General features: G+C 36.2%; 50 protein-coding genes and 2 tRNA genes. 1 reads left to right on the forward strand and 51 read right to left on the reverse strand.

All coding sequences use genetic code 11. The annotated features are described in order from the left end of the window. Positions 1 to 408 precede the first annotated feature (408 nt). The 42 genes from lysS to metG form a co-directional block, all read right to left on the reverse strand. Positions 409 to 1,908 carry a lysine--tRNA ligase gene (gene lysS, locus V7S50_RS32025; RefSeq protein WP_048526409.1) on the reverse strand — a complete coding sequence of 500 codons (1,500 nt, stop codon included), beginning with the start codon at positions 1,906 to 1,908 and terminating at the stop codon, positions 409 to 411. A 159-nt stretch (positions 1,909 to 2,067) separates the two neighbouring features. Then, a complete protein-coding gene (gene dusB / locus V7S50_RS32030) occupies positions 2,068 to 3,066 on the reverse strand; it encodes a tRNA dihydrouridine synthase DusB (RefSeq protein ID WP_242256546.1) in 999 nt (332 codons plus the stop codon). 23 nt (positions 3,067 to 3,089) lie between these two features. Next, complete coding sequence (locus V7S50_RS32035; protein ID WP_000387027.1) at positions 3,090 to 3,293, reverse strand: helix-turn-helix domain-containing protein; 204 nt, start codon at positions 3,291 to 3,293, stop codon at positions 3,090 to 3,092. Further along, a complete protein-coding gene (gene folK / locus V7S50_RS32040) occupies positions 3,245 to 3,760 on the reverse strand; it encodes a 2-amino-4-hydroxy-6-hydroxymethyldihydropteridine diphosphokinase (RefSeq protein WP_063222220.1) in 516 nt (171 codons plus the stop codon). The genes V7S50_RS32035 and folK overlap by 49 nt, the downstream gene beginning before the upstream one ends. Then, on the reverse strand, positions 3,757 to 4,119 hold the full coding sequence (folB, locus tag V7S50_RS32045; protein ID WP_000358060.1) for a dihydroneopterin aldolase: 363 nt from the start codon (positions 4,117 to 4,119) through the stop codon (positions 3,757 to 3,759). The genes folK and folB overlap by 4 nt, the downstream gene beginning before the upstream one ends. After that, positions 4,120 to 4,980 (reverse strand): dihydropteroate synthase, encoded by an 861-nt coding sequence (gene folP, locus V7S50_RS32050; protein WP_242256547.1) that lies wholly within the window; start codon positions 4,978 to 4,980, stop codon positions 4,120 to 4,122. It abuts the gene before it with no gap. Beyond that, positions 4,955 to 5,827, reverse strand: coding sequence for an aminodeoxychorismate lyase (pabC, locus tag V7S50_RS32055; RefSeq protein WP_242256548.1), 873 nt, complete (start codon positions 5,825 to 5,827; stop codon positions 4,955 to 4,957). Before pabC ends, folP begins: the two co-directional genes overlap by 26 nt. Then, positions 5,821 to 6,408 (reverse strand): aminodeoxychorismate/anthranilate synthase component II, encoded by a 588-nt coding sequence (gene pabA, locus V7S50_RS32060; RefSeq protein ID WP_242256549.1) that lies wholly within the window; start codon positions 6,406 to 6,408, stop codon positions 5,821 to 5,823. The genes pabC and pabA overlap by 7 nt, the downstream gene beginning before the upstream one ends. 5 nt (positions 6,409 to 6,413) lie before the next feature. Continuing rightward, the gene (gene pabB, locus V7S50_RS32065; RefSeq protein ID WP_242256550.1) at positions 6,414 to 7,811 is read right to left on the reverse strand and encodes an aminodeoxychorismate synthase component I; all 1,398 of its coding nucleotides are present in this window, start codon (positions 7,809 to 7,811) and stop codon (positions 6,414 to 6,416) included. Between the two features lie 219 nt (positions 7,812 to 8,030). Beyond that, entirely contained in the window at positions 8,031 to 8,954 is a 924-nt protein-coding gene (cysK, locus tag V7S50_RS32070; protein WP_063222215.1) for a cysteine synthase A, read from the reverse strand. Positions 8,955 to 9,067: 113 nt separating this feature from the next. After that, complete coding sequence (hslO, locus tag V7S50_RS32075) at positions 9,068 to 9,943, reverse strand: redox-regulated molecular chaperone HslO (protein WP_242256551.1); 876 nt, start codon at positions 9,941 to 9,943, stop codon at positions 9,068 to 9,070. A gap of 6 nt (positions 9,944 to 9,949) precedes the next feature. Then, the gene (locus tag V7S50_RS32080) at positions 9,950 to 10,738 is read right to left on the reverse strand and encodes a type III pantothenate kinase (protein WP_063222213.1); all 789 of its coding nucleotides are present in this window, start codon (positions 10,736 to 10,738) and stop codon (positions 9,950 to 9,952) included. Positions 10,739 to 10,962: 224 nt separating this feature from the next. Beyond that, positions 10,963 to 12,864, reverse strand: a complete 1,902-nt coding sequence (ftsH, locus tag V7S50_RS32085; protein WP_063222212.1) for an ATP-dependent zinc metalloprotease FtsH — start codon at positions 12,862 to 12,864, stop codon at positions 10,963 to 10,965. An 85-nt stretch (positions 12,865 to 12,949) separates the two neighbouring features. Beyond that, complete coding sequence (hpt, locus tag V7S50_RS32090; RefSeq protein WP_000981838.1) at positions 12,950 to 13,492, reverse strand: hypoxanthine phosphoribosyltransferase; 543 nt, start codon at positions 13,490 to 13,492, stop codon at positions 12,950 to 12,952. Then, entirely contained in the window at positions 13,489 to 14,919 is a 1,431-nt protein-coding gene (gene tilS / locus V7S50_RS32095; protein ID WP_242256552.1) for a tRNA lysidine(34) synthetase TilS, read from the reverse strand. The genes hpt and tilS overlap by 4 nt, the downstream gene beginning before the upstream one ends. A 290-nt stretch (positions 14,920 to 15,209) precedes the next feature. Then, positions 15,210 to 17,681, reverse strand: coding sequence for a stage II sporulation protein E (gene spoIIE / locus V7S50_RS32100; protein ID WP_063222210.1), 2,472 nt, complete (start codon positions 17,679 to 17,681; stop codon positions 15,210 to 15,212). 259 nt (positions 17,682 to 17,940) lie between these two features. Further along, positions 17,941 to 18,012, reverse strand: a tRNA-Glu gene (locus V7S50_RS32105). A gap of 13 nt (positions 18,013 to 18,025) precedes the next feature. Further along, a tRNA-Met gene (locus V7S50_RS32110) sits at positions 18,026 to 18,099 on the reverse strand. Positions 18,100 to 18,258: 159 nt separating this feature from the next. Further along, on the reverse strand, positions 18,259 to 18,744 hold the full coding sequence (locus V7S50_RS32115) for a S1 domain-containing RNA-binding protein (protein WP_000021451.1): 486 nt from the start codon (positions 18,742 to 18,744) through the stop codon (positions 18,259 to 18,261). Positions 18,745 to 18,831: 87 nt separating this feature from the next. Beyond that, positions 18,832 to 19,191: a cell division protein DivIC gene (divIC, locus tag V7S50_RS32120; RefSeq protein WP_001208737.1), complete on the reverse strand. Its 360-nt coding sequence runs from the start codon at positions 19,189 to 19,191 to the stop codon at positions 18,832 to 18,834. Then, on the reverse strand, positions 19,188 to 19,841 hold the full coding sequence (yabQ, locus tag V7S50_RS32125) for a spore cortex biosynthesis protein YabQ (RefSeq protein ID WP_060629185.1): 654 nt from the start codon (positions 19,839 to 19,841) through the stop codon (positions 19,188 to 19,190). Before yabQ ends, divIC begins: the two co-directional genes overlap by 4 nt. Beyond that, positions 19,838 to 20,125 carry a sporulation protein YabP gene (gene yabP, locus V7S50_RS32130; RefSeq protein WP_206772775.1) on the reverse strand — a complete coding sequence of 96 codons (288 nt, stop codon included), beginning with the start codon at positions 20,123 to 20,125 and terminating at the stop codon, positions 19,838 to 19,840. Before yabP ends, yabQ begins: the two co-directional genes overlap by 4 nt. Before the next feature lie 79 nt (positions 20,126 to 20,204). Beyond that, a complete protein-coding gene (locus V7S50_RS32135; protein WP_001234876.1) occupies positions 20,205 to 20,480 on the reverse strand; it encodes an RNA-binding S4 domain-containing protein in 276 nt (91 codons plus the stop codon). 14 nt (positions 20,481 to 20,494) lie between these two features. Further along, positions 20,495 to 21,955, reverse strand: a complete 1,461-nt coding sequence (gene mazG, locus V7S50_RS32140) for a nucleoside triphosphate pyrophosphohydrolase (protein ID WP_242256553.1) — start codon at positions 21,953 to 21,955, stop codon at positions 20,495 to 20,497. 12 nt (positions 21,956 to 21,967) lie between these two features. Further along, positions 21,968 to 23,569: a putative polysaccharide biosynthesis protein gene (locus V7S50_RS32145; protein WP_242256554.1), complete on the reverse strand. Its 1,602-nt coding sequence runs from the start codon at positions 23,567 to 23,569 to the stop codon at positions 21,968 to 21,970. Positions 23,570 to 23,785: 216 nt separating this feature from the next. After that, entirely contained in the window at positions 23,786 to 24,322 is a 537-nt protein-coding gene (spoVT, locus tag V7S50_RS32150; RefSeq protein WP_063222207.1) for a stage V sporulation protein T, read from the reverse strand. 136 nt (positions 24,323 to 24,458) lie between these two features. Next, positions 24,459 to 27,989: a transcription-repair coupling factor gene (gene mfd, locus V7S50_RS32155; RefSeq protein WP_063222206.1), complete on the reverse strand. Its 3,531-nt coding sequence runs from the start codon at positions 27,987 to 27,989 to the stop codon at positions 24,459 to 24,461. A 105-nt stretch (positions 27,990 to 28,094) separates the two neighbouring features. Next, positions 28,095 to 28,319: an anti-sigma-F factor Fin family protein gene (locus tag V7S50_RS32160; protein ID WP_000399441.1), complete on the reverse strand. Its 225-nt coding sequence runs from the start codon at positions 28,317 to 28,319 to the stop codon at positions 28,095 to 28,097. Between the two features lie 70 nt (positions 28,320 to 28,389). Next, positions 28,390 to 28,950 carry an aminoacyl-tRNA hydrolase gene (gene pth / locus V7S50_RS32165; protein ID WP_001979768.1) on the reverse strand — a complete coding sequence of 187 codons (561 nt, stop codon included), beginning with the start codon at positions 28,948 to 28,950 and terminating at the stop codon, positions 28,390 to 28,392. Positions 28,951 to 29,022: 72 nt separating this feature from the next. Beyond that, positions 29,023 to 29,976 (reverse strand): ribose-phosphate diphosphokinase, encoded by a 954-nt coding sequence (locus V7S50_RS32170; RefSeq protein WP_000107420.1) that lies wholly within the window; start codon positions 29,974 to 29,976, stop codon positions 29,023 to 29,025. Between the two features lie 18 nt (positions 29,977 to 29,994). After that, on the reverse strand, positions 29,995 to 31,374 hold the full coding sequence (gene glmU / locus V7S50_RS32175) for a bifunctional UDP-N-acetylglucosamine diphosphorylase/glucosamine-1-phosphate N-acetyltransferase GlmU (RefSeq protein WP_063222205.1): 1,380 nt from the start codon (positions 31,372 to 31,374) through the stop codon (positions 29,995 to 29,997). Positions 31,375 to 31,696: 322 nt separating this feature from the next. Further along, on the reverse strand, positions 31,697 to 31,990 hold the full coding sequence (gene spoVG, locus V7S50_RS32180; RefSeq protein ID WP_000454042.1) for a septation regulator SpoVG: 294 nt from the start codon (positions 31,988 to 31,990) through the stop codon (positions 31,697 to 31,699). 152 nt (positions 31,991 to 32,142) lie between these two features. Then, a complete protein-coding gene (locus V7S50_RS32185) occupies positions 32,143 to 32,517 on the reverse strand; it encodes a RidA family protein (protein WP_242256555.1) in 375 nt (124 codons plus the stop codon). 123 nt (positions 32,518 to 32,640) lie between these two features. Further along, complete coding sequence (purR, locus tag V7S50_RS32190; RefSeq protein WP_063222203.1) at positions 32,641 to 33,489, reverse strand: pur operon repressor; 849 nt, start codon at positions 33,487 to 33,489, stop codon at positions 32,641 to 32,643. 54 nt (positions 33,490 to 33,543) lie between these two features. Next, positions 33,544 to 34,413, reverse strand: coding sequence for a 4-(cytidine 5'-diphospho)-2-C-methyl-D-erythritol kinase (ispE, locus tag V7S50_RS32195; protein ID WP_000772094.1), 870 nt, complete (start codon positions 34,411 to 34,413; stop codon positions 33,544 to 33,546). A 196-nt stretch (positions 34,414 to 34,609) separates the two neighbouring features. Then, complete coding sequence (gene sspF, locus V7S50_RS32200) at positions 34,610 to 34,789, reverse strand: acid-soluble spore protein SspF (RefSeq protein WP_001985066.1); 180 nt, start codon at positions 34,787 to 34,789, stop codon at positions 34,610 to 34,612. A gap of 91 nt (positions 34,790 to 34,880) precedes the next feature. Then, positions 34,881 to 35,141 carry a biofilm formation stimulator Veg gene (gene veg / locus V7S50_RS32205; RefSeq protein ID WP_000044347.1) on the reverse strand — a complete coding sequence of 87 codons (261 nt, stop codon included), beginning with the start codon at positions 35,139 to 35,141 and terminating at the stop codon, positions 34,881 to 34,883. A gap of 238 nt (positions 35,142 to 35,379) precedes the next feature. Further along, positions 35,380 to 36,243 (reverse strand): sporulation peptidase YabG, encoded by an 864-nt coding sequence (gene yabG / locus V7S50_RS32210; RefSeq protein ID WP_001173738.1) that lies wholly within the window; start codon positions 36,241 to 36,243, stop codon positions 35,380 to 35,382. A gap of 110 nt (positions 36,244 to 36,353) precedes the next feature. Then, positions 36,354 to 37,232 (reverse strand): 16S rRNA (adenine(1518)-N(6)/adenine(1519)-N(6))-dimethyltransferase RsmA, encoded by an 879-nt coding sequence (gene rsmA / locus V7S50_RS32215; protein WP_063222202.1) that lies wholly within the window; start codon positions 37,230 to 37,232, stop codon positions 36,354 to 36,356. Next, positions 37,229 to 37,786, reverse strand: a complete 558-nt coding sequence (rnmV, locus tag V7S50_RS32220) for a ribonuclease M5 (RefSeq protein ID WP_000692830.1) — start codon at positions 37,784 to 37,786, stop codon at positions 37,229 to 37,231. The genes rsmA and rnmV overlap by 4 nt, the downstream gene beginning before the upstream one ends. A 192-nt stretch (positions 37,787 to 37,978) precedes the next feature. After that, positions 37,979 to 38,746, reverse strand: coding sequence for a TatD family hydrolase (locus tag V7S50_RS32225; protein ID WP_242256556.1), 768 nt, complete (start codon positions 38,744 to 38,746; stop codon positions 37,979 to 37,981). 166 nt (positions 38,747 to 38,912) lie between these two features. Then, positions 38,913 to 40,895: a methionine--tRNA ligase gene (gene metG, locus V7S50_RS32230; RefSeq protein ID WP_242256557.1), complete on the reverse strand. Its 1,983-nt coding sequence runs from the start codon at positions 40,893 to 40,895 to the stop codon at positions 38,913 to 38,915. A gap of 517 nt (positions 40,896 to 41,412) precedes the next feature. On the opposite strand from metG, the gene V7S50_RS32235 reads away from it, so the two are divergent. Further along, positions 41,413 to 41,697, forward strand: a complete 285-nt coding sequence (locus V7S50_RS32235) for an AbrB/MazE/SpoVT family DNA-binding domain-containing protein (protein WP_000843036.1) — start codon at positions 41,413 to 41,415, stop codon at positions 41,695 to 41,697. A 20-nt stretch (positions 41,698 to 41,717) separates the two neighbouring features. Here the strand turns inward: V7S50_RS32235 and rsmI are convergent, their stop codons facing one another. The 9 genes from rsmI to V7S50_RS32280 form a co-directional block, all read right to left on the reverse strand. Continuing rightward, positions 41,718 to 42,593, reverse strand: a complete 876-nt coding sequence (rsmI, locus tag V7S50_RS32240; RefSeq protein WP_242256558.1) for a 16S rRNA (cytidine(1402)-2'-O)-methyltransferase — start codon at positions 42,591 to 42,593, stop codon at positions 41,718 to 41,720. Then, positions 42,562 to 42,852, reverse strand: a complete 291-nt coding sequence (locus tag V7S50_RS32245; RefSeq protein ID WP_060629172.1) for a GIY-YIG nuclease family protein — start codon at positions 42,850 to 42,852, stop codon at positions 42,562 to 42,564. Before V7S50_RS32245 ends, rsmI begins: the two co-directional genes overlap by 32 nt. Beyond that, positions 42,839 to 43,579 carry a tRNA1(Val) (adenine(37)-N6)-methyltransferase gene (locus tag V7S50_RS32250; RefSeq protein WP_242256559.1) on the reverse strand — a complete coding sequence of 247 codons (741 nt, stop codon included), beginning with the start codon at positions 43,577 to 43,579 and terminating at the stop codon, positions 42,839 to 42,841. The genes V7S50_RS32245 and V7S50_RS32250 overlap by 14 nt, the downstream gene beginning before the upstream one ends. A 120-nt stretch (positions 43,580 to 43,699) precedes the next feature. Next, on the reverse strand, positions 43,700 to 44,050 hold the full coding sequence (yabA, locus tag V7S50_RS32255; protein ID WP_000412056.1) for a DNA replication initiation control protein YabA: 351 nt from the start codon (positions 44,048 to 44,050) through the stop codon (positions 43,700 to 43,702). Positions 44,051 to 44,064: 14 nt separating this feature from the next. Then, on the reverse strand, positions 44,065 to 44,892 hold the full coding sequence (locus V7S50_RS32260; RefSeq protein WP_063222223.1) for a PSP1 domain-containing protein: 828 nt from the start codon (positions 44,890 to 44,892) through the stop codon (positions 44,065 to 44,067). Between the two features lie 5 nt (positions 44,893 to 44,897). Continuing rightward, on the reverse strand, positions 44,898 to 45,881 hold the full coding sequence (gene holB / locus V7S50_RS32265; protein WP_063222196.1) for a DNA polymerase III subunit delta': 984 nt from the start codon (positions 45,879 to 45,881) through the stop codon (positions 44,898 to 44,900). Positions 45,882 to 45,916: 35 nt separating this feature from the next. Further along, positions 45,917 to 46,543 (reverse strand): dTMP kinase, encoded by a 627-nt coding sequence (gene tmk / locus V7S50_RS32270; RefSeq protein ID WP_097952521.1) that lies wholly within the window; start codon positions 46,541 to 46,543, stop codon positions 45,917 to 45,919. Position 46,544: 1 nt separating this feature from the next. Further along, on the reverse strand, positions 46,545 to 47,966 hold the full coding sequence (locus tag V7S50_RS32275) for an aminotransferase class I/II-fold pyridoxal phosphate-dependent enzyme (RefSeq protein WP_242256560.1): 1,422 nt from the start codon (positions 47,964 to 47,966) through the stop codon (positions 46,545 to 46,547). A 72-nt stretch (positions 47,967 to 48,038) separates the two neighbouring features. Beyond that, positions 48,039 to 48,218: a sigma factor G inhibitor Gin gene (locus V7S50_RS32280; protein ID WP_060629167.1), complete on the reverse strand. Its 180-nt coding sequence runs from the start codon at positions 48,216 to 48,218 to the stop codon at positions 48,039 to 48,041. Positions 48,219 to 48,483 lie beyond the last annotated feature (265 nt).

Below are 48,483 nucleotides of genomic sequence, written 5' to 3' on the forward strand. Positions count from 1 at the left end.
CGTTCATCCTGAGCCAGGATCAAACTCTCCAATAAAGTTAGTTTGTCTAGCATCTAAAAATAAAAATTGACGTTTCATGTTGTTTGTTTCGTTCAGTTTTCAAAGAACTTCTTCGTCGCTCAGAAGCGACTTTATTAATATAACATTTTGTTATATTTTCGTCAACAACTTTTTTCAATAAGTTGTTTTTCGTTTGTTTTGCTTGTTACCTTTCGTGGCAACGAATATAAATATACCAGTTTGAATATTAAAATGCAATAGTTTTTCTAATAAAATTTTCAACTTAGTAAAAAGGTATAAAAACAGCACTTTTCTTCTATATAAATATAATTTTTCGCACTAGCAAGATTTACTACCTCTAGGCAACTCATACTCAAATAAAAAAAGCTTTGGAGAAATCTCCAAAGCTTAGTCTTGTTTATGACGCATAGCAGGGAATAATAATACATCACGAATAGATGGCGCATTCGTTAATAACATAACAAGACGATCAATACCAATTCCTAGTCCACCTGTAGGAGGCATACCATACTCAAGAGCTTCGATATAATCATCATCCATCATATGAGCTTCGTCATTACCTTGTTCGCGTTCTTTTAATTGCGCTTCAAAACGTTCTTTCTGATCAATTGGATCATTTAACTCAGTGAATGCATTTGCATGTTCACGTGCAACGATAAATAATTCGAAACGATCTGTAAATCGTGGATCTTCGTCATTCTTTTTCGCAAGTGGTGAAATTTCTACCGGATGACCGTAAATAAATGTTGGTTGGATTAATTTATCTTCTACTTTTTGTTCGAAGAATTCATTTATAATATGACCAACTTCCATTGTATCCTTAATATCTACATTATGTTCTTTTGCAAGTTCACGCGCTTCTTCTACACTCATTGGATTCCAGAAATCCGCTCCAGAATGTTCCTTAATTGCATCTACCATATGAAGACGTGTCCATTCTGGTTCTAGATTAATTTCATAATCACCATATTGGATTGTTGTTGTACCTAGTACTTGCTTCGCAATATGAGCAACCATATTTTCTGTTAGTTTCATAATATCTTTATAATCAGCATACGCTTCGTATAATTCAATCATCGTAAACTCAGGATTATGGCGAGTTGATACACCCTCATTACGGAATACACGACCAATTTCATAAACTTTTTCTAACCCACCCACAATTAGGCGTTTTAAATGAAGTTCAATTGCGATACGCATATATAATTCCATATCTAACGCATTATGGTGCGTAATGAAAGGACGCGCAGAAGCTCCACCCGCAATTGCATGCATCATAGGTGTTTCCACTTCAAGATAACCGTTATCATCTAAGTATCTTCTCATTTCACGAATGATCTTACTGCGAGTAACGAATGTTTCACGGCTTTCCATACTTGTAATTAAATCTAAGTAACGTTGACGGTAGCGTTGTTCAACATCTTTTAATCCATGATATTTATCCGGTAATGGACGAAGAGATTTCGTTAATAGCGTAAAGCCCGTTGCTTTCACTGAAAGTTCTCCAACGTTCGTTTTGAATACTTTACCTTCAATACCTACTAAGTCACCTAAATCTGCCGTTTTAAATAATTCGTACTCTTCATCTCCAACGGCATCTTTACGAACATAAATTTGAACTTGTCCATGTAAATCTTGAATATGTGCAAATCCAGCTTTTCCTTTACCGCGTTTTGTCATAATACGACCAGCGATAGAAACAGAGATTTCCTTCTCTTCTAATTCTTCTTTAGAGAACTCCCCATATAAGCTTAATAAGTCATTTGTTGCATTTGTACGTTCAAATCGTTTACCGAACGGATCAATTCCTTGCTCACGTAAGTTATGTAGCTTTTCACGACGAACAAGCAATTGGTCATTTAATTCTTCGTGGTTCATGTTATCCATGGTATTGATATCACTCCAGCTCTATTAATTTTTACAATATATACAGTATAGCATTTTCTACTCAACTAGAAAAACTGCCAGCAACTAACTGGCAGCTCTTCTTTCTTTCACGTAATTATAGGAAGTGTATAGAAGAATGTCAATCTTCCCTATCTATTATTAACCAACGTGAATTGTTTGTTGTTTTGCTTCTACTTCTTCTACAAATGCACCTAGTACATTCGCAAGGTCTTCACGCGTATTACAAGCATTGATACCATTACGTACAGTTGCATTACCACGAATACCCTTTAAATACCAAGCTGCATGCTTTCTCATCTCTCTCACAGCGACATTTTCATTCTTTAAATCGATAAGACGATCTAGATGCAACATACATACGTCAATTTTCTCACGCACTGTTGGTTCCGGCATTAGTTCACCTGTCTCTAAATACTTTACCGTACGATAAATCATCCACGGATCTCCCAGAGCAGCGCGACCAATCATAACACCATCTACACCAATTTCATCAAGCATACGCTTTGCATCTTGTGGCGTTGCAACATCACCATTTCCGATAACCGGGATGTTTACAGCTCGCTTTACTTGTTTAATAATATCCCAATCCGCTTTTCCCTCATACATTTGTACTCGTGTACGTCCATGAACTGCTACCGCTTGTCCACCAGCACGTTCAACAGCTTTTGCGTTCTCGATTGCGAAAATATGATCCTCATCCCAACCAATACGCATTTTAACTGTAACTGGCTTTTCTACAGCATCTACAACTGCCGCTACCATTTCATATATTTTATTTGGATCTAAAAGCCACTTCGCTCCTGCATCACACTTAACGATTTTGGGTACCGGGCAACCCATATTAATATCAATGATGTCTGCTGTCGTATATTTATCTACGTATTTCGCAGCATCTACAAGGGTTTCTTTCTCACCACCAAAAATTTGTAAGCTTAATGGCTTTTCTCTCTCATCGATATATAACATATCTAATGTTCTTTTATTGTTCAGTAGTATTGCCTTATCACTTACCATTTCAGCACAAACTAGACCTGCACCGAATTCTTTTACTGTCAAACGGAATGCAGAGTTACACACTCCCGCCATCGGTGCTAATACAACTGGATTTTTCATCTCAATATTTGCGATCTTTAACACTCGACTTACTCCTTCCTTCATAGTCACTTTGGCATTAACTCATCTATCGAGACCTTTAATGCTTTAGCAACTTCCACTACAAAATCTTGGGAAGGCGATCGATTCCCTCTCTCAACTTCACCTAAAACAGATACAGATACCCCTAACTCTTTTGCAAAGCCTTCTTGCGTATAACCTTTTAGCTTTCGAAAAGCTCGAATGCGTCTTCCCCATTTTTCTGCTTCCATACCGTTACTCCCTCTCGCCTTTTCATTTCTTCTACTTGTGAACGTGAAATGTTTTGTTTTATATCTTGATTAATCTCTAACAACGGAACGATAACAAAAGCTCTTTCGAACATCCGCGGATGCGGAACAATAAGATTCTCTGCTTCAATATTTTCTTGATTATATAGCAAAATGTCAAGGTCGATAGTCCTCGGACCCCACCTAATTTCCCTTTTTCTTCCTAAATCATTCTCTACTCTTTGTGTAACCTTCAATAATTCTTGCGGTGATAAATTGGTAGAAATTTTTATAACTAAATTTAAAAAGCAACTTTGGTCAGTATAGCCAACTGGTTCTGTTTCATATACAGATGAAATATCGTTAACTTGGATATACGGGTTTTTGTTTAAAAACTGAATCGCTTCAGTTAAATACGTATAACGTTCTCCGATATTTGAACCTAATGCAATGTAAGCTATATTATTCATGGACGTTCTCTCGTAATTTCTACTGCTACAGCACGATAATGTCCCGGGATCGGTGGATCTGGTTTAATTACCTTTATCGTACATCTTGAAATACTCTCATATTGTTTCAATATATCTGTAGCAATATTTTCAGCAATACTCTCTACAAGCTTATACGTTCTATCTTCAACAACTTTCCTACATAATTCGAAAAGCTCTCCATAATTGACAGACTGCTCTAAGTCATCACTTTCTCCTGCCTGTTTCAAATCCAATTCCACCGTTAAGTCCACTTTAAATCTCTGGCCTAATTTATTTTCCTCTGGGAATACACCATGATAACCATAAAACTCCATATCATGAATATAAATTTTATCCAATTACTTTACCCCCTTACCAATCATTGCATCCATCATCTTAGCCATACGTGCCATTTCCTTCACATCATGAACACGAACAAACTCACAACCCTTTTCAATACCAAGACAAACGGTAGCTCCCGTTCCCTCAAGACGTTCCTCTACCGGTAAATCTAGCACGTGTCCAATAAAGGACTTTCTTGAAGTACCTAAGAGAACTGGGTAACCTAGTACGTTTAACTGTTCTAAATTACGCATCGCTTCTAAGTTTTGTTCAGGCGTTTTAGCAAAACCAATACCTGGGTCTAAAATAATATTCTCATCTCGCACGCCAGCATCTTTAGCAATTTTAATACTGTCATATAAATCAGCAATCATATCAGCTATTAAATTACGATAATTCATATTATCGCGATTATGCATTAAGATGATAGGCACATCATAATGAGCTGCAACTTCAGCGATTTTCGGTTCCGCCTTCGCTCCCCAAATATCATTAATAATATGAGCACCCGCTTCTATTGCTTGTTTTGCAACTTCAGCTTTATACGTATCGATAGAAATAGGCAATTGCACTTCTTTTGAAACTGCCTGAATCATCGGCACAACTCGTTTTATTTCTTCTTCCACTGATACCTTAGCAAAGCCCGGGCGAGTAGATTCTCCACCGATATCAATAATATGAGCACCCTCATCTCGCATTTCTTTTGCATGGCGCACCGCAGCCTCTACCTCGTTGTAACTCCCACCATCAGAAAACGAATCTGGCGTTACATTTAAAATCCCCATAATTAAAGTTTTTTCATTTAAGTTCAATGTATATTCGCCGCAGCGCAAATCATAATCCCACTTCAAACTACACATCTCCTCTTCGTAATTCATTTCTGCTCCACAATTTCTCTCTCTGCATTTCATAAAGATTCATAAACTTTTTTGTAACCATCCCTACTTTACCCGGGAAATCTCGCCCCTCTATACGATTAAGCGGAACAATTTCTTGAATCGAATTTGTTACGAAGACTTCATCAGCTGAAAGTAATTCTTCTTTTGTAAAGAAACCTTCCTTTACTTCTATACCTAGTTCTTCAGCAACTTTTATAATAAACGCACGAGTGATACCATTTAAAATCCCCGTTTTTAACGAAGGTGTATATAGAATATCACCTTTTACAAAAAAGAGATTCGAAACAATACCCTCTGCAACATAACCTGTTTCAGTAAGGAAAATACCTTCCTTATTCAAAACACTTCCAATTTCACGCTTTCCTAAAATGTTATTTAAATAATGATGAGACTTCAAACGAGACGCACCTTCTGGTGTATTTCGCACTTGCTTTAAAACAACCCCTTCTTTTTCCACTACATCTCCTGGGGCCGCTAAAGGTTTGATAAAAACAATAACAGACGGCTCTTCATACATTTCCGTTTGCAATCCAATTTCATCTATACCCGCTGATACATTAAAACGTACATAGGCATGCTCTAATTCATTCTTAACGAGTAAATTCTTCAAAATAAGCAGTACTTCATCTTTCGTCATTGTCCATTTAATTTGCAATGTATCCAGTGCACCTATTAAACGGTCATAATGATCATCCAACAAGAAAGGATGACCATTATAGATACGAAACGTCTCAAAAACTCCAAGACCATATAAATAACCATGGTCATACGGAGAAATTCTCGCTTCACTCGCTTCTACATACTTACCATTTACGTAAATTAACATGATGTCACACTTGGACTGTATTTACGAATGAAATTCTGCAACAACTCTTTCCCATGAGAAGTCATAATAGATTCCGGATGGAACTGTACACCTTCAATTGGTAAGGTTGTATGGCGAAGCCCCATAATTTCCCCTTCTTCAGTCCAAGATGTTACCTCTAAGCAATCAGGTAACGTTTCTTTCTTAACAATAAGTGAGTGATAGCGCGTCGCGGTAAATGGATTAGGAATATCCGAGAAAATCGTCTTTCCGTCATGATGCATAAGCGATGTTTTCCCATGCATCAATCGCTCTGCACGAACTACCTCCCCACCAAACACTTGTGCAATGGATTGATGCCCAAGACAAACCCCAAAAATCGGAATCTTTCCGGCAAAGTGTTGAATAACCTCCATACTAACGCCCGCTTCATTCGGACTACATGGACCTGGCGAAATCATTAAAAAGTCTGGTTTCATATTCTCAATATCTGAAATAGTCACTTCATCGTTACGTTTAACAACAAGCTCTTGTCCCAGTTCTCCAAGAAACTGCACTAAATTAAATGTAAAAGAATCATAATTATCAATCATTAATATCATTTCTCTCACCTAACCGTTTCTTCACTACATTCTTTTGCACGCCATAAAGCAATCGCCTTTTTTAACGACTCTTTATATTCATTTTCCGGATTTGAATCAATTACAATTCCCGCTCCTGCTTGTACATGCGCTTTTCCATCTCTAGCAAGAAGTGTTCTAATCACAATATTTAATTCCGTATCTCCAGAATAACCAATCCAACCAATTGAACCTGTATAAATCCCTCGGCGAACAGGTTCTAATTCTTCAATAATTTCCATCGTACGTATTTTCGGGGCACCAGTAATTGTTCCCCCAGGGAATACAGCCTTCACTAAATCAAAAGCATCTTTATCTTCTTCCACCTCACCACGCACATTAGAAACAATATGCATAACATGTGAGTATTTCTCAATTACCATAAATTCATCTACTTCTACAGTGCCATATTTACAAACACGCCCTAAATCATTTCGTTCTAAATCCACAAGCATGACGTGCTCTGCTCTTTCTTTTTCATTCTCAATTAATTCTCTTGCTAATTCTTCATCCTCTTGCTCATTCGCCCCTCTAGATCTTGTTCCGGCAATTGGTCTTGTACTTACTTCAGTTCCTTTTTTCTTAATTAGCAACTCTGGCGATCCACTAACAATTTGAAACTCCCCAAGCTCCAAGTAACCCATATATGGAGATGGATTAATTTCACGAAGACTTGTATAGATTTCTAGCGGGTGTGTTTGTAACGTTCTCTCTTGTCTTGTCGACAAGTTTACTTGGAACACATCACCAGCCCCAATATATTCTTGAATACATTCAACCGCCTTCATAAAGCTTTCTTCAGTAAAAGCAACTGCTTCGCTTTTCTTTTCAGGGCATGCAAATGGTATAGTCACTTCCGGCGCTTCTGTCGACCAAAGAATCTTCCATTCATTTAATCGCTCTTTTGCCTCTTCATGCTTATCTACATAATGCGTAATAATCCATAGTACTTTTTCTTCTTGATCATACACAAACACATCATCAAATAATAAAAAGAATATATCAGGTATATTAATGTCATCCTCTGCAAGAGAAGGGAGTTTTTCAATATAACGGATACAATCATAACTAAAGTAACCAATTGCACCACCTTGAAAAGGCGGGTACTCCGGATTATAGTCTGTTTTCCATCGCTCCATATATTCCTGCATTAGATCTAATGGGTTTCCTTGCTTTATTGTTTCCTTACCACTTTCGCTTATATGTAACGCTTCACCCTTTCCTCGGATTACCGCTACTGGGTTTAATCCCACAATGTTATAACGACCGCCACGTCCACTCTCTAACAAAATATGTTGCGGCTTATCCTTAGAAAGAAATTTATATTGCTTAAAGAAATCTAACTGATATGGAATAGAAAGCGCTAAAGATTTTCTTCGTTGCATATCAACACCCCGTCTTCTTTTATCCCACCCTCTTAGATTAACCACTTCAACTACATTCGTTATGTATATAGATCGGTTATACTCGAAGGCTAGTGAAAATAAATTAATTATACTACCTCTTATTTTACATGAAGTTTTCTAGTCATTCACTCTTTTCCTATTTCCAATCCAAAAAGAAAAAGCATCCTTTTTCAAGGATGCTTTTTCAATCACATATAATTAAGACTCAAATTGATAAAGTGGTGTACTTAAATAACGTTCACCGTTACTTGGGATAATAACAAGTACCTTTTTCCCTTTACCTAACTTTTTCGCAACTTCTGTCGCTGCATAAATAACTGCTCCTGAAGAGATGCCCACTAAAATACCTTCTTCTTTAGCCACTCTTCTTGCATATTCAAATGCTTGCTCTGTTTTTACTTGAACAATTTCATCATATACTTCTACATCCAATGTTTCTGGAACAAATCCCGCCCCAATTCCTTGGATTTTATGTGGACCTGGTTTCCCACCAGATAATACTGGTGAATCCGCAGGTTCTACTGCATAAATTTTAATATCTTTATACGCTTCCTTCAGTACTTCACCAGCACCAGTAATCGTTCCACCTGTACCAATACCTGCAATAAACGCATCTAATTGGTCACCCATTTGTTCAACAATTTCTGGACCTGTTGTTAAACGATGAATTTCTGGATTTGATTGATTTTTGAACTGTTGCGGTATAAAGTAGCCATGTTCTTTTGCTAATTCAGTCGCTTGACGAATTGCTCCGCCCATTCCTTCAGGCCCTGGAGTCAATACTAATTCAGCGCCATAAGCACGTAATAAATTACGACGTTCAACACTCATTGTTTCTGGCATTACTAAAATTGCCTTATATCCTTTAGCAGCTGCTACCATCGCTAAGCCAATTCCTGTGTTACCACTTGTTGGCTCAATGATTGTATCGCCCTCTTTTAATAATCCTTTTTTTTCAGCATCTTCAATCATAGCTAACGCAATACGATCTTTAACACTGCTCCCCGGATTCATAAATTCTAATTTCAAATATATATCTGCGCTATCTGATTCTACGATGCGGTTCAACTTAACGATCGGCGTTTTCCCGATTAATTCTGAAACTGATTGTGCCACTCGCATTCCTGTCACTCCTAACACCGAGTATTTTTATTGGTTTTATCTATATTTAGATTTTGTCAGAAAATTCCCTGTTTGTCAATCTATTTGGAGGATTGTTCCTCTTAATTCCCTTATTACAAATTCTCAATTAAATTTGTAATATCCTCTTTAGAAAACTTGTATCGTTCATTACAGAAATGACAATGAACTTCTGTTTCTTCTTCTTCTTCACGAATTTGCTCTAACTCTGTTTTACCTAAACTAATTAACACACTCTCAATACGTTCGCGTGAGCATGTACAATTAAATTGAACATCCATCGTTTCTAATACTTTTACTTTATCTTCTCCAAGAACTGCATACAGTAGCTCTTCTGGAGAAAGACCTTGTTCAATCAATGTTGATACAGGAGGGGTTTTTTGTAAACGATCTTCGATGAATGAAATTGTTTCTTCCTGTGCGCCCGGCATAATTTGAAGGATAAATCCACCTGCTGCTAATACGCTGTCATCTCCATTTACAAGAACACCGACACCAACAGAAGAAGGCGTCTGCTCAGAAACTGCAAAATAATACGTGAAGTCTTCCCCTAGTTCTCCCGAAACGATTGGAGATTGACCGATAAACGGCTCACGCATACCAATATCTTTAATTACTGTTATAAAGCCTTCTGTACCTACCGCTTGATATACACGTAATTTCCCTTGTTCCGTTCCTTCAAAGTCCACATGTGGATTTGTTACATAACCACGTACATCCCCATTTGCATGAGCATCTACTAAGATAGGACCAATCGGACCATTTCCTTCTACCTTAATTGTTAACTTTTGGTCACCTTTTAACATTGCGCCCATAATTGTACCCGCAGTTAAAGAACGACCAAGCGCTGCTGAAGCTGTTCTCCATGTATCATGACGTCTTTGCGCCTCACTTACTGTGTTTGTTGTGCGTACACTATACGCACGCACTTCTCCATCAAATGCTAATGCTTTTACTAAATAATCTTTCATACGTATTTATTCACCTTTCTCATGCTGTAAATTTGCATTACGCTCGTATAACATATATAAACCTTTTAATGTTAAAAATGGATCTACAACATCAATTACATTCGATTCTTCTGAAATTAATTTCGCCAATCCACCTGTTGCAATAACTTTCGGTTCTTGTTTAGCTTCCTCTTTCATACGCTTAACGATACCTTCCACTTGTCCAACATACCCATAAAGAATACCAGATTGCATGGCACTTACTGTATTCTTCCCAATAACACTGCTTGGTTTTGTAATTTCAATACGAGGAAGTTTTGCCGCTCTACTATATAAGGCCTCTGCTGAAATCATAATTCCTGGCGTAATAACTCCACCCATATAATGTTTTTCTTCGTTAATATAACAATATGTAGTAGCCGTACCAAAATCGACAATAATAAGCGGACTTCCATATAAGTGGATTCCTGCTACTGCATTTACAATTCGGTCCGCGCCTACTTCACGTGGATTTTCATATTTAATATTTAGCCCCGTTTTTATTCCAGGACCTACTACAAGCGGTTTAATTTTAAAATACTTTTCACACATGCGCTCTAAAGCAAACATAATTGGTGGTACGACTGAAGACACGATAATACCTTTCACATCTTCAAACGAAAGACCCTCATGCTCAAGCAACTGCTTTACAAGCATTCCATATTCATCTTCGGTCTTATGACGATCTGTTTCCATGCGCCAATGTTGACGAAGTTCCCCCTCTTCAAACACGCCTAGCACAGCATTTGTGTTCCCTACATCCAATACAAAAATCATATTCTCACCACTTATCTTATTTAATCTATATTTGTGCAGTATGTATAAAACTTATAAAAACATCATATCACACATACTTATATAATCAGCTTTTCTATCCTCATCATTTTACAAAAAGATGACTCTCTATTTCAATTTTTAATACCAGTTTTATTTAAATTCTTTTTCCACTTCACTTCGTTCCACAAATAAAAAAGGAGTGACTATCGTCACTCCTTCATCTCTTACTTATCTTCTGTATCTTCATCGTCCTTCTTCATGTTGATGTTTACTTTCACATCAGATGAAGATGTTGGACGTTCTGGTAATCTGCCGTAATCACATAAATGATTGATTTGCTCTGCATCTAACGTTTCTACTTCAAGTAACGTTTTCGCGATAAGATCTAGTTTATCACGATTTTCAGTAAGAATTTGTTTTGCACGAGCATAACAATCTTTCATAATCGTTTGCATTTCCACATCAATTTCGTGTGCAATTGCATCACTGTAGTTTTGTTCTGAATGGAAGTCTCTTCCTAAGAACACTTGACCACCTTGTGAGCTACCAAATTGCATTGGTCCAAGCTTATCACTCATACCAAATTCCGTAACCATACGTCTTGCAATGCCAGTCGCACGTTGGAAGTCATTGTGAGCACCTGTACTCACTTCACCAAATACAATCTCCTCAGCTACTCGACCACCAAGTAAACCAGTGATTTTATCAAGTAACTCTGGCTTTGTCATGAAGTAACGATCTTCTTTCGGAAGCATTACTGCATATCCACCAGCTTGACCACGAGGGACAATTGTTACTTTATGAACGACATCAGCTTCATCAAGAACAACACCAATTACAGTATGGCCCGCTTCATGGAAAGCAACGATATTACGTTCTTTTTCAGAGATAACACGACTTTTCTTAGCTGGACCTGCAATAACACGATCCGTTGCTTCATCAATGTCACTCATATCAATTTTCTTCTTATCTTGACGTGCAGCCACTAAAGCAGCTTCGTTTAATAAGTTTTCAAGATCGGCACCAGAGAATCCTGGCGTACGAGTTGCGATTGCTCTTAAGTTGATATTCTCATCAAGCGGTTTATTACGAGCATGTACTTTCAGTACAGCTTCACGGCCATTTACATCTGGACGATCTACTGTAATTTGACGGTCAAAACGACCTGGACGTAATAACGCTGGGTCAAGAATATCAGGACGGTTTGTCGCAGCGATGATAATAATACCTTCGTTTGCACCGAATCCATCCATTTCAACAAGTAATTGGTTCAACGTTTGCTCACGCTCATCATGGCCACCACCAAGACCTGCGCCACGTTGACGTCCTACCGCATCAATTTCATCAATGAAAATGATACAAGGAGCATTTTTCTTTGCGTTTTCGAATAAATCACGTACACGTGATGCACCGACACCGACGAACATCTCTACGAAATCAGAACCACTGATAGAGAAGAACGGAACGCCTGCCTCACCTGCAACAGCACGTGCTAGTAAAGTTTTACCTGTACCTGGAGGTCCTACTAATAGAACACCCTTCGGAATACGGGCTCCAACTTCAGCGAACTTACGAGGATCTTTCAAGAATTCAACTACCTCAACAAGCTCTTGTTTCTCTTCATCCGCTCCAGCAACATCTCTGAAACGAACTTTTTTCTTTTCGTCATTATATAACTTCGCCTTACTTTTCCCGAAGTTCATAACACGGCTACCGCCGCCCTGAGCTTGGTTTAATAAGAAGAAGAATAAAATGAAGATAATAACAAACGGAATGATAGAAGTAAAGAAGGTTACCCAAGCACTTGTTTCCTCTGCTGGTTGATACTTAACTTCAGCACCTTGCGCTTTGTCATTAATTTTCTTTTGTAATTCCTCAGTATTTGGTGCATAAGTAACAAATTGTTCTCCTTGGCTAGAGTTGTTAAATTGTCCTTTTACCTCAAATACACCATTTTTCGGTTGAAGTTGCACATTACGCACTTCACCTTTTTCTAGTTTAGTAATGAATTTATCGTAGCTAACTGATGTCGTTTTTTGTGTCGAACCATTAAAATAGCTCACGATTCCAATTACTACTAGGAATATCAGTAAATAAAAGATGGTATTACGGAAGATACGATTCATTCCTAACCTCCTCTCACGGCATAAGCACTATAGTAAATCGTAACATAGAAAAAATTTCCTATACAATTGTGACGCCTGTATTTAATTAATTTGAGTAAACGCTTGGTTTTAATACTCCTACATAAGGAAGATTACGGTACTGCTCTTTATAATCTAATCCATATCCTACAACAAATTCATGCGGTACAGTAAATCCAACATAATCCGCTTTCAAATCCACCTTACGGCCTGTCGGTTTATCTAATAACGTAACGATTTTTACAGACTTCGCTTTACGATATTTAAATAGGTCCACTAAGTAACTTAGCGTAAGACCGCTATCAATAATATCTTCAACGATTAAAATATCGCGACCTTCTACAGAAGTATCAAGGTCTTTTAAAATTTTCACTTCGCCTGTTGAAACAGTTGAGTGACCGTAACTAGATACAGCCATAAAATCCATTTCAAGATATGTATCTGTTCTCTTTAATAAATCTGCCATGAATGGCATTGCACCCTTTAGTACACCAATCGCAAGAGGTACTGTGTTTTTGTAATCCTCTGCAATAATTGCGCCTAATTCGAGCACCTTTTCTTGTATTTGCTCTTCAGAAATTAATACTTTTTCGATATCTTGATTCATCATTTCATTATCCTCCCGGAAGACTCCTTGCTTTTGTAGTGAATAATCACATATTTATCCTTCTTTGCCTTCTCTTTCGAGATAGCAAATGCAGATCGCTTCAACAAGGGTAACCAAATAATATTCCCACTTGCATCACAAACGACCGGCCATTCTTCTCTTTTTTCTCTTGGTACTTTCGCTTCGATAAAAATAGCTTTTATCTTTTTGGTGCCATTCATACCTTGTATTGACATGCGATCTCCATTTTCTCTAGAACGAATACGAAGTGGATATGATATATCATTATACTTAGCAACAAATACTGTTTCATTCATGTTACTTGGTATATCTTCGCTCACCTCTGTTACAAGTTTATCCCCGTTCGATAGCGTAATTGTCCCAGGCACTGATAAATCTTGTAAAAAAGGAGAAACAATTTCTTGTTTAAATCCAAAGCTACACTCCTCGTATGTGCGAACAATTTTTAAATCACCTGGGAAATCAAGTGAACCCGAAGGTTGTGTCCGCTTAAAAAACTCAATCACTTTGTCAATATGTATAGAGGAAAGAGAAGATGGAATCTTATATTCATAAAGATAGTTTAATATTAGTTGAATCCCTCTTCTTTGTAAAGGCATAGACATGGATTCAAAGGCAGGAATTGATAAGCTAATTTGTTTATCACTTTTTTTTGTAATTACTTTATTCATTTTCTCAAAAGCTAATTCCTGCAAATATGCCTCATCCTCTTGTATCTGCATGCTAAATTTTTGGAATTTCTCATGCACTTGTGAATTTTCTTCTTTCAAATGAGGAAGAACATATTTACGTAATCGATTCCTTGTATATACTTCCTTTTTATTACTCGGATCTATACGGGGAATTATTTTTAGCTTATTACAGTAATCAACAATTTCTTCCTTCGTTACTCCAAGTAACGGCCTAATTAAATACCCATTATGAAAAGGACGCTTCACCGCAATTCCTGCATACCCTTTCGGAGTACTCCCTCGTACAAGACGCATTAAAATCGTCTCCACTTGATCATCACCATGATGTCCAAGAGCTACATATCTCGCATCATATTTCTTCATTATTCTTTCCAAAAATGCATATCTGCATTCTCTAGCAGCAACCTGTGCATTCATCCCGTATTGCTGTTGATATTGCGACACATTAATCCTTATCGTTTCGCAAATAACTCCCAGTCCTTTACAAAGGTCCTGCACAAACTGTAAGTCCTCATGAGATTCATCACCTCTAAACATGTGATCCACATGTGCCACTACAATTTCAAACCGTTTTGCTGCTCTTTTTTCTAACAAATAATATAGAAGAGCCAAAGAATCAGGACCACCTGAAACACCTACAACAATTGTTGAACGTTCCTTTAATACATCATGCTGCTTTACAAAGTCATCTACCTTTTCAACAAATGTATCTTTCAACTTCGTAATCACCTTTCATTAAACAAGAACAGCAACGTTAGTTACCTTGTTTATAATGGTACAACTTTTACAAACATTGTGCAAAAAAAAGATATACAAAAATTACATTTTTATCTTACATCCTCCGTACATATTCACAAAAATAATAACATTATCTTTTAAAGAAAAAAAACCTAGGCATTTACCTAGGTTTTTAGAAATTTAGATGGGACAGGCTGCCCATAAAGGTCCGATTGGTGAAGGTTAATAATCAGCGGAAGATAAAGCCCCCCACTGATTAGGGTTTCACCTTATTGTGCCTGCACTCCTACAATTGGAATCGTAGCCCACTTCGGCATATTTTTCTTCACTTTCGCCACAACAATGGTCATATCGTCATTTATATAACCATCACAAGAGCGAATCACCTCTTCCATGATGATATCAGCAATTTCTTGCGGATCTTCGGTTTGTAACTCTTTAATTTTCCGCTTCATCCATAGTTCGTGATTCTCCACATGTTGTGCTCCCTCAAAAATCCCATCGCTCATCATAATAAGAATATCGCCCGTTTTTAATTGTTCACCCACTACATCAACTTCAACATCCTCAATAATCCCCATTGGTAGATTACTTGCCTCAATTTTCAAAATATTATTTGCGCGTTTAACAAAACTCGGCGTCGATCCAATCTTTAAAAATTTCGCATTCGCATCCCGCAAATCTACCATAGCTAAATCTAACGTCGTAAACATCTCTTCTGTTGTTCTTAAGGAAAGAATAGAATTGATAGACTTAATCGCTATTTCCTCATCAATGCCTGATTGAAGTATTTTTTGTAATAATTTTACCGTTTCTTTACTCTCCATATGAGCTCTTTGCCCATTTCCCATACCATCACTAATTGCAAGCGCATATTTACCAACACTTAAATCCATCATCGCGTAAGAATCACCCGAAACAAACCCACCGCCTTTTGCAGCTGTGGCCAAGCCCGTATCAAGAGAATACGTTTTTGCTGAACCAAATGATATTAAGCTATGGCCGTTCGGATAAGAAGATTTTTCTTCATGTTTAACAACAATGTTTTCCTTTAGAATATCAGAAAGCATCGGTGCAACTAACTTTTCACATTCCCCATGTTCATTAGATGCAACTGGAATCAACATTTCAATATCAATACTCCCTCTATCTAAACAATAAATATCAACATGCTCTATTTCTACACCAAAATCACGAAACGCTTGCAGAATCTGTTCTTCTTGTACTTGATGATTTTCTCGTTCCCTTTGTATCTCCTTAGCGAAATCTTCCATAACTTTTGATACACCTAATAGTTGCTCTGCTACTATTCTACGATTTTCCTTCATTTGTTTTCGTAATTTTTGCCCCTCATAAAAGTGATCTAATTCGCCCGCTACTAAATCCGTCACTTTCTTCCCTCTCACACAATGCTTGTCCCATTCACGAACTAACTTTCGATTATGCTGCAACGTCCCCTCTTCCGTTTCGCTCATTATTTGTTTCATATAATCATACGTTTTGTCGAAGTTAACTACCCAGCATTGGTCCTTTTTAAAGCATGTTTGACATGTTTTTGCAGTAATTGTACTTAAGAACAAATCTGCCTCTGTCTCTTTATCTTCCTCCTCGACATATCCATATACAGAAAAGCTATTAGATAAAGCAGCAAATACATTGGCAAATTGATTAATCTTATTCGCTGTAACATCACGCATCCTTCTTAAATACTGTTGTTGATCTTGCGAATGTTCCTGTGTGCCTGGCATAAATTTAGCAATACGATCCATAACAAGTTTCGGTGTTAATAAGAAGAAAGCAATCGCCACACCAGATTCAATTAAGGTTGTCACAATGTTTGTTTGCTTGTCTACATATAACGTAATCAAGCTCGTCCCAATTAATAAACCTAAACTAACACCTAAGCGCTTCCCTTCTTTTAATAAACCACCAAGCAACCCAGAAAAGGCTAACAGACTAAGTTGAGATAAGCTGGAGACATTGGCTAAACTTAATATTAATCCAGTTACAACCCCCACTGTAGATCCTGTAGCGGCCCCCGCGATAAATGCAAACACGAGCACTAAATACCTAGTAAAAATATGTTGAATAGAAGCATCATATACAAACCAATCCGTTGTACCCGTTAAAACAGATGCTAGTAATATAATTAAACAAACGATTTCTTCTGTCTCTAACGCTTGCTGTTTACCTTTTCTTTCTACTAAAAGCGGAACGCTTTGTAAAAATATCATAGTTAATACGAAGCTAAGCCCTGCCTCAATCGTACTAACTAGCAAATCGTACATGGTGACGGTTTGTTGTGCAAAATATACGACAACTAAATGTGCGGTTAATGCGGAGATAAATACTTGGAATGGAACAAGACCAACAGTTTTACGTGTAAATCGACTGAAGAAGATATTATAAATGAAGAAAGTAAAAATAGATGCAAAGGTAAAGAATAAATTATCTATCGAAACTGAAAGTGCGCCTCCCATTAGAGCCAAGAACGCGAGCGGCATTTTATCCCGCTTCATAACATAAACAGCAGCAAAAAACGGTAGTGCAAACGGTAAAATGTTTGTTAATATATATGCTCGTCCCAAAAGAAAACCAATAACAACAATAATAAATCCCCATCTAAAGAAAACTTGCTCAAACTTCATTCGCAACTTACTCGTCCACTTTACTGCTCCAAGCTGACTCTCATTCATTGCCAATGCACTTGTATTCATAGTATTCCTTCCTGCTTTAGGCATATTTTTAACACCACCTGCATAGTTTAATTACTGTCATTATAAAAGATGATTATTGGGATTTTTGTCAAAACAACAGTTTTCACTTTTATAATCGTTCGACTTTTTATTCGAAATAACTCTACATATATACACGGTATGTAATTTATCCTTAAATTTTTAATTGAACATTCAGAAAATATAGGGTGATTTTGTAGAAGCATTGTATGTCTTAATTTATTTAACAAAAAAAGATCATGCAAATTTGCATGATCTTTTTAGATGACCCGTACGGGATTCGAACCCGTGTTACCGCCGTGAAAGGGCGGTGTCTTAACCACTTGACCAACGGGCCGTTAAATGAAATATAGCGGCGGAGGGGATCGAACCCCCGACCTCACGGGTATGAACCGTACGCTCTAGCCAGCTGAGCTACACCGCCATGTCGTCTTATTTAACGGACAATTAGTATCTTACCTCAGATATAATTTAAAGTCAACATATCTTGAAAATTTTTTTAAAATATATTTTCACATATAAAAAAGCACCCCGAGCAATTGCCCTGGGCACCTCTCTATATGCTAAGAATTAAACGTTCTGATTATCCGCGACGTGCGCCACGGCCACCACGTTTAGATTCTGTGTTACGTTTTAAAGAAGTTAAGCGATCTTCGCTATCCTTTAAGAAACGTGCCATTTTTTGCTCGAATGTTTCTTTTGGAGCTCGGTCGTTACCGCCGCCACGGTTATCTCTGTTGAAAGAACGATTATTACGTTGTGGACGTCCAGAACGTTGTTGATCGCCACCGCGTTGGTATTCACCACGTGGACGATCTCCTTCTGTTTTTTCACGCTCTTTCGCTTTTTTAATAGATAGACCGATCTTACCATCTTTTTCAACGTTAATAACTTTTACTTCTACTTGGTCGCCCACTTTTAAGTGATCGTTAATATCTTTCACATAATTATCAGCAACTTCACTAATATGAACTAGACCCGTTAAGCCTTCTGGCAGCTCCACAAAAGCCCCAAAATTTGTAATACCTGTTACTTTACCCTGTAACTTGCTGCCTACCTCGATTGACATAAAAAAAATGCTCCTCCTTAGTGGTTAAAAAGTCAAATTTTACTTTATTATATATAATCCTAAAATATAGTGTCAATAAGACATACTCTACTTAGAAACAGGAAAAATTATCTCCCCTTTTCCAGAGAAGAAATAATCCCTTCTAGCAATCTTTAATACGTACTCTTCATCATTTAACTTTTGAACTTCGTCTTTTAGACTCTTTTCTTTATTCGTTAATGAATCCAGTTCTTTTTTCATGTCCTTAACTTTTGCTTCTTTTGCTCTAATGGAACTGTTTTGTTGATAAAACGTTACACTAATACTCGCAATAATTGTAAAAGCAAAGACAAGAAAAACCGCTAAACGGCGATAAAGTCGCTTCCTGTTCTCATCCGTTTGTATTATATGCTCTTTAACAGGATTTGGACTCTGTTTTTCGATTGTTCTTTGTCTCAGTTCCCTCATTTCCGAGGTCCCCCTAACTTCTTTTTTATACGCTCCCATAATTGGAAGATATGTCCCTTCAATTTTGCTACATATTGCAGGAACCCTACATGTTTCATTATAAAAAGTTTAACACGATTAGGGAGAAGTTTCCATATGAGCGAAGCAATAAATCGAACAGGCCAGAAAAAAACTTTCCATATGAAAAGTAATATCCAAATCACCATTTTCCATAACACATGTCCAATTGAAAGCAGTATACGAAATAAGAATAATATAAATGCAATAAATAGCTGCGCTATAATAATAACAGGTTTTATCATGAGTAGCTGTATAATTTGAACAAAAAAGTGTGTTGTTTGCACAAAAATATAGATGAGAAAATTTAACAGTCTCATATATACTGCCTTCAATAAGCTTTGATATGCCGCAAAACCACATAATAATGCTAAAAATACATATATACGTAGTTCAGCTTCATTTACAAGAAGCAATACATAAAAAACGAATAATGCTTGGACAATCCAAAATAGTATATCATGTATAAATACAAGCCAACGTTTACGTTCTTGACGCTTTAAAAATCGTTGGTAGGTATCTAAAGACGCTCCAATCCAAGCACCCATTCCAATCATTGAGAGCATCGTATACAACTGAATTGTTAGACTCATTTAAACAACTTACTAAAGAAGCCTTTAGTTTTATCCCCTTGATTCTCATCAATATACAGCATCTCATGAACTTTCCCTTTAATCGATACAATACCTTTTTCTACATCTAAATTTTTCATTTGCAAATTTTGACCACGAATTGTTAAAAAGCCCATTACAGTCTCAAGTAAAAACTCTTCGCTATCAAAACTCTCCACCTGCTTTACACCGGTAATATCAATTACGCGCCTGCCACGCATAATAATATCATGCTCTACAGAAACATTTTGTTGATTAGAAGACATAGGTGAGTAACCATTATTCACGTAAATCCCCCCATACATTTATACTAGCTAATAGTAATGTATGAAGAGATAATTGATTTTAGAACAAGCCTTCTTCAGCCTTTACTTTTTCTTCACGAACTAAGCTATACATATTTGCTGCATCTTCTTTTTTTGTCGTTTCTTTCAATTCGTTTATTTTTACAGTCACTATTTTTTGCCCAAAACGAATTGTTAATTCATCAGCTACTTTCACATCTGAACTCGCTTTTGCCACTTGACCATTAATTGATATTCTTCCTTGGTCAGCCACTTCTTTCGCTAATGTTCTTCTTTTAATTAAACGTGATACTTTTAAAAACTTATCTAGACGCATGTTAAATCCCCCCATTAACGCTCTGTTTGTTTTGCCTCTTCCCATAAAACATCTAACTGCTCTAATGATAAATCTTGCATCTCTTTATTCATTTCAGCTACCTTTGCTTCCATGAATAAGAAACGACCAACGAATTTCTCATTAGTTGAACGTAACGCCTCTTCTGGATCTATTTTATAATGACGAGCTATATTAACAAACACAAATAGTAAATCGCCAAATTCACCTAACATCTTCGCCTCATCCATGTTTGTAACTTCTTGTTGGAACTCTTGCCATTCTTCTAAGGCTTTCTCTATCATCGGTTGTACTTCAACCCAATCGAAACCAACCTTACCAGCTTTTTTCTGAATTTCATAAGCGCGTAGTAACTGTGGTAAACTCTTTGGAACTCCATTTAAAACAGATTCTTTCACGAATCCTTTTTCCTGTTTTTTAATTTCTTCCCAATTGGCAATTACTTCATCGGCATTATTTACATCCGTATTCCCGAATACATGCGGATGGCGACGAACCATTTTCTCAGATAAAGTTCGAATAATATCATCTATAGAGAACCAACCTTCGTCCTCTCCAATTTGGGCATGCAACATAACTTGTAATAATATATCACCCAGTTCTTCTACTAAGTGATCATCATCCTCTTCATCAATTGCTTCCAACACTTCATAAGCTTCCTCAATTAAATACTTCTTTAAAGATTGATGTGTTTGCTTTTTATCCCACGGACAACCATTTGGTCCACGAAGGTCTGCAATAATTTCTCTAAGCACATCAAACTGTTGATACAAGGACGCACGTTCCTGAACTGGTGGTACGTACACACTCGTTAAATTATTCAACTCGGTTTCATGATCTAACATGTACAACGGTACCTTTTTAACTTGTTCAAATGAAGTCCCTGCAGCTGTTACGATATACACATCGTAATCATCTGGTAGCATCTCCATTAATGTTAATTTCACATCTGATGCAACGAATGCGTCATAAACTTGGCAAAAGATTAAATGTTGACGTAATTCTAATTGTCCTCTTTCAAATGATGTGGCGTCAATTAATTGGAATCCTTCAATCGGATCAATCTTAAGACTTGCAAACATAGGGTCAAGGAAACTTTGTCCACCTTCAATTCGCACCTCAACATTCGCTACTTTGCCTTTTTCCAAAAGTAGCTGAACCGTCCTTTCCGCTACAAGCGGGTGCCCTGGAACGGCATAGATGATTTCTGTGCCTTCAGCTTGTTCTAGCAATGTATTCGCAATTGTTTCATATACAATTTCAAATGTATCATGTGCTTCATATATATTGTCAAAGGCTGTATATTGTATACCATCTTTCTCCAACTCTTCTATAACGGGATGTTCCTTCGTTCTAACAAACATGTGATCTGCTTCTTTTATTTTCCGATATACACTCATCGTTAACTGATCTAACTCACCAGCACCTAATCCTAAAATAGTAATGATTCCACTCACAACCTGCCACCTCTATCCACTCTTCTTCAATGAACCTTCTTTTTTCTCTTTTTTCATAACGGTTCCTATTTCCGCTTTTGTAAATACACGTAATTTTAAAATTAAAAACACATATGTTAATCCACCGATAGCTACACCTAACAACGCCTCAAGTGTCGCAATCCCTCTATGTTCTGTATCAATTACTAATCCAGACATTTGCAATACACGCATAAACATTATTAATACAAATCCCATACCGATACCACTAATAACTACACCTAACATATTCCGTTTATCAATAAGCGATTCCGATACAACTCGCATAAGTAATGCACTATTTAGCAAAGAAATTACAAGTAACGCAACTAGCGTTGCAATTGCAGCTCCCTTCACACCAAAATACGGCATTAACATATAGTTTAAAGCTAACTTTAAACAACCTCCAAATATAACGAATACCGCTGGCTGTAATGTTTGTCCTAACCCCTGCAAAATAGAAGCAGTTGTAATCGACAATGAACTAAATAAAATAGATAAAGATAAAATGGATAAAACATCTGATCCATCACTATTTTCAAACAACATAATATTCGTAGGTTGAATAATACAAGTTAATCCAACGGCCGCCGCAAATCCGATAACAAATGTTATTTTCATTGCTAACTTTACCTTTTCTCGAATAAAGGTAAGATCTCCTCTTTCCTTCGCCGCTGTAATAATTGGAATAAGCGACAACGAGAAAGAAGTTGTCACGACAGTACCTAATTGCATAAGTGGGATACTTCTGTCATAAACACCTTTTAATACCTTTGCACTTTCAGCTTGCTCTCCTGCCCCAATAAGTAAAGAATAGAAGGAAACAGAATCGGCCATTTGTATAAAAATAAGCACTAAGTTACTAACACAAATCGCCAGTCCTTGCCAAAACAGGATATTAATAATCCTCTTTTTTCCTTTAATTCTCTTTACACTTTTAAAGAATATGGAACGAAAGTCATGACGCATATAAAGTACAAGTACGATAATCCCAATCAATCCGCCTGCGATTGAGCCTAACATAGCACCTGCACCGACTGTATATAAATCAAATCCGTGAGCAATGAGGAATAGAGATAAAAATACAATAATAGAAACACGAATTGTTTGTTCTATCACTTGCGAAACAGCTGTTGGCATCATATTATTAAACCCCTGAAAATACCCTCTTGCTACAGCTAAAAACGGCATCAATATGAATGAAAATGAAATAACACGCAATAGCTTATCTAAGTGTATATCGCCCATGGCTGTTGCAATTGCTTCGGCACCAAAGAACAATGTAAAAAAGCCAATAAAACCAATCCCTAATAAAAACCAAAAAGATACACAAATAATTTCTTCTGCTTCTTGCTTTTTCCCTCGCTCTAATCGTTCCGCAACCATTTTTGAAATTATAATGGGGAACCCATAAGTGGCTAAAATTAAACAAAATCCATAAAACGGATAAATTTGTTGGTAAATATAAAAACCAATATCACCCGCTATATTTTGATATGGAATACGGTAAAAAGCGCTTAATACCTTTGTAACAAAACTTGCGATTGTTAATATAATAGCCCCACGCCAAAAGGCTTGATATTTCCTCGATTCCATACAAGAAAACTCCTTTTTCTGTTCTCACCCCTCGTATTATATCATAAAGAAAAGGACAAACTTCCTTACCTACACGAGTAATAATACGTTCGTGCAACGAAAAAAGGTAGCAAAGCGCTACCTTCATTCAATATACATATATCTCCGAATAATTGATTTCTCAAGAAGAAATATCATAATTAGGAAAGATTGCTACTTCTAAAATTCGATATAGCCTTATTGCTCCATTTGTTTCGCTAAAAAGCTTGCTGCTGTATTTACTGACTTATGCTCTATTTCACTTATAATAGCCTCTTTAGAGAAGATAATAACAGCCCCAATTGGATCCCCATTCGCAACAATTGGGCCAATTGTATAGGAATGAACTTTTTCTGTTACTCCATCAATAATTGAAATTTCGCTTTCATCTGTCATAATTACAGACTTACGTTCTTCCATTGTCTTCTCAATTAAATCGCCAACACTTTTATTTAAGTATTCTTTTTTAGATATGCCTGCTACTGCGATAATAGAATCACGATCGCATACAAGCACATTATGTCCTAAGCTATCGTATAAAGCTTCCGTATATTCTTTTGCAAAGTCACCTAATTCACTAATCGGAGAATATTTCTTCAAAATCACTTCTCCATCGCGATCAACAAATATTTCTAGTGGGTCTCCTTCTCGAATACGTAAAGTTCTACGAATTTCCTTCGGGATTACTACCCTGCCTAAATCATCAATTCGACGTACGATTCCAGTTGCTTTCATTCTAATGCTGCCTCACTTTCTACTGATGATCAAAGTGGTGAATTTACCTGTTCATGTAAAAATCACCAACTGTTAGACATAGTATTTTACACATTAGTTCTTCTATACACGTCGAATTGTATTTTTTTATCTTATATTAGGCATTTATGACTTCTTTTTTCACATCTGGTAGGCCTTTTAATAAATTTTCAGCAATTGTTAACCACTTCGATGTTTCTAAACCATTTGTTTTCATAACGATTTTCAATTGTGATCCTTCCATTCCTAGACCGATCATACGTCCAAAACTATTTCCAAGCATGAATAATTTTCCACCATCAATGTTTTGGCTTGCTTGTTCCGAAAACAGGATTGTTACTTCAAATTTATTTTGCTTAATTAATTCAATTTGTTCTTTCATTGCCAATACCTTAATATTTGCAATTTGTAATAAATAACCAACTTCTTGTGGATAATCACCAAATCTATCTATCATCTCTTCCTGCAGCTCTTCAATATCCTCAATTGCAGAAACACCTCTAAATTGTTTATACATCATAATTTTTTGTTTACTATCTGAAATATAAGCATCTGGTAAATATGCATCTACTTCCAAGTCGATTTCAACATTAACTGTATTTTCAACTCCATCTGTTCCTCTGCGCTGTTCAATCGCATCTTTTAGCATTTGAGAATATAGATCAAATCCGACAGAATCAATAAATCCATGTTGTTCTGCCCCTAACAAGTTACCCGCACCACGAATTGATAAATCCCTCATTGCAATCTTGAAACCAGATCCAAGCTCTGTGAACTCTTTAATTGCTTGTAGACGTCTCTCTGCAACTTCTGATAACACTTTATCACGTTTGTATGCAAAGTATGCATATGCAACGCGATTAGAACGCCCAACACGCCCACGAAGCTGATACAACTGTGATAGTCCCATACGGTCTGCATCAAATACAATTAACGTATTAACGTTCGGAATATCTACACCTGTTTCAATAATTGTTGTACTCACAAGAACATCATGCTGCCCCTCTAAAAACGATAGCATAACAGACTCTAATTCACCTTCATTCATTTTCCCATGTGCGTATGTTACACGAGCATCTGGAACTAACATTGAAATTTCATCTGCTTTTCTTTCAATATCCTCCACACGATTGTATAGGAAGTAAATCTGACCACCTCTTGCAAGCTCTCGTTCTATCGCTTCTCGCATTAACGCAGGATTATACTCCACTACATACGTTTGGACTGGGAAACGATTTTCTGGCGGTGTCTCAATAACAGATAAATCACGTACTCCAAGCATAGACATATGCAGTGTACGTGGAATTGGAGTTGCCGTTAATGTTAATACATCAACATTTGCTTTCAATTGTTTAATTTTTTCTTTATGCGTCACACCAAATCTTTGCTCTTCATCAATAATCAGAAGTCCCAAGTCTTTATAAGTAACATCTTTAGATAAAATACGATGCGTTCCGATTACAATATCTACCGTTCCATCCTTTAAACCCTTAATTGTTTCATTTTGTTGTTTTCGCGTGCGGAATCTACTTAGTAACCCAATATTAATCGGGTAATCTTGAAAACGCTCTCGAATTGTTTCATAGTGTTGTTGTGCAAGGATCGTTGTCGGCACTAAAATCGCAACTTGTTTTTCATCCATAATCGCCTTAAATGCCGCACGAATAGCTACTTCCGTCTTTCCATATCCTACATCACCACAAAGAAGCCTATCCATCGGACGTCCGCGTTCCATGTCCTTTTTAATCTCTTCAATAGAGCGTAATTGATCCTCTGTCTCTTGATATGGGAAAGAAGATTCAAATTCTTGTTGTTCTGCTGTATCTGGTGTATATGCATAACCCTTTGAAGCTTCGCGCTCAGCATATAGTTTAATTAGGTCATCCGCAATGTCTTGTACAGATTTTTCAACTTTCGTTTTGACCTTCTTCCAATCATTCCCGCCCAATTTATAAACTTTAGGATCCTTCCCTTCAGATCCTACATATTTTTGCACTTGGTCAATTTGTTCAATTGGAACGTATAACTTATCATTACCTTGATATTTAATATTCAAGTAATCTTTATGAACACCATTAATCTCTAATGTCTCAATACCTAAGAATTTACCTATACCATGATTTACATGAACTACATAATCTCCAACTTTTAATTCCGAATAACTTTTAATACGTTCAGCATTCGATAACTTTTGCTTACGTTGTGATTTTTTAACTTTCTTATGAAAAAGCTCTTTTTCAGTAATGACAACAAGCTTTTGCATTGGCATTTCAAATCCTGCATGTAAATCACCTACAGCAATTTGTAACCTTCCAGGCAATAATATATCTGTGCCCTCTACAATATCTGCCTCAATATCATAATCACTTAAAATATGTTGTAGTTTTTTTACACGTTCATCATCTGTGCCAAGCACAACAGTCGTAAAATGCCCTTCGCTCCATCTATCAATTTCAGTTTTCAACAACTGCATCTGCCCATGGAAGTCTTGCATTGTTTTACATGTCACATTCACAATGTTTTGCGGATGTGTATGTGCTATATGACGTAAGAATAACGTTAAATATACAAAACTTCTTTTTTTATGATGAAGAAATTCCTCAAACGAGTGGGAGAAAGATAAATCTTGAATAATTGTTCCCTCACCAAGAAGTGATATATACCATTCCGCCTCTTCTGTTTCAAGATGTGATGCTGTTTCTTGAATACGGGAAATCTCATCTAAAACCACAACACCATCTTCTGGTAAATAATCTATCAGACTAGCAGGTTCTTTATAGAAAATAGATAAATATTTAAACATCTGTTCTATACTTTGCCCATTTTTTAACATCTCAATTTCATGACTTACCGTCTCAAGCACTGTAGTCTTCAATTTATCATCGGAAAGTTTTTGCATGGTCTTGGTCAAGCCTTCCTCAAGATGCTTAATTCCCGATTTCAATTCTTCCTGCGAAAATAAAAACTCTGTTGCTGGACCAAATCTAACACTTTCCTTTTTATCTTGAGAGCGCTGTTCATCCACATCAAATAATCGAATAGAATCGACTTCTGTGTCGAAAAATTCAATACGAAATGGTAACTCTTCAGTTAGTGGATAAATATCTAATATTCCCCCGCGCAAACTAAATTCCCCAGGAGCCTCTACCATCGACTTACGCTCATAACCAATATGATGTAAAGTATGCAAGAATGTATCTAAATCAATCTCTTGCCCTAGATTGATTTCGATTTGCCTTTGCTTCCATAATTCTTTCATTGGTAAAAATCTGCGCAGTCCTGCAACTGGCGCTACAATAATCCCATTCTCTCCAGCAGCTAAACGGTTTAATACTTCAATACGTTGCGCCTTCAATTCAGGACTTGCAACACCAAGTTCTGATGCTATCAATTCATTCACTGGATATAGCCATACATCTTTTTCACCAAGTAACGCCACTAAATCTTCATGCACTTTTTGCGCTTGATATAAATTATGCGTCACAATAAGTTGTGATTTTTTTGTTTTTTTATATAAGGCCGCCATTAATAACGAACGAGAAGAGGTTGCCATACCTGATACAAGTTGCTCTTTTAAACCATCTTCTAATCCATTAATAACCGATTGGATCTCTTCATTTTTATAAAATTGTTCTAATAAACCTATCATTTTCAAAACCCCTCTCAACATAAAGAGCAAGCCACTATATTTTATGCAAATATTTTGGAAAAAGAAAACAGAAAAATGCTTTGGACACGCCAAAGCGACAACATTTTATTGCAGAAATTTTTCATATTCATAATACTCAGGATAAGATGCGAGCGTTTCTTGACACGATTCACAAATCGTTTTTATATATATATTTCCATTCTCATGAAAATGAATCATCTCTACTACTTCTTGCTCTGTTAGTTGAAATAAAACGTCGCTATATACTTTTTCTGCGGTAACGGAGCCTACATTACTCCCGCAATGTCTGCAATAATAATATCCTTCCATACTAGCCTCCTAAAAATCCAATTACCACTAGTATGGGTAAAAACTAAACAAAATATTCCAAACCATACCCTTAACTATTGAAAGTATTCATGATTTGAAGAAACGGTTTATTTAACCATTCTTCGCATGCATCTGCCGCTTTTTCAATAGAATGATTTACATCAGGAATTTCTTCAGATGTAAAGCGTCCTAATACGTAATCTACTACCTTCATTCCATTTTTCGGACGATCAATTCCCATACGGATACGTTGAAACTCTTGTGTTCCTAAATGTGAAATTGTTGATTTCACACCATTATGTCCACCAGCACTACCTTTCATACGAAGGCGTAATTTACCTACAGGGATGTCTAAATCATCGTACAGAACAACAAAGTCCTCTACATCAATTTTATAGTAATCCATAAGTGGACGAATACTTTCCCCAGATAAATTCATATATGTAAGTGGCTTTAGTAAGATTACTTTTTCTCCATTAACAAACCCTGCACCAAATACCCCTTTAAATTTTTGTTCGTTTAAAGAAATATTCCAACGCTTTGCAAGTTCATCAATCGCCATAAACCCAATATTATGCCTTGTTAATTCATATTCTCTACCCGGGTTCCCAAGTCCTACTATCAATTTCATTCTTGTACCACTACTTTCTTTTTTCGATACGAAAAGACGTAACCAATCTTGGTTACGTCTCATTCTATCCAATTAATTGAATAATACACTTACAGATTCTTCTTCGTATACACGAATGATCGCTTCTCCGATTAGTGGAGCAACTGAAAGTTCATGTACTTTGTCGATTTTCTTCTCTTCTGGTAATACGATAGAGTTTGTTACAACTAACTCTTTAATATTTGAGTTTTGGATACGTTCAATTGCTGGACCAGATAATACTGGGTGTGTACAGCAAGCATATACTTCAGAAGCACCGTTCTCAACAAGAGCGTTCGCTGCTAATGTAATTGTACCAGCTGTATCAATGATGTCATCAATTAAAATTGCTGTTTTACCTTCAATATTACCGATAATGTTCATTACCTCTGATACGTTCGGGCGAGGACGACGCTTATCAATAATAGCGATTGGCGCTTTTAGGCGATCTGCCATTTTTCTAGCACGAGTTACCCCACCGTGGTCAGGTGACACGATTACGATATCTTTAAGACCTTTTGTTTCAAAGTAATCTGAAAGAATTGGTACACCCATTAAGTGGTCGATTGGGATATCAAAGAACCCTTGAATTTGTGGAGCATGTAAATCTAGAGTGATTACACGAGTTGCACCTGCTGTTTCAAGCAAGTTTGCTACAAGTTTCGATGTAATTGGTTCACGAGAACGCGCTTTACGGTCTTGACGCGCATAACCATAATAAGGAATAACAATATTAATTGTTTTTGCAGATGCACGTTTTAATGCATCGATCATAATAAGTAATTCCATGATATGTTCGTTTACTGGGAAGCTTGTAGATTGAATAATGAATACATCGCAACCACGGATACTTTCTTCAATGTTAATTTGAACTTCTCCATCACTAAAACGATCAACAGAACATTTTCCTAGTCCTACTCCAATGTGCTTTGCAATTTGCTCAGCAAGTTCCTTATTAGAGTTTAAAGAGAATACTTTCAAATTAGAATTTAGATATTGAGTCGACATCTAGATTAACCCTCCACATTATGATTTTTTCTTATTCAGCAATTGATCAACATAGTCTTCTTTGTTAACTTGACGTGCACGTGCTACAGATAATGCTTTTGATGGAACATTCTCTGTAATTGTAGAGCCTGCTGCCACATAAGCACCATCTTCAACTGTTACAGGAGCAACAAGGTTTGAATTACATCCAATAAATACCCCGTTACCAATCACAGTTTTGAATTTATTCTTACCGTCATAGTTCACCGTAATTGAACCACAACCAAGATTCACGTCTTCTCCAACTTGTGCATCCCCGATATAACTTAAGTGTGAAGCTTTACTTCTATTACCAAAAACAGTTTTTTTGATTTCCACGAAGTTTCCAACGCGTACTTCATCTCCAATAACTGAATCTGGGCGAATGTGTGCAAATGGACCAACCGATACTTCTGTACCAAGCTTACTATCATGTACAGTAGATTGACGAATTGTCGTACGATCTCCAATTTCACTATCACGAATTACTGTATGTGGTCCAATTTCACAATCAGAACCAATTACAGTGTTCCCCTCAATAATTGTTCCTGGATGAAGAACTGTATCACTACCGATAATTGCATCAGCAGAAATATACGTGTTACTTGGATCAATAATTGTAACACCATTTACCATGTTCTTTCGGTTGATACGGTTTTTCATAATAATTTCCGCTTGCGATAGAGCGACTCTGTCGTTAACACCTAACGTTTCATCGAAGTGCTCTGTTTGATAAGCTGATACAATATGACCTTCATTTTTTAAAATCTCAATAACATCTGGCAGGTAATATTCACCTTGTACGTTATCATTTGAAACTTTAGAAAGTGAGGCGAATAAAGCTTTATTATCAAAACAATACGTACCTGTATTGATTTCTTTAATAGCTAATTCCTTCTCATTTGCATCCTTATGCTCAACAATCTTTTCAACATGACCATTCTCATTACGAACGATACGACCATATCCAGCAGGTTCTTCTATGTAAGCTGTTAGCACCGTCGCCATTGCCCCTGCTTCTTTATGTTGCTGAAGCAATGCTTCCATCGTTTCAGCAGTTATTAGCGGTGTATCACCACAAATAACTAAAGTTGTTCCTTCTTCATTTGCAAGTACACTTGCAGCTTGATCTACAGCATGCGCTGTACCCAGTTGTTCTGCTTGTAATGCAAACTCACTTATGTTTCCTAGCTGTTCTTGTACCATTTCAGCACCATGTCCTACGACTGTTACAAGTTTCTGCAATCCTAATTGAGATACTTGATCGACAACATGTTGTACCATAGGTTTTCCACATACAGGATGAAGCACTTTGTATAGCTTAGACTTCATACGTGTGCCCTTGCCTGCAGCTAGAATCACTGCAAATCTGTTTGACATATAGACCCTCCATCGCAACCTATTTATCCATTAACGATATTATCCTAAATCATCATATATTTCAAGAAACACATTTTAACTATTAAATTTTACCATAATTCTTATAAGATGTTTTACTCTTTAGTATCTTTTTTAAGAAATAAGCTATACTATTTAAAATGATTTTGAAAAAATTAGAAGTTTTCCTCTTTGTTTTGTTAAATTTAGAATTTTCCGAACTATAAATATATATAAACACAAAAAAACAAACTCCTGTAAATGCTTACAGGAGTTTGTTGCAAAATTATAGGGCTTTCTTTAAAAAGCCCTTGTCATTCGAATTTTACGAAGCGCCCGCTTCTTCAAACTCAACCTCTTCTAACTCGCCTAAACGGTGATACTCTGTTAAAACCGCATCTTGAATTTTAGAGCGTGTATTAGAATTAATTGGATGTGCAATGTCACGGAATTCTCCATCCGGAGTACGTTTACTTGGCATTGCTACAAATAATCCATTATTACCATCAATTACACGAATATCATGAACAACAAATTCATGGTCTAGAGTAATAGAGGCAATTGCTCTCATGCGGCCTTCTGTGTTTACGCGGCGTAATCTTACGTCAGTCACTTCCATCTTGTGTTCACCACCCTTTTCTAAATAAGCGATATATTTGTATAAATTCCACAAAATTTCTATTTTCCCTTTAATTTTTTAAAAATTTTTAAGATAAAAATTTTTAATGTAATTGAATATAGAGATTAGTGGACGTTATCGCTTACAAAGAATCACTTAACTAGGGCAATTACTTCGATTTCAACTGAAACATCTTTCGGTAATTTTGCTACTTGTACACAAGAACGAGCTGGCTTATGAGTAGAGAAATAAGAGCCATATACTTCATTAACAGCATTAAAATCATCCATATCTTTTAAGAATACTGTTGTTTTTACTACTGTATCAAATGAAGCACCCGCTTCTTCTAATACTGCTTGTAAATTTTGAAACACTTGCTCTGTTTGTACTGTCACGTCTCCTGCTACAAGCTCTCCACCTGCAGTTAACGGAATTTGTCCTGAGCTATAAAACATATTATTTACAATAATCCCTTGTGAATATGGTCCAATAGCTTGTGGTGCATTGTTTGTTTGAACAACTTTCATTTTTTTCACCCTTTTATTATTTATTTTTACTCTTTAAAAATAGTGCACGAAAAGCAGTTTGTCCATCTATTTTATAATTTATAAATAGAATAAAAAAAAGATAAAGCTATCTGCTTTACCTTTTTACTCAGCCTCTACAAGCCCTTCCTCAAATGGTGCCAGTGAATAATTTCCCTTTTCCACTTGAATCGCTTTTTCCTTCACATCAACTTCTGAAAGACGAATTAATGATACAAAATTATTAATTAATCTTTCTTCAATATCCGTGGATTCTACTAATACACCAATACCAACAACATTAGCCTTAAACTCTTCTAACATACTTATCATACCTTGAATTGTCCCGCCAGCTTTCATGAAGTCATCAATAATTAAAACATTTGATCCTTCTGGAAGGCTACGCTTTGCTAACGTCATTGTTTGAATTCGCTTAGAAGAACCTGATACATAGTTAATACTAACTGTTGGTCCCTCTGTTACCTTATTGTCTTTCCTTGCAATTACTACCGGTACATCTAAATAATTTGCCACTGCATAAGCAAGTGGAATCCCCTTTGTTGCCACTGTCATAACCGCATCAATTGGTTGCCTAGCAAAAACAGAAGCAAACAAACGACCTGCGCCGTTAATATGACGAGGATTACTTAAAAGATCTGTCATATATAAGTAACCACCAGGCAAAATACGATCTGGATTTTCAAATAAGCTACAAAGCTCATCAATAATTAGATCTGCCTCTTCCTCACTTATATATGGTATATATTTCACTCCTCCTGCTGCTCCTGGTATCGTTTGCAATGTGCCGACCCCTTGTTGTTCAAACGTTTGCTTAATAATAACTAAATCTTCACTAATAGAAGACTTAGCTGATTGATACCTTTCAGCAAAAAAAGTGAGAGAAACTAGCTGACGAGGGTTTTGTAACAAGTAATAAGTCATATCAACTAACCTTGTACTTCGTCTAATTTTCATACTCTCACCTCAAATCACGAATATTCTAAACAAATCATAACGTATTATACGTCTTTATTCAAGCGTTTCTCGCTCTCCCAATAAACGTACTGCGTATACTTGTTCGCAAAATCCTTTTAACCCGTTATATATACGATGCATTCGCGAATCATGGTGCACAAGGCCAAATACGGTTGGGCCACTTCCACTCATTAATACGGCATCCGCTCCAAATCGCTTCATCTGTGCCTTAATACGTGCAACTTCAGGGTGCATCGCAAACGTTACATCTTCTAAAACGTTACCAACAGTATCACAAATCCCTTTGTAGTCCCCAGCATTTATGACATCAACCATTTTATCTACATTTGGATGTGTAACTCGATTTAATTTTAAATTTCCATACACATCAGCAGTAGATACACCAATATGTGGTTTTGCTAAAATAACCCAACAAGAAGGCGGAGTTTTTATATGCTCAATTTGCTCTCCTCTTCCAGTGGCAATTGCTGTTCCACCATATACGCAAAACGATACATCTGACCCAATTTCTGCGCCAAGCTCTGCTAACTGGTCAATTGTAAGCCCTAAATTCCATAATTTATTAAGACCACGTAATGTCGCTGCTGCATCACTACTTCCACCCGCTAATCCAGCTGCTACTGGAATCGTTTTTTCAATAGTAATAGATACGCCTTTTTTCACATTAAACTTCTCTTTTAATAATTTCGCTGCTTGATAAGCTAAATTCCTTTGGTCGTCTGGGACATACCGATTATGGGATAAAATTTCAATACGGTCTTCTGCTAATTCCATTAGTTCTAAACGATCCGCTAAATCAATTGTTGTCATAATCATTTTCACTTCATGATATCCGTCTTGTCTTTTTCCCAGTACATCTAACGACAGATTAATCTTTGCTGGTGCTTTCACTAGTAGCTTCAATCTATTCACCCACTCTATGTACTCAATCTTTTATCGTTTATTTTACCATAAATTTATAGTAAGACGATGACACTTCCCTAATTATAACGAAAAGCATTCAGAATGAAACTACTTATGTAAAATGATGGCACCTTTTATAGTACAAAAAGCCGAGGAATCACTCCTCGGCTACCGTAGCATAGAAAGTATCTTACAACTACTGGTTTTGTTTCATTAATTGCTGTTCTGCAATTTCTATAGCGCGTTTCACCATGTTACCAGCATCTTTCGCACGAATTCCGCCCCAGCCTTCTTTCTGAACAACATCATAAAAGCCTAGCTCTTTTGCAAGCTCTTCTTTAAATTGATTTGACATGACACCTCTTCGTCTACTCAATGGAAAGTCCCTCCTTATTTTGCTACGGTATAATTAGTATGCAAAATAATATAGCTTTTCATTTGTGGGAATATATGTAACGATACATAAATTATAAAATCACTTCATTATGAGGGTCACCATAAAATGTTAACTCTACTGTCTCTGTTAAAACATCCGCATAGCTATACGATACACGTTGCAACGCATCTTCTTGCTGATCCAGTTGTACAACAAAAACAGAACGGTACGTTTCTGCAAGTACACCTGATTGTTCTACAGTCTTTCTTCTCCCACTATTTGCCTTTAACATCAGTCTCTGTCCAAGATGGTGATCTAATTCGCTTTTAATTTCATCTAAACGTTTTGACATATACTTCGTTACACCTCGCTGTAATTTAGATTGAACACTTAAAACACGATATATCTATCCCAATTATTAACCGCAACTCACAGACAATATCATTATAAAAGCATCATGCGTTCGAATAGATAGAAGAAATACTATATTGTAAAAGTATCATTATGTAGTCTGTACGTTCTTGTCTCTTTTTATCCAAGCTGATTTAAATCCTTTCCATACAAAAAAGCAAGATACATATGTACCTTGCTTATTCTTCATAATGTTGAAAGGGTAATCCAGTTCGTAAAATCCCCCTCGTCTCAATCCCGCCAAGTCCCTTTTCGCCAGTAATCGTATTACGTACAACATCCCATACGTTGACTCTCTCCATAAATGACGTAAAACTAATTTTACCAACCACATATACAGGATCTAGCGCGTGAATATTAATTCTAGATGGTGAACTAGCAAAATTAGCACCTGCTCGAATTAATGCTTCAAAGTGTGATTGACATGCTCCAGCAAAAATAACGAGTTGATCCAATGATGGATATTTTTTTCGCACTTCTCGAACAGCCTGTACAAAATGTCTTGAATGCCTATATGCTGCTAAATCTCCCTTTACCCCTTTGGATTTTGTATACGCATCGTGCCCTGTAATAACTAAAATGTCCGGGCGAAAATGATCTATTAAATCTACTACCTTTTCATGCATCTCTGTTTCTTTACAATGAATACCTTGTACAGGAACACCAATTTTATTATATAAGTCTAGGCACTTGCGCAAATATAACGGGTCTCCATCTATGTGCAATACACGTCCTGGCATTTGAAAATAATTCACCTCACTTGTATATCCACCGGTTGAAGTATGTTCATGCCTTTGTTTCATTAATACATAATCTTGTTGAAACAAACGATACGTACGCTCCATTGTTTCTTTCTCACGCTTCGCTCTTTTTTTATGTTCTCGTTGATCTATACTAATTAAGTCTTCAAGTGGCGCATCCGCCACCAATCTAATTTCCTCTCCAAACAATATAGCTATCTCGCCTTTTATTTCTATAATACGAAAAAGGATATCCCTATTATGAGAATATCGTTCCACTAATTCTCCAACATGTAAAGCCATTCTCCTACCTCCAAACTCGTTAGGCCATCTTACCTGTTTTTAAAGTATGAATTTAGGAGAGGAAAGGTGACAAAAGGGACAGTTCAAGTTGAACTGTCCCTTTTATATCCTTATGACAATTTATGAAGAACTAATGCATTACTTAATGTTGCAAACTCTTCAATAGATAGCGTTTCGCCTCTTCGTTTTGGATCAATTTCTACTTCTGTTAAAATTCGATCTAACAGCTCTTTATCTTTCGGGAAACCATTTAAATTATTTGATAAATTATTCATTAAAGTTTTACGACGCTGTGCAAAACTTGCTCGTACTACTTCAAAGAAGAAATTCTCATCTGTTACTTCTACAACTGGTTTCGGACGTTTTAGAAGACGGATAATTGCAGAATCAACATTTGGTTGTGGTACAAACACTGTACGTGGTACAGTCATAACTGTTTCTACCTCTGTATAATACTGAATAGCAATTGATAAAGAACCATACTCTTTCGTTCCAGGTTTAGCAGCTAAACGATCCCCAACTTCTTTTTGCATCATAACAACAAATCCACGAACCGGTAATTTCTCTTCCAGCAATTTAAATAAAATTGGCGTTGTAATATAGTATGGTAAGTTAGCTACTACCATTACATCTTGCCCTTCCTCAAATTGCTCACTAAACACCTCATGTACATCTGCCTTTAGTACATCTTTATTTATAACTGTAACGTTGCTATATGGAGCTAATGTCTCATCTAAAATCGGTAACAATCTCTGATCAATTTCAAAAGCTACTACTTTTTTAGCACGCTTCGCTAATTGTTCTGTTAACGCACCGATACCTGGTCCAATTTCAATTGCACCACTTTCTGAACCAATTTCAGCGTGATCAACGATACGATTTAATACATTCGTATCAATTAAAAAATTTTGTCCTAAACTCTTTTTGAATGAAAATCCATACTTTTCAACAATGTCTTTCGTACGATTTGGCGTTGCGATATCCTTCATTTTCTTTCCTCCTGTATGACTTGCTTATAAGCTTCTGCAAACGATTCTTTTGAAACTTGAAACATTTGTAAACGTTTATGTAACTGTTTTGCATTTGTATAACCAATCTTTAATAGCTTACCCATTCTTTCTCTGCGACTCTTTGCCATTTCTCCGCCCACTAAGCCTGCATCGACTAGATCACTCCAACTAATTTCACTTGTGTAAGCTTCCATTTCTTCATGTATATTCTCTAAAGCACGGCGAATTGATTCATTAGAAGCATGTTCAATTCCGACGCCTTTTTTCCTTTTAGCAAGTGCTTCTTCCTTCGGTAAAAAAGCATGTTTACATCCCGGAACCTTATCAGAAATAATTTTTCGAATACGCTCTCCAGGATAATCCGGATCTGTGAAAATAATAACGCCTCTTTTTTGCAGCGCTAATTTAACTTGCTCAATAACATGATCACCGATTGCTGAACCGTTCGTTTCAATTGTATCCGCATCAACAGCACGCTTAATCGCAACTGTATCATCTTTACCTTCTACAACGATAATCTCTTTAATTTTCATGCTTGCCTCCACACTCGTTTCGTCTCTACTTAGTAAAACAAAAAAATGACGACTTTTCCATTATTATTTTCCCCATTCTTACATTTTAAAAATAGAATGTCCAAAACTTTGTTCTCTCTCCTTATTGTAACACTCTCTCATTCGACCCTATTTTTCACAAAAATAAAAAAGAATGGGTTCTCCCACTCCTTTTTATTCAACACCAAATAAAGCTTTTGCATTTTTTGTTGTTATTTCTGCTACATCCTCATAAGAAATTCCTTTTAAGCTCGCAATTTCTTCTGCTACAAGTTTTACATAGCTCGGTTCATTTCGTTTCCCTCGAAATGGATGTGGTGTTAAATATGGACAATCCGTCTCGATTAACAATTTTTCTAATGGAATCTCTGCAGCAACTTCTTTCGGTTTCTTAGCATTCTTAAATGTAACCGGTCCGCCTAATGAAATTAAAAAGTTCATATCTACACATCGCTGCGCTACTTCTACGCTGCCGCTAAAGCAATGCATAATACCTCCCACTTCAGCCGCATTCTCTTCTTCCAGAATATCAACAATATCTTGAGTTGCATCGCGGTTATGTATAATAATCGGCAATTTTACCTTTTTTGCTAATGTAATTTGTTTACGGAATACTTCCTTCTGTATTTCTTTTGGAGACTTATCCCAGTGATAATCTAAGCCCATTTCTCCAAGGGCAACGACTTTAGGATGGGAAGCAAGTTCTTCTAACCACGCTAAATGCTCTTCTGTCATGTCGATTGCATCAACTGGATGCCATCCAACCGCAGCGTAAATAAAATCATAGGCTTCGGCTAATTCAATCGCCTTTTTTATCGTTACTTCATCAAAACCAACAACAACTGTATAAGCAACTCCCGCTTCTTTCATTCGTGCAATAACTTCTTGCAAATCTTCTTCAAATTGCTCTGCATTCAAATGTGAATGTGTATCAAACAACATAATGCATAACTCCTTTTATATTGAAATCAAATTTATTCTACACAAATAAACTCTTTAATAACTTAACGATAACAATACTACAATCTTAATGCAAAAATAGAGAATGTAAAAAGAAAAAAGACGCTTCACACATGTTACACGTGAAACATCTCTTTTCTTGTCTTAATTACTTGATTTTTGTACCATTTGGTAATTTTTGGTCTATTGATACTAATGACAATACGCCATTCTCTTCACCCGCTAAAATCATACCTTGTGATAATTCACCGCGTAATTTTACAGGTTTTAAGTTTGTTACACAAATAACCTTTTTACCTTTTAGTTCTTCTGGCGAATAGAATTTTGCAATCCCAGAAACGACTTGACGCTTTTCCGTGCCTAAGTCTAGCTGGATTTTCAACAACTTATCTGCTTTTTTCACAGGTTCAGCAGATAGTACTTCTGCTACGCGTAATTCTACTTTAAAGAAATCATCAATTGTAATTTCTTCTGCCTTCGGTTCTTCTTCTTTTTTCTCTTCTATTTTAGGAGCAGAGCTTTTCATTTGTTCCTTAATGTACTCTACTTCCACTTCCATTTCTAAGCGAGGGAAAATTGGGTTTCCTTTTTCTACTTTTGTTCCAGCTGGAATACAGCCAATTGTAGATAGGCTTTCCCAAGATTTATGTGCTTCATCAGTAAGACCAAGCTGAGCGAACATCTTGCTTGGTGCTACTGTTAAGAATGGCATAAGCATAATACCTGTTTGACGAAGTACTTCTGCTAAATGAGCCATTACAGAAGCTAACTTTTCACGATCACTCTCATCTTTTGCTAATACCCATGGTTGTGTTTCATCGATATATTTATTCGTACGGCTAACCAATTGCCAAATTGAACTTAGCGCTACAGAGAATTCCATATTCTCCATTGCCTCTTCTACTTTTTTCAATGTATCTTTTGCAAACGTTACTAATGTTTCATCAAATTCCGTTACATTTGCTTTAAATGCAGGGATTTCCCCGTTAAAGTACTTATCAATCATAGCTACTGTACGATTTAATAAGTTACCTAAGTCATTTGCTAGATCGAAATTAATACGCTCAACAAATCCTTCTGGTGTGAATACACCATCAGATCCGAATGGAACTTCACGAAGTAAGTAATAACGTAATGCATCTAATCCATAACGATCGATTAATGTAACTGGATCTACTACGTTTCCTTTTGACTTACTCATCTTTCCATCCTTCATTAAAATCCAACCGTGAGCAAAGACTTTTTTCGGAAGAGGTAAATCTAATGCCATTAAAATGATTGGCCAATAAATTGTATGGAAACGAACGATTTCTTTTCCAACTAAATGCACGTCTGCTGGCCAGAATTTCTTATACATCTCTTCATTTTCTGTTCCATAACCTAATGCTGTAATGTAGTTAGATAATGCGTCAACCCATACGTAAATAACGTGTTTCGGATTACCTGGAACACGAACTCCCCAGTCAAATGAAGTACGAGAAACTGCTAAATCTTCTAAGCCTGGTTTAATGAAGTTATTAATCATTTCATTCTTACGAGACTCTGGCTGAATGAAATGTGGATTATCTTCATAGAATTTTAATAGTCTGTCGACATATTTACCCATTCTAAAGAAATATGATTCTTCACGAACAAGTTCTACATCATGACCACTATCTGGACTTTTTCCTCCAACTACTTTGTCACCTTCCATAATTGGATCTACTAATTGATGCTCCGTATAGAATGTCTCATCTTGTACAGAATACCAACCTTCATATTCATCAAGATAAATATCACCTTGATCTACTAGTTGCTTGAAGATTTTTTCAACAACGTCTTTATGACGATCTTCAGTTGTACGAATAAAATCATCATAAGAGATATCCATCTTCTCCCAAAGTTCTTTAATTCCTGCAACGATATTATCCACATATGCTTGTGGTGTAATATTTAATTCTTCTGCTTTTTTTTGGATCTTCTGTCCATGCTCATCAGTTCCTGTTAAATAATGAACATTGTATCCTTGCATACGCTTATATCGTGCCATTGCATCTCCTGCTACTGTCGTATAAGCATGTCCAATGTGTAATTTTCCACTTGGATAATAAATTGGGGTAGTAATATAAAAGGATTTTTTTTCCTCTGTCATTGTTTTGGACCTCCCGGATAACCTCATATGTATTTATAAATAGTATATCAAAAACTTATATATAAAGTGAAACTTTAATCTGTGGGGGTGTTCACTCACGCGGATTATTAGCCCGCACCAATCGGGCTTTTATAAGCAGCTCGACTCCCACTTAACTTCTTTGCTCCAGTCAAATTTTGAATTTGGAATCTTACTGCTCGGCAAATAGCAGGATAAAAACGAGTTAATGACTAGTATCTTTATCATCTATTACTCATATTTCAAGAAAATATACAATCGTCACTCGAAGTTTATAATTTTTTCAGAAAATAAAGTGAAATAATAGTAGAAATTACTCCCATTCTATTATATATAAGAAGTAAGAACTCTATAAATCTTTTTAAAAAATATAGAATTAAAGAATTGACGGAAATGTAAATGATTGGTATCATATGTCCATAGGGTATTTTGTCGAAAAATGACGAATCTAAAAATAGACTCGAAACTTATAAACTATTTCTTTAGGAGGAAAAGAATTATGAAATCTACTGGTATCGTTCGTAAAGTTGATGAATTAGGTCGTGTAGTAATTCCAATCGAATTACGCCGTACGTTAGGTATTGCAGAAAAGGATGCACTTGAAATCTATGTTGATGACGAGAAAATCATCTTAAAAAAATATAAACCAAACATGACTTGCCAAGTAACTGGTGAAGTATCTGATGGTAACCTATCTTTAGCTGAAGGTAAAATTATCTTAAGCAAAGAAGGCGCTGAGCAAATCTTAAACGAACTTCAAGATTATATCGAAACAGCAAAATAAGCTTCTCAATTATGAGAAGCTTATTTTTTATCGACATGATAGATTTGATATACATCGCGTTTCGACAAATCTCGATCTTTAGCGACTGTTTTTATCGCCTCTTTTGAATTCATACCTTTTTCATTTATATAATGTTCAATATGATTATATACTGAAATAGATTCCCACCATTGTTCTTCTGGGGCAGGTTCTTCCGTTGAACCAGCTACTAAAATACAAAACTCGCCACGAACTTCATTTTGTTTCGTCCACTCAATTGCTTCTTCGATTGTCCCTCGAATAAATTCCTCAAATTTTTTCGTTAACTCTCGACATAATACAATTTCTCTATTTCCCAACACTTCTTGCATCGAGATTAAAGTATCATCTAAACGATGAGGTGCTTCATAAAACATTATTGTAGGTTGTACATAACGAAGCTTCTCTAACTCCATTTTTCTTTCTTTTTTATTTCTTTTTAAAAATCCATAGAAATAAAACTGTTTTGTTTCAAGACCTGATGCAATTAATGCTGTAAGTGCTGCATTTGCCCCAGGAAGCGGGATAACATGATACTGTTCCGCTACAGCCTCTACAACAATATCGTAACCAGGGTCTGAAATACACGGCATACCAGCATCACTCACAATGGCTACAGTCTTACCATCTGCTAACTTATCTAAAATTTTTCGTCCACTTACTTCTTTGTTATGTTCATGGTAACTCATCACAGGTGTTTCAATTTCAAAATAATTACAAAGCTTCTTCGTTTGCCTTGTATCCTCCGCTGCAATAACATCTACTTCTTTTAAAATTCGAATTGCACGAAATGTCATATCCTCTAAATTTCCAATTGGAGTTGGTACTAAATATAATACTCCCTTTTCATTTTGCTGAAAGCTTTTTTGTTGCCACATATGGTTCTCCTTTTTGCATATATTCTTCTTTTTGTTTTCTATTTAATTGTTTAAAATAATACTCTGCTTGCATAGCTGTACGCTTATCCTCATGGTCTTCTACGTATTTTAAAACAACAGGAAGTCTAGCACGTGTATACCTAGCCCCTTTCCCGCTATTATGGGTCTGAATCCGCTTCTCTATATGATTTGTATATCCAGCATAATAACTTCCATCAGAGCACTCCACTACATAAAAACAATGCTTATTCTTCTCCATATAAAATTGAACGAATCTCCTTTGTATATTCATTATTTTCTTCATATACAAAAAGAGGTGGCAATATTTTTAAATCTGCATTTCCGTCCTTAATTCCTTCAATTAGCAATGTATTCGCTTCTTTTCCTGCCTTAGGATAAACAAATCGTACACGTTTTGGTTCAATTTTGTATTTACGCATTAATGTAACAATGTCTAGTAAACGACCTGGACGATGTACAAATGCCACTTTCCCCCCCTGTTTTACTAGCTGACTGCTTGCAGATACAACATCCTCTAATGTACACATAATTTCATGACGAGCTATTGCTAAATGTTCATTCATATTTTTCTCAGAAGTTGCAGGTGTTTGAAAATACGGCGGATTACATGTGACAACATCATATTGATGACGTCCAAGTTTCTCCGGCATATCTTTTAAATCCCCATGTATTAAGTGAATTCTTTCTTCTAACTTATTGTATTGAACGCTTCTTATTCCCATATCATATAAACGTTCTTGAATTTCCACCCCTGTAATATTCCCTTTCGTTCTCGTACTCAACAGAAGGGGTACAACTGCGTTACCTGTACACAGATCAAGTAAATTACCTTTTTGAATTGGCACCCAAGCAAAGTCTGCAAGTAAAACAGCATCTAATGAAAAATTAAATACCGATGGACTTTGTATAATTTTCATTTCTTGTCCTAATAAGTAATCTAAACGTTCATCTTCATATAATTTCATATATTACTCCTTTTCTTACCCTTAACCTACCCTATTTCATCTTCTACTAATTAAAAACATATTTCATTCTACTCTCATGTATAAAAAATTACCTTTCCAATTATCATTGGAAAGGTAATTTCACTTTTTATTTAAAAATGACAGGCAGAATAAACAATCGCCCTCTTTACGTACACTTCCATAGTGCAGATTACAAATATGAAAACCTTCTTGATATAGTCTTGCTAAGTTATCGTAGCCTTCACCAATATCTGTCTTCGGCTTCACTTCTTTACGTTTTTGGGTTTTTTGTTTTTCCTTAATCTGCACTTCTTCAAAGCGGTGTCGCAAATTTTCATTTTCCATTTTTATATGTTGGTTTTCTTCCAACAACTCTGCAAGATGTTGTTTTAATTCTCCCAACTGTTTGTATAAATGTCCAATTTGCTCTTCCATACTAGAAACCGATGCAAAAATATCTTTTTTCTCCACAAGCACCCACCTCATTAATCTGTGGTTTGACTCGAAACGACCCCTTTATTCATTAACTCATCTAACGTATATTCTACTATCCGTTCCTTGTCTACTAGTTCCACTTGAATTAATCTTTCTAAAATATTTAATCCGATAACACGGCCAGTACCATGCGGGGTTTGTATACGTTGATCTAAATCAGGAAGTTGTTCCTTTGCTGCCTCATACTCATCATTCTCATATTTTAAGCAACACATTAAGCGACCACATAAACCAGAGATTTTTGCAGGATTTAATGATAAATTTTGATCCTTTGCCATCTTAATGGATACAGGTTCAAAATCTCCTAAAAAAGTAGAACAACAAAGCATACGACCACATGGACCAATACCACCAAGCATCTTTGCTTCATCACGAACACCGATTTGTCTTAGTTCAATTCTTGTCCTAAAAATTGCCGCTAAGTCCTTCACTAGTTCGCGGAAATCAATCCGACCATCCGCAGTAAAGTAGAAAATAATCTTATTGCGATCGAACGTATACTCTACATCTACAAGTTTCATATCAAGATTATGTTCTACTACCTTTTGCTGACAAACTTGATATGCTTCTTTCGCAGCATGTTTGTTCTCTTCAACAATGGTACGATCATTTTCATTAGCAATACGAATAACCTTTTTTAGCGGTAACACAACGTCGTTTTCATCAACTTGCTTTTTGGTAATAACTACTTTTCCGTATTCAATACCTCTTACTGTTTCTACAATTACAAACTCATTTTCAGAGATATCGAACTGATTCGGGTCAAAGTAATACACCTTTCCGGCCTTCTTAAAGCGAACACCTACTACATCATACAAAACGGTCATCCCTCCTGCAACCGCAACACTAACTGTTCGAACACAAGCTGCGCATTTACATTAGCGTTGATTCTATTTTTTGCCTCTAATATATTAAAGAGAGCTGATACAATGCGCTTCTGAGCATAGGAGAAAGATTCAAACATCTCTTTCTGCTCATGAAAAACAAGACGATCTTCTTCTCCAAGTTGAACATATAATAAATCCTTATAAATAAGGAGTAACATATCTAAACCTTGCTGTAATTGTTCTTTCTCTCCAAAGTGCTTTCCCCATTTTTCTTGTACAAAAAAAATAGAGGCTTTGTCTTTTTCGAGCGCTTCACATAATTTTATCACTAAAGCTCGTGCTTGTGCAAACCATTCATCACTACATAAAGCTAAAGCTTCATCAAAACTATTCGTGAGTTGTGCAGCAAGTGTCGCTAAAGATGCCGTAATACCTTCATCCTGTAATCTTCTAATTAAAGATTCCGTAGGTAACGGTCTAAATGTAACAACTTGACAGCGGGATAAAATCGTATTTAAAATTTGATGACTTTGTTCAGTAAGTAAAATGGCTGTTGTATCACTACTTGGTTCTTCTAAAAATTTCAAGAGTGTATTCGCTGCATTTGCTGTCATGCGGTCTGCGTGCTCAATAATATATACTTTTTTATTTGCTTCTAATCCTGTTTTTGAAAACTCGTCTTGTAAATCATGAATTTGCTGCTTCTTAATCGATAATCCGTCTGGTTTTACAATATGTAAGTTTGGGTGGTTTCCTGAATCAATTCGCTTACAATTTGTACATACATGACAGGGCTCTACCCCGTTCCGCTGAGAACAGAGGAAACTCTTTGCCATTTGAATTGCTGTCGCAAACTTTCCTGTCCCTTTCCCTCCCTCTAACAAGTAAGCGTGGGATATACGCTCTTTTGCAATGCTATTCATCAACATTTTTACACCGATGGGTTGTATAGCAGAAAGCTGCTCCCACGTCTTCGTCATAATGCATACCTCACTTATTTCATTCTTTCCTTCTATTATAACAATTTATCTTCTATAATCTGAACAACTTCTTCTATAAGTTTTTCCATTGGTTGATCAGCATTTACCAATACAATACGATCTGAGAAACGTTCTACAACTTGTAAATATCCTTCACGAACACGTTTATGGAAAGAGATATCTTCCATATCTAATCGATTCACTTCACGTCCTGCATCTTTTTCAATTCGAGCTAAACCAATCTCTGGTTCAATGTCTAAGTAAATTGTTAAACTAGGCATACAGTCCTCTGTTGCAAAGCGATTTATTTCAAATACTTTATCCATACCTAATCCTCTTGCATATCCTTGATACGCTAAGGAGCTATCTATAAAACGATCACATAATACAAGGTAGCCCTCGTTAAGCGCCGGCATAACTTTTTCTACTAAATGTTGTCTGCGTGCAGCAGCATATAAAAGTGCCTCTGTACGTGCTTCCATCATCGTATATTCTTGTTTATGTAAAATCGTTCTAATATCCTCAGAAATTGCAATACCACCTGGTTCTCTCGTCGCCATTACCTTTTGTTCTTTTTGTTCAAAGTATGGCAATAAACTTTGAATTAACGTTGTTTTACCCGAACCTTCTGGACCTTCAATTGTTACAAATAATCCCTTCATCCTAAAACCTACTTTCTATATCATACACTTTCATATATTTCGTACTACCTTGAAAACGAGCGCCCGCTTTCTCTAAATACATAATTTGCTCTTTATGTTCTGAAGTAATTCTTTCCCCGTACATAATCAATGGAATTCCAGGTGGATACGGAATTATCATTTCCGCCGCTATCATACCAACTGCTTCTTCTACAGATACTACTTTTGTTTCATATCCTTCTAGTTGTTTATATGTATACGGTAAAGGAGAAATTTCTCCTTTATAAGTATAACGAATAGATTCCCTCTTGTCTTTGACCTCATAATGTTGCAATGCCACTCGAATCATCTCTATGGCCTTCATATACTCCTTATTTGCTTGCAAGGGCAAAATAAATAGGACATTATATGGATCTGCCATTTCCGTATATATACCGACCTTTTCAAATACAGACTGTAATTCGTATCCTGATAACTGACAACGTGTCTGTACGGTAACCTTTAACTCGTCTTGTAATGGATATTGTAAAATAGCTATTTGTGGAATAGAAGACAATTCTTCTTTAAATCCCCGTAAAAACTTGACAATTTCATCATGTCCCTCTTCTTTTATACGCGCTATTGTAAAACGTGCAATATCAAGAGAAGTCATAATTGGATATGATGGACTACTAGATTGTAGCATACTTAAATAGGTAGAAACTTTTTCTTCTTTCACTAAATTACTATTTATATGTAAATAGGATCCCATCGTCATCGCCGGTAATGTTTTATGTGCAGAATGAACTACAATATCTGCCCCATATGCTAACGCTGACTTTGGAAATGCTCCACCTAAGCAAAAATGAGCGCCATGTGCTTCATCTACTAAAACAGGAATTTTATGTGCATGTGCATAACCAATACTTGCTTCTAGATCTACCCCCATACCATAATAATTAGGATGTGTTAAAATGAGTGCTTTAGCATTTGGATATTTTTCAATCGCTTCCTTAATAACCTCATTATGAATTCCCACTGGTACGTTATAAGCTTCATCAATCCATGGATCTAAAAAAAGCGGATTTGCTCCCGCTAATTTTAAACCATTAATAATTGATTTATGACAATTTCTTTGTACAAGAACAATATCATGTTCCCCACAACAAGACAAAATCATTGCTAGGTTCCCCACTGTTGAACCATTAATTAAAAAATAACTTTTTTCCACTCCATATACATCAGCTAATAATTGTTGTGCCTCATCTATACATTCAAATGGACTATGTAAATCATCTAATCCTGACAACTCAGTTACATCGATAGATAGTATATCTTTAAACCCCTCTACTGCCTCCTGAGGGAAGTTTAAACCACTTTTATGTCCTGGAACATGAAAGGATAACGGCCCTCTTTCTTTAAACTCTATTAATGCCTCATATAAAGGTATGCGATTTTGATTCATTTATATCTCTTCCTTATTATTTCATTCTTTATCTATTATACAGAACAAAAAAAATAATAGGCATATGCCTATTTAAAAATATGATACTTCTAATTTCCGAAGCTGTTTTAAATAATATATATACTTCGGATCATTTGTCTCCGTATTCACCATATCCTTTTCACATTCATAACATATCAAATTATTATAAATATATATCCCTTCTTTTCTTTCTGTCTCACAAACAATACAAACTTCATTTTGTGATTTCATATCTTGCCCTCCCTATTTAAATGGACATATTTTATACTCCTATTCCTTAACAATTTACAGAAAAATATACATCAATCTCTTATATAATATGATTCACCCTTGGGCAACGTGTTTGTATTACGATTACTTCTTTTTGCGCGCTGTTTGAAAACACAAAAAAACACGAATCATTTGATTCGTGTTTTAGCTTGCTTGGCGACGTCCTACTCTCACAGGGACAAGGTCCCAACTACCATCGGCGCTAGAGAGCTTAACTTCCGTGTTC

The sequence above is a fragment of the Bacillus sp. CCNWLW194 genome (assembly GCF_037120585.1).
GTDB lineage: Bacteria > Bacillota > Bacilli > Bacillales > Bacillaceae_G > Bacillus_A > Bacillus_A basilensis.

What these genes read in the sequence shown, in the direction of transcription:
- lysS (WP_048526409.1), bottom strand. Translation starts at nt 1,908, where the DNA reads ATGGATAACATGAACCACGAAGAATTAAATGACCAATTGCTTGTTCGT.
- V7S50_RS32035 (WP_000387027.1), bottom strand. Translation starts at nt 3,293, where the DNA reads ATGGAAGCAGAAAAATGGGGAAGACGCATTCGAGCTTTTCGAAAGCTA.
- folK (WP_063222220.1), bottom strand. Translation starts at nt 3,760, where the DNA reads ATGAATAATATAGCTTACATTGCATTAGGTTCAAATATCGGAGAACGT.
- folP (WP_242256547.1), bottom strand. Translation starts at nt 4,980, where the DNA reads ATGAATTACGAAGAGGAGATGTGTAGTTTGAAGTGGGATTATGATTTG.
- pabC (WP_242256548.1), bottom strand. Translation starts at nt 5,827, where the DNA reads ATGTTAATTTACGTAAATGGTAAGTATGTAGAAGCGAGTGAAGCGAGA.
- pabA (WP_242256549.1), bottom strand. Translation starts at nt 6,408, where the DNA reads ATGATATTAATGATTGATAATTATGATTCTTTTACATTTAATTTAGTG.
- pabB (WP_242256550.1), bottom strand. Translation starts at nt 7,811, where the DNA reads ATGCAACGAAGAAAATCTTTAGCGCTTTCTATTCCATATCAGTTAGAT.
- cysK (WP_063222215.1), bottom strand. Translation starts at nt 8,954, where the DNA reads ATGCGAGTGGCACAATCAGTTTCAGAATTAATCGGGAAAACGCCGATC.
- hslO (WP_242256551.1), bottom strand. Translation starts at nt 9,943, where the DNA reads ATGAAAGATTATTTAGTAAAAGCATTAGCATTTGATGGAGAAGTGCGT.
- V7S50_RS32080 (WP_063222213.1), bottom strand. Translation starts at nt 10,738, where the DNA reads ATGATTTTTGTATTGGATGTAGGGAACACAAATGCTGTGCTAGGCGTG.
- ftsH (WP_063222212.1), bottom strand. Translation starts at nt 12,864, where the DNA reads ATGAATCGTATCTTCCGTAATACCATCTTTTATTTACTGATATTCCTA.
- hpt (WP_000981838.1), bottom strand. Translation starts at nt 13,492, where the DNA reads ATGATGAATCAAGATATCGAAAAAGTATTAATTTCTGAAGAGCAAATA.
- spoIIE (WP_063222210.1), bottom strand. Translation starts at nt 17,681, where the DNA reads ATGCCTAAAGCAGGAAGGAATACTATGAATACAAGTGCATTGGCAATG.
- V7S50_RS32115 (WP_000021451.1), bottom strand. Translation starts at nt 18,744, where the DNA reads ATGTCAATCGAGGTAGGCAGCAAGTTACAGGGTAAAGTAACAGGTATT.
- divIC (WP_001208737.1), bottom strand. Translation starts at nt 19,191, where the DNA reads ATGAGGGAACTGAGACAAAGAACAATCGAAAAACAGAGTCCAAATCCT.
- yabQ (WP_060629185.1), bottom strand. Translation starts at nt 19,841, where the DNA reads ATGAGTCTAACAATTCAGTTGTATACGATGCTCTCAATGATTGGAATG.
- yabP (WP_206772775.1), bottom strand. Translation starts at nt 20,125, where the DNA reads ATGTCTTCTAATCAACAAAATGTTTCTGTAGAGCATGATATTATTATG.
- V7S50_RS32135 (WP_001234876.1), bottom strand. Translation starts at nt 20,480, where the DNA reads ATGCGTCTAGATAAGTTTTTAAAAGTATCACGTTTAATTAAAAGAAGA.
- V7S50_RS32145 (WP_242256554.1), bottom strand. Translation starts at nt 23,569, where the DNA reads ATGGAATCGAGGAAATATCAAGCCTTTTGGCGTGGGGCTATTATATTA.
- spoVT (WP_063222207.1), bottom strand. Translation starts at nt 24,322, where the DNA reads ATGAAAGCAACTGGAATCGTACGTCGAATTGATGATTTAGGCAGGGTA.
- mfd (WP_063222206.1), bottom strand. Translation starts at nt 27,989, where the DNA reads ATGATAGGTTTATTAGAACAATTTTATAAAAATGAAGAGATCCAATCG.
- V7S50_RS32160 (WP_000399441.1), bottom strand. Translation starts at nt 28,319, where the DNA reads ATGGAAGGATATTATTATTGCAGACATTGCGGGAGTAATGTAGGCTCC.
- pth (WP_001979768.1), bottom strand. Translation starts at nt 28,950, where the DNA reads ATGAAATTGATAGTAGGACTTGGGAACCCGGGTAGAGAATATGAATTA.
- V7S50_RS32170 (WP_000107420.1), bottom strand. Translation starts at nt 29,976, where the DNA reads ATGTCGACTCAATATCTAAATTCTAATTTGAAAGTATTCTCTTTAAAC.
- glmU (WP_063222205.1), bottom strand. Translation starts at nt 31,374, where the DNA reads ATGTCAAACAGATTTGCAGTGATTCTAGCTGCAGGCAAGGGCACACGT.
- spoVG (WP_000454042.1), bottom strand. Translation starts at nt 31,990, where the DNA reads ATGGAAGTGACTGACGTAAGATTACGCCGCGTAAACACAGAAGGCCGC.
- V7S50_RS32185 (WP_242256555.1), bottom strand. Translation starts at nt 32,517, where the DNA reads ATGAAAGTTGTTCAAACAAACAATGCACCACAAGCTATTGGACCATAT.
- purR (WP_063222203.1), bottom strand. Translation starts at nt 33,489, where the DNA reads ATGAAAATTAGACGAAGTACAAGGTTAGTTGATATGACTTATTACTTG.
- veg (WP_000044347.1), bottom strand. Translation starts at nt 35,141, where the DNA reads ATGTCAAAACGTTTAGATGAAATTAAAAGCGAATTAGATCACCATCTT.
- yabG (WP_001173738.1), bottom strand. Translation starts at nt 36,243, where the DNA reads ATGGCTTTACATGTTGGAGAATTAGTGGAACGATATTCTCATAATAGG.
- rsmA (WP_063222202.1), bottom strand. Translation starts at nt 37,232, where the DNA reads ATGAAGGATATCGCAACGCCAAATCGTACGAAAGACATTGTTGAAAAG.
- rnmV (WP_000692830.1), bottom strand. Translation starts at nt 37,786, where the DNA reads ATGAAAATTAAAGAGATTATCGTTGTAGAAGGTAAAGATGATACAGTT.
- V7S50_RS32225 (WP_242256556.1), bottom strand. Translation starts at nt 38,746, where the DNA reads ATGTTGTTTGATACACATTCACATTTGAATGCAGAGCAATTTGAAGAA.
- metG (WP_242256557.1), bottom strand. Translation starts at nt 40,895, where the DNA reads ATGACAGAGGAAAAAAAATCCTTTTATATTACTACCCCAATTTATTAT.
- V7S50_RS32235 (WP_000843036.1), top strand. Translation starts at nt 41,413, where the DNA reads ATGAAATCTACTGGTATCGTTCGTAAAGTTGATGAATTAGGTCGTGTA.
- rsmI (WP_242256558.1), bottom strand. Translation starts at nt 42,593, where the DNA reads ATGTGGCAACAAAAAAGCTTTCAGCAAAATGAAAAGGGAGTATTATAT.
- V7S50_RS32245 (WP_060629172.1), bottom strand. Translation starts at nt 42,852, where the DNA reads ATGGAGAAGAATAAGCATTGTTTTTATGTAGTGGAGTGCTCTGATGGA.
- V7S50_RS32250 (WP_242256559.1), bottom strand. Translation starts at nt 43,579, where the DNA reads ATGAAATTATATGAAGATGAACGTTTAGATTACTTATTAGGACAAGAA.
- holB (WP_063222196.1), bottom strand. Translation starts at nt 45,881, where the DNA reads ATGACGAAGACGTGGGAGCAGCTTTCTGCTATACAACCCATCGGTGTA.
- tmk (WP_097952521.1), bottom strand. Translation starts at nt 46,543, where the DNA reads ATGAAGGGATTATTTGTAACAATTGAAGGTCCAGAAGGTTCGGGTAAA.
- V7S50_RS32275 (WP_242256560.1), bottom strand. Translation starts at nt 47,966, where the DNA reads ATGAATCAAAATCGCATACCTTTATATGAGGCATTAATAGAGTTTAAA.
- V7S50_RS32280 (WP_060629167.1), bottom strand. Translation starts at nt 48,218, where the DNA reads ATGAAATCACAAAATGAAGTTTGTATTGTTTGTGAGACAGAAAGAAAA.